Raw genomic sequence first — 55,119 nt, 5'->3', positions numbered from 1 at the left:
ACCCTGTACGCAGACCCGCAGAGAGTCAGCACCGCCTCCAAGACTTACGCCTTGATCGCCGCGAGATCGCTTCGCACCGAGGAGTCGGTGCGCTTCATCGCAAAGGTCGCGGAAGAGATCTGAGCGCCGAGCCGGCACGGCTTGAGTCCCGCTACACCAGCGCCCATGCCCTCCACGTCCGCGACTCCAAGCACATGGACGGGCCCCAACTCTGCGTCAACGCCGCCCCCTGGGCGGCGTTCGTCGTTTACGCCTCGGGTCACTGATCCCGACGCTTGAGCGTCGGGATTCGGGGGTCGGGTCCCGAGCTCCCTATGTATGGAATGGGTGGTGGGTGATAACCCACCCACCCTCCCAACTGCCGTCCCCACACGCACGGATGACAATTCGTGACCGAGTCGCCACGGCGCGCTGTCGCCGTGTAGCGTCCCCCACAACAAGGCAACCCCCGCCGGTGCTAGCGACACCGAACGGGGGTTTGACCACCAAGATCTCGTAGGGGTCTCAATGGCTACTGCCAACCTTATCGGCGATCCGCGCCCGCCCGCCATGGCGTCACCCGGTTACGGCAAACGTTCCGCACCGGACCAAGCACCCCGTCGACGCGACGACTTCGCACATCTGCCCGAACGCGAAGCGTGCATCGCCTCGTACATCGACCGGTTGCCGGACGGCGCCGCCATCGACACGAAGACCCTCGCGGCTACTCTGCCCGCCTACGGCCAGCAGGCCGTACGGTCCGGTCTCAACGCCCTCTCGCACGCGGGACACCTGCGGCGGGTGCGGGAGCAGGTCGGCGAGGGGCGTACGCAGTGGGTGTTCCGTACGTACTTCTCGCGCACCGCGCGCGGTGACGCCTGGTGGGCGTGCTTCCTGGCGGGCGACGTACCGGACGACGTACCGGATCACGTCGTCGATTCGCCCGTAGCGGCGGCACCGCGCCCGGCGGCCGAGGTTCACCCGGACGAGGGACCGCCGCCGCGCCCGGCGCGGACCGCGCGAGCGGCTCGCTCGGACGCTTACGAGGCCCTCGCCGCCCTCAGCCACGCCGACGCCCGCCTGTCGCTCTCGGCTGCCGAATGTGCCGCCTTGGAGGAACTCGCCGCCGAGTGGCTGGCGCGCGGGGTGACGCCGTCGGACTTCGCGCGGATCCTCACAGCCGGTCTGCCGGACGTCGTCCACTCACCGGGCGCGCTGACCCGCAAACGGCTGATCGACAAGCTCCCGCCCGAACCGGTCCGCACCCCACAGGCCGCAGCCCCGACCCCGCCCCGCCGCCTCATGGAATGCACCGGCTGCCGCACCCCGGGCCGCCCGGAGGCCCTGCCGGGCGGCCTCTGCCGCCCCTGCCGTGGTGACCTGACCGATGACCTGCTCGGCCCTGACGAGGCCGAGATCCACGCCCGGGTCGAGCGGCTGCGCGCGACCCTCCGCACGCGCGAAAGGAGAACGACATGATCACCGTGCAGGACGCGCCGCCCGATGTCGGGGCACCATTGGCCGAGCCATCCCGGACGGCTGTCTCGCGCCCGAGGACCACTTCGTGGGCCAAGGGAAATGGGCCAGTCCCGAAGGTGTACTGATGACCGTCGAGGTCACATCGCACGACCCGGACACCGAACGCCGGGACCGCAGGGAGAAGCGGGACGGATACGCCGCAGCGGACATCCCGATCTACCTCCTCGTCGACCGTGACGCCTGCGAAGTCGTCGTCTACAGCCAGCCGGAAGCGGGCAAGTACCGGAACCGGCGGACCTATCCGTACGGCGAAGCCGCGAAGGTTCCCGAACCTGTCGGGATCAACCTGGATTCCGACAGGTTCAAGAACTACGCCCGCTGACCGGGCGGCCTCGGTGCCCGAGCACGGATCAGCCGCGCACCCCGGGCTCGGCCCCCTCGTCCACTTAACCCCGCAACAACTCCGCCGCGATGAACGAGAGTTCCAACGCCTGGCTCCGGTTCAAGCGCGGGTCGCAGGCCGTCTCGTAGCGGTCCGGCAGGTTGCCCTCCAGGACCTCCGACGTGGTGCCGCCCAGGCACTCCGTGACGTCCTCGCCGGTGAGCTCCAGGTGCACGCCGCCCGGGTGCGTGCCCGCCGTGCGGTGGACTTCGATGAAACCGCGCAGTTCGTCGACGATGTCGTCGAAACGTCGCGTTTTCAGGCCGCCGGCACCGGCGATCGTGTTGCCGTGCATCGGGTCGCAGATCCACAGCACCGGGTAGCCCGCGTCCCGGACCGCGCGCACCAGCGGCGGCAGGGCCTCGCGGATGCGGCCCGCGCCCATGCGGGTGATGAGCGTGAGGCGGCCGGGGTCACGGGTCGGGTCGAGGCGGCGGCAGAGGGCGAGGAGTTCCTCGGGCTCCATGGTCGGGCCGACCTTCACACCGACCGGGTTGTCGATGCCTGCGGCGAATTCGACGTGCGCGCCGTCCAGTTGGCGGGTGCGCTCGCCGATCCACACCATGTGGGCCGAGGCGTCGTGCCAGGCCGATCCGCTGTGGTCCCAGCGCGTCAGGGCCTGCTCGTAGGGAAGGATCAGGGCTTCGTGCGAGGTGAAGAAGTCGAAGCCGTGCTGCTCCGGCGCGGCGGACTGCGCGCCGGGGCGCGAGGCGAGGTAGCGCAGGACGTGGTCCATGTCGTCGAGCAGGGCGGCGTGGCGCGGGTCGGCGGCGGACGCCGCGAGGTGCTCGCGGTTCCAGGCGTGCACCTCGTCCAGCGTCGCGAAGCCGTCCGCGGTGAACATGCGCAGCAGGTTCAGGCTGGAAGCGGACCGGTAGTAGGCGTACAGCAGGCGGTCGGGGTCGGGGCGGCGGGCCTCGGGCGTGGGTGCGCTGCCGTTGACCATCTCGCCGCGGTAGCTGGGCAGGAGCAGGGGGCCGTTCGGGCCGTCGACGGGCTCGACCGGGTTGGAGCGCGGTTTGGCCATCTGGCCGGCGATGCGGCCCACCTTGACCACGGGCAGGCCGCTGCCGAAGGCGAGGACGGTGGACATCTGGAGGATGACCTTGACCTTGTTGTACACGGCGTCGGCGTGGAAGGAGCCGGTGGACTCCGCGCAGTCACCGGCCTGGAGGAGAAAGCCGTCGCCCAGGGCGGCCGCGCCGAGGGCGGCGCGTAACCGGGCGCTCTCCGCCGCGCTGACCAGCGGCGGGAGGAGGGCGAGCTGATCGATGACGGTGTCGAGGGCGGCGGTGTCGGGCCATTCGGGTTGCTGGGCGGCGGGGTGTTCCTGCCAGGAGCCGGGGTTCCAGCCGTCCTGGGGGGTGGGGGTGGACGGGGTGCCGAAAGGGTTCGATACGAAAGTGAACGCGGTCATGTTCCGGTATCCGTTTCCTGTGGGGCAGTTGCCATGTCCGTGGACCCGACCTGCCGTCAGCGTTTCCGGCCGGTGCCGCGCGACACGATCGTCATACGGACGGTGACGACGAGCTCCCCGTCCGCGTCGATCAGATCGCCGCGCACCCCGAGGATGTCGCTGCCGCCCAGTGATTTGGCCGACTCGACGGTGGTGACGACGGAGATCCGGTCGCCCGCCCGCACCGGGCGGGTGTAGCTGAAGTGCTGGTCGCTGTGGACCACACGGCTGTAGTCGAGGCCCAGCTCGGGGTCCTTGACGACTTGGTCGGAGGCCCGGTGGGCAATGGTGAAGGCGAAGGTGGGCGGGGCGATCACGTCGTCGTGGCCGAGGGCACGGGCGGCAGCGGGATCGGTGTAGGCGGGGTGGGTGTCGCCCACGGCCTCGGCGAACTCGCGGATCTTCTCGCGGCTCACCTCGTACGGGGCCGTGGGCGGGTAGGCGCGGCCGGCGAAGGCCGGGTCCAGGGGCATGTCAGGCCCTCCGGTGGTCGAGGTGGGTCTGTGGGGTGACCCCGGACAGCGGGGCGACCTTGACCAGTGGTGTGGCCGCGGCCAGCGGGGTCGCGGCGGCCAGCCACTCGGCCTGCCAGGCGGCGGCCAGCCGGGGCGCGCCGGGCCTGATGTCGGACCCCACCCAGGAGGTGACCGGGCGGATGCCGTGCAGCGCGTTGGTGAACCACGCCTCGCGGCCGGCCAGGTCGGCCGGCACCGCGCGGCGCAGGCGCACCGGGATGCCCCGCTCGGCGGCCAGACTCAGCACCCAGCCGCTGGTGACGCCGGGCAGGACGCGCAGCGTGGGGTCGACGGCGCAGAGCGCGTCGCCGTCCCACCACAGGAGGTTGGCGGTGGCGCCCTCCAGGACCAGGCCGGAGGGGGTGGTCAGCAGTGCCTCGTTCGCCCCGGCCACGATCGCGGCGGCCCGCAGCTCGCCGAGGTGGTCCAGGTCGGGGCCCTTGCGGCGGGGCAGCGTCCGCTGATCGCTCCGCCCGGAGATCCACACCTGCACGGTGGTCGTGCGGGCGGGGGCGGGGCGGAGGCGGAACTGGAGCCGTGCCCCGGCTCCGTCCGCCACCAGCTCCGCCCTGGGGAACCACTCCCCCGTGGAGGGCAGCCTGCTCAGCGCCGCGTCCCAGAACGCGTCCACCTCCCCGGCGGACGGGCCGCCGGCCTCGGCGCAGGCGGCCGCGAACCGCCGCCGGTGGTCCTCGACGGAACGGGCCGCACCGTCCTGGACGAGCCAGGAGTCGGCGGCCAGCAGCCGGGTGGCGACGGGGGTCCTCTCCTCCGTCAGCCCCGAGGGCCCGGCCACGAATACGGTCGGCGTCGCTGTCGTGGTCATCGCAGGCCGGGCGTCTCGAGTGCGCGCTCGGGGAAGGTCGCCCCGAGCAGCCGCAGGATCGGGGTGGCCTTGACGGCGGTCTCCTCGTACTCCTCCTCGGGGTCGGAGAGCGCGGTGATCGCGCCGCCGACGCCGTAGCGGACCCGGTCGGGGGTGATGACGGTGGTGCGGATGGCGATGCTGAGGTCGGCGGCGCCGTTGAGGGAGAAGTAGCCGATCGCGCCGGAGTAGACGCCGCGCGGCCCCGCCTCCAGCTCGTCGATGATCTGCATGGTGCGGATCTTGGGGGCGCCGGTCATCGAGCCGCCGGGGAAGGCGTTGCGTACGCAGTCCACCGCCGAGCTGTCGGCCTTGAGCCGGGCGCGGACGGTGCTGACGAGCTGGTGCACGGTCGCGTAGCTCTCGATGTCGAACATCTTGTGCACCGAGACCGAGCCGACCTCCGCGCACCGGCCGAGGTCGTTGCGGACCAGGTCGACGATCATGAGGTTCTCGGCGCGGTCCTTCTCGCTGGCCCGCAGGTCCTCGGTCAGGGCCCGGTCCTCGGCGGGTGTGACGCCGCGCGGGCGGGTGCCCTTGATGGGCTTGGACTCGGCGACCTTGTGCCGGTCGATGCGCAGGAACCGCTCGGGCGAGGTGCTCAGCACGGACAGCGCGCCGAAGTTCAGCAGCGCGGCGAAGGGCGCCGGGGACGTGCGGCGCAGGAATCGGTAGCTGTCCCAGGGGTCGATCGAGCCCTCGGCGTCGATCATGTTGGTGAGGCAGACCTCGTAGGTCTCGCCGGCGTTGATCGCCTCGTGGCAGGCGCCGATCAGATCGAGGTAGGCGCGCCGGTCGTGCCGCAGGCTCACCTCCAGCGACGCGCCCGGCTCGGCCGCCGTGGCGTCGGCGCTCAGCCCCTTGAGGCGGCCCAGCCGCTCGGCGGTGGCGTCCAGCCAGGTACGGGCCTGGGTGTCGTCGTCGGCGGGGGCGAGGGCGAGGAGGTGGGTGGTGGAGGTGGCGTGGTCGAAGACCACCGCGCGGTCGGCGAAGATCAGGGCGCCGTCGGGGTTGGGCGAGGAGTGCGCGGCACTGCCGCCGCACTCGGCCTTCAGCTCGTAGCCCAGGTAACCGACCCAGCCGAGGGCGAACTCGAAGGGCAGCTCGGGGACGTCGACGTGCCGTGCGCGCAGATCGGCGTCCAGCCAGTCCAGGAACGGGGTGTTCAGGACCTCGGTGGTGCCGTCGGACTTCTGCCGGGTCACGGTGCAGTTCCCGACGTCGGCGAGCACCACCTCGGCCAGCGGGCCGGTGGCATCGCCCATGACGGAGAACCGGCCGAGCCGGTCGTCGGGGCGGCTGCTGTCGAGCCAGTAGGCGTGCGGGGCGGCCCGGAAGAGGTGGTCGTAGGCCACCTCGGGGTCCCACTGGGTGGGCAGGGCGACGGTGTGCACCCGCAGACGCGGCGCGGGTGCGGCCTCCGGGGCCGGGGCGACGGTCGCGGTGGTGTGCCCCAGGGGTGCGGCCGGCTGGACGCCGCGGCGCCCCGGGCGGCCGTGGCGCTCGGACAACTGCGCGAAGTTGGCGAGCAGTTGATGGCCGTGCTCGGTGCATATGGACTCGGGGTGGAACTGCACCCCCCACTGCGGGCGGGTGCGGTGCCGCAGCCCCATCAGGATGCCGTCCGGCGTCCAGGCCGTCGCCTCCAGCTCGTCGGGCAGGGCGCTGACGGCCAGCGAGTGGTAGCGCACCACCTCGAACGGCGAGGGCAGCCCGGCGAACAGGTCCGTACCGTCGTGGAGCACCGGCGAGGACCTGCCGTGCCGGGGCTCGGGCGCCCGCTCCACCGTGCCGCCGTGCACATGGGCCAGGCCCTGGTGCCCCAAGCAGACGCCGAGCAGCGGGACTTCGGAGTCACGGATGATGTCGCGGCAGATCCCGAAGTCCCCCTCCCGCTCGGGGGTGCCCGGCCCCGGGGAGATGATGACGCTGTCGAACTCCGCCAGGTGCTCAGGCCGCCAGAGCGGATCGTCGTTGGTGACCACGACGGGCTCGTAACCCGTGGCCTGCGCCACGTAGTGGGCAAGGTTGTAGGTGAACGAATCGTAATTGTCCACGATGAGCGTACGCATGCAAGGACTCTCCCTGGATGAATCAGCGGGCCGAATCAAGGCCAAAACATCAATGGCGGAGCCGACCTTCGGCCGACTATTCCCGGCGCAGAAAATAATTCACACGAAATTAACGACGGCGACCGTGGCGACGAATGGGACGGGCGCACGGAAGACGACCATCCGGTGAAGTGACGGACCACGACCAAATGACTCTCGGGAAGATCACATCCAGGAGAAAAGAGAAGCCGTACATTCCGCTTCGACGATCCTGGTGATCTTCGCGGCCCGGCGTGTCTCCCCCACCCGCCGGCCCCGCACTTCTCGCTGCTCGCTACTCGTGAACATGGCCCTCATACCCCCGTACCACGGCACTGTCCAAGCGGAGTTGACCCCTCGACCGCCCACCTCCCATGACGGGGCCCGGCGGTGACGGGAAATCAACCTAGCAACATCCGCAGGATGTTTGCCCTAATGTGACGCACGTCATTTGATCCATTCCGCAACGTCCGGAACGATGGCACGTTTCCAGTCGGAGCGGCCAAATCCGTACGTATTACGGACAGGTAACGGTGGGTTACATCGAGCGCCCACGGACAGTTGTTGCGCACTCGCGAGGCCGCGTCTACGGTTGCTTTCGGGTACGGGGGCAACCATGGCCGGGGGACACGGCGTCATGGATCGAGACGGGGGAAGACGGCTCGATCCCGCAAGACGCAGGCGCACCTTCGATAATTCACTCGCGTAAGTCGCCAGCCTCCGTGCAACCTTCTGTGCGGCCCGGAAACGGGCGCCCGCCGCTGCGGGCTGGACACTCTGGAGCATCGATGTATCACGGGGCAGCAACGCAGTTACTCGGCGCCACGACCGGTGCCGATTGGGTCGACGACACCTTACTGAGCGGCTCCGCGGACGACGTCTGCCTCGTCCTCGACCGCGAGATCGACCGCGGCACCCTCCGCCGCGCCGTGCGTGACTGCGAAGTGTCCCTCAGCCAGGCCGGATTGAGGGCCGGCGGCACCGCCGCCGTGCGGCTGCCGCCCTCGCTGGCGTACGTGGTCCACCTCCTCGCCGTATGGCGGCTCGGCGCCCAGGCGGTGCTGCTGGACCACCGGCTCACCGTCCCCGAGACCGATCGCGCGCTGGACACCGCGGCGCCCCAACTCCTCATCTCCACCACGAAGTCCGGCGGCGCGCTGCGCGGCTTCCACCAGGTGGACGTGGACCTCACGCCCTACCCGGGCCGCCCCGCCGCGACCGGGCACATGCTTCTCCAGCTCAGCTCCGGGACGACCGGCCCGTCGAAGGCCATCGGCCGCACGGCCGCGAGCCTGACCGCCGAGCTCGACAGCTACGCACGGATCGACGGCATGCCGGGCCCCGGCGGACGACTGATCGCGCTCACCTCGCTCACCCACACCTACGGCCTCATCGGCGGCCTGCTGCACAGCCTCCACAACAACGTCCGCTTCACCCTCCCGGCCCGCACCACTCCCGCCGGGGTCATGGACACCGTCCTCGCGCACTCCGGGCCGACCATGCTCATGGGCGTGCCCGCGCAGTTCACCCTGCTGGGGTCGGTGGCCGAGCCGCCGCGCATGCCCCAGCTCGTCCAGGCACTGTCGGGCGGCGGCCGGACCCGCCCGGAGCTCGCCGCCACCTTCGCCGACCGGTTCGACGCCCCGCTCGGCGACTGCTACGGCATGACCGAGACGGGCGTCATCGCCACCGACATGAGCGGCGCGATGCGCCCGGCGACCGGCTGGGCCGCCCCGGGGGTGCGCGTCCGGGTCGACGAGGGCGAACTCCTCGTCGCCACACCGGAATCCCCCTACCTCAGCGACCACATCGGCGACCAGCCGTCGGGCCGCTGGGCCGACGGTTGGCTGCGCACCCGCGACGCCGGAGAGATGGACGACGTCACCGGCCTGATCACCGTGCGCGGCCGGCTCGACTCCCAGGTCTCCGTCCGGGGGCTGAAGGTCGACCTGAGCGAGGTCGAGGACGCCCTCACCGCCCTGCCGGGCGTGCGGGAGGCGGTCGTCCTGTACCGGGACGGGATCAACGCCTACGTGGAGCTGGAGGCGGAAGCCGCGACCACGCTCGACGGGATCGAGGAAGCGCTCGGCGGGCAGCTCGCCGACTTCAAGCTGCCGCGCCGCTGGTACGTCATGCCGAAGCTGCCCCGGACGGCGACGGGCAAGCCACTGCACGACCAGGACGCCCTGCGGGCAGCCGCGGAGCGGGACGGGTACACGCGATGAATCACACGGGGGGCAAGGCGTGTTCGGGGGGATGCAAGACCTTAGGTGTCACGGGGGCACGGCGTCGGGTCGGGGCCCGTCAGCACGACCGGCGCGCCTGTCACGGCGGGTCCGGCGGCGGCGACGGCCAGCAGGTACCCGCCGGGTACCCGGCGGGCGGCCGTACTCATCCCCGGATCGCCCGGCACGGGCGCCAGCAAGGTCCGGTCGAGGCGTCGCGGGCCGGCGTCCGACCACGACAAACCCGCCGGGTACGGCACGACGCGGCGCAGACCGCCGTCCGATAGCCCGAGGCCGCGCACCTTCCCGATGGCCTCCTTGTGGGTCCACAGCCACAGGAAGGCGGCGGGCTGCTCCTCGGCCGCCCGCTCCGCGAGCCACCGGGCCTCGGCCGCCGAGAACCAGCGGCGGCCCAGCGCCACGGCCGGCAGCGGCCGCAGGCGTTCCACGTCCACTCCCACCGGGCCCAGCCGGCTCAGCGCCACCGCCACCACACCGGGGCAATGGCTGACGCTCACGTGCAGCCCCTCGGCCGCACCGCCCAGCCGGGGACGGCCCCCGGGCTCCCGCCCGATCCGTATCTCCCCGGGCGGCACCCGCAGGGCGTCCGCCGCCGCCTCCCGCACCAGCGGGGCGCTGACCGGCCGCCGCTCCCGGCTGTGCGTCAGCCGGACGACGACCGCACGGCCCGGGCCGACCGGCTCCGGGGCACCCGACACGACCTCACTCATGCGTCACCCACACGTCAACACCCATAAGTCAGGAGTCAACCAAGTGAGCACCGAAACCCGCGAATTCGTCCTGGACGTGCTGCGCGAGCTGAACTACGAGGTCGACGGCGTCACCGACGCGACCCCGCTCGGCGACGAGGGCCTGGAGCTGGAGTCGCTCACCCTCGCCGAGGTCACGATGCGGCTGGAGGAGAAGTACGACGTCCAGTTCACCGACGAGGAGCTGGAGGGCTTGGCCAAGGTGACCCTCGGCGACTTCGTCTCCCAGATAGTGGACCGCGCGAGCGCGGGTCAGAGCCGATGACCACCGCACCCGCCCTGACCAAGGAACTGCTGGTCGAGATCCTCGCCGAGTACGGGGAGCGGGAGGCCGACGACATCGCCGAGCGCGTCGACTCGCTGGAGCTGGCGTGGCTCGTCCACTCGCTGGAGGAGCGGTACGGCCTGGAGCTGGACCTCGACGACCTCCAGCTCGCCCGGATGACGACGCTGGACGCGACGCTGGCCGTCCTCGGCGAGGTTCTCCCCTCGCCGGAGAACGGTCCGGGCGACGGAACCGGGACAGGGGGTGAGGGGAGTGACCGTAAGGAAGCACAGCCCGCGTAAACCCGTTGTCGTCACCGGGCTTTCCGTGACCACGGCCTTCGGGCACGGTCTCGAAGCGCTGCGGCAGGGCCTCGCCGCCGGGCAGCCGGCCTTCGGGCCGGTCACCCGCTTCGACGTGAGCAAGCGGCGCGTGGACCGGGCCGCCACCCTGCCCGGCGACCCGAACCTCATCGACGGCATCACCGACGCGGTCACCCAGGCGATCGGCCAGGCCGGTCTGGGGGCCGATACGACCGCCCGCACGCCCCTGCTCTTCGCCCGGCACGCCGACCAGGCGCCGCCCAGGCTGGAGCTGCCCGAGCACCACGCCCAGGCGCAGCACACCAGCGGCACCGAGATCGCCGAGCAGTGCGGGCTGCGCGACGCGACCCGTACGTACACCAACGCCTGTGTCGCGGCGAGCACCGCGATCGCGGACGCCGCCGCCCTGATCTCGGCGGGACGCGAGGAGCGGGTCGTGGTGGCGGCGGGCTATTTCGTCGACGCCGACGCCTACGCGCTCTTCGACGCCGGCCGGGCCCTGGCGGCGGACGGGCACCTGCGCTCGTTCAGCCAGGACCGCAAGGGGCTGCTGCTCGGCGACGGCCTGGGCGCGGTGGTCCTGGAGTCCGCCGAGGCGGCGGCCGCCCGGGGAGCCACCCCGATCGCGGGGCTCCTGGGCTGGGGACGGGCCGGGGACGCGTTCCACGTGTGCCAGCCGCACCCCGAGGGGCTCGGCATGGCCGCCGCCATCGGGGCGGCGCTCGGCCGCGCGGAGCTGCCCCCCGACGGCATCGACTACATCAACGCGCACGGCACCGGCACCCCCCTCAACGACTCCGCCGAGACGGCCGCGATCCTGCGGGCGTTCGGCGAGACGGCCCGGAAGGTGCCGGTCAGCTCCACCAAGTCGCTGCACGGCCACACCCTGGAGGCCTCCGGGGTCGTCGAGTTCGCGGTGTCCGTGCTGACGCTCCAGGAAGGAACCGTCCCCGTGAACGCGGGCTACCTCGGGCCGGACCCGGCCTGTGAGCTGAACCTGGTGCTGGACGCCCCCCAGCGGGTGGCGCCCCGTACCGTCCTCTCCCTCAACGCCGCCTTCGGCGGGGCCAACACGGCCTTGGTGCTCGGGGCGGTGGCGGCATGACGGAACTGTCGACAGCAGGGCTCTCGGTCCTGTCCCGGGCCGAGTGGCCGGAGGCCGGGGACGACCCGGTCAAGGGGCCGCCGAAGCTGGCCGGGTTCGTGGTGTCGTCGTTCGCCCCGCTGGCCGCCGAGGCCGCCGAGCGCTGCCTCCGGCGCGCCTACGGCGAGCCGCCCGCGCAGCCCGGACGGGAGCGGCGCACGGCCGTACTCGTCGTGAGCAAGGCCGGTGACACCGCCACCGACCGGGCCGTCGCCAAGGCCGTGGACGCCGGGCGGTCCGTCCAGCCGCTGCTGTTCTTCCAGTCGGTGCCCAACGCCGTGATCGGTTACGTGGCCAAGCGCTGGGGCCTGGTGGGCCCCGTGGTGTGCCTCAGCCCGGCGGGCGACCCCGAACAGGAGGCGCTGGCGACGGCCGACCTGCTCCTGCTGGACGACGCGGCCGACGACGCGCTGATCGTGCTGCTGGAACTGGCGTCGGAGGACGGCGCGCACGACACGGCCACGGCCCTGCTGGTCGGACCGGACACAGGCAACGAGGTGGAAGCGTGAGTGACGACGGCAAGGAGGCCCCGGACAGGACCCCGGGCCTCAAGAGCGTCCCGGACCTCTCCGAGAACGAACTGACGGCGGCACTGCGGCAGTTCTGGTGGCTGCACGACGCCCGCTGGTACCAGGGCGTGAAGAAGCGCTTCGGACAGGAGGTCGCCAACGAGATCAACGCCGAGGCGCTGCGTTTCGTCGGCCGTCGCGTCGGCACCTGGTACGCGAAGACGCACGGCGTACCGGACGGCTCCTCGCCCGCCGAGCTGGCGGCGGCGGTGGCGGGCCTGACCGGCACGATGATGAACGAGCAGATGATGCGCAGCCACGTCCAGGAGATCGGCGAGGAGAGCCTGGAGACGGTCGTCACCGAGTTCTTCGCGCTGCGGATGCTCAAGGCCGCCCGCTCCCTGGACGGCTATGAATGCCCCTGCCTGGACATGCGGGGCGGCTGGTTCGAGGGCCTCGGGGTGAAGGTCGAGGAGACCACCGTGGAATGCATGCGCACCGGGGGCAGCGCGTGCCGGTTCCACACGGAGGTCCGCAGAGAGGCGCACACCGAGACGTCGACGGACGTCTCGACGCAGGTAGCAGCACAGGTTTCAGCGGAGCTTCCCGCAGAACAGGCGAGTTGACGCGTTCCGGCCCACCGGGCCGGGACGCGAGGTACAGGTCAAGAAAGGTTGCAAGAGTTCCATGTCCGGTTCGGATGCCGCCGCCCAGTTAGTCCCCCCGGAGACCACCACCGCCCCACCACCGGACACCGGACAGGACGCCGCCTACGCGCGCGGCGGGCTGACGCTGCTCATGGCGTGCGGCGCGACGTTCGTCGCGTTCCTCGATGTCTCGGTCACCTACGTCGCGTTCCCCAGCCTGCACAAGAGCTTCCCCGACGCCTCCCTGTCGGCGCTCTCCTGGGTGGTCAGCAGCTACACCGTCGTCTTCGCCGCCGTCCTCGCGCCCGCCGGGCGGCTGGCCGACGTCATGGGGCGGCGGGCACTGTTCCTGTGGTCCGTCGCCGGATTCACCCTGGCCTCCGGTCTGTGCGCGATCGCGCCCACCGTGGAGTTCCTGGTCGGCATGCGGGTGCTCCAGGGCATCTCGGCCGCCGGGATGATCCCGTCCGCGCTGAGCCTGGTGCTGTCCTCGCGCCCGCCGGAGCGCCGGTCGAGCGCCATCGGCCTGTGGGGCGCCAGCAGCTCGGCCGCGGCGGCCGTCGGCCCGCCGCTGGGCGGCCTGCTGGTCGACAGCTTCGGCTGGCCGTCGGTGTTCCTGATCAACTTGCCGCTGGGTGTGGTGCTGGTCGTGGCGTCGTACCGGATTCTGCCGCCCCGGACGGGACCGGCCGGCCGGATGCCCGACCTGATCGGCACCCTCGCGGTGGCGCTCGGCGTGGGCGGCGTGGTCGCCGCCCTGACGGAGGGCAGCAGCTGGGGCTGGACCTCGCCCGCGTTCCTCGGGGCGCTGCTGGGCGGTGCGGTGCTGTTGGCCCTGGCGCTCCAGCGCTCCCGCCGCCACCCGGCGCCGGCCGTGGAGATCTCGCTGTGGCGCAGCCGTAAGTTCCGGGTCGCCAACATCGCGTTCGTGCTGTTCGGCGGCTCGATGTACTGCTGGCTGCTGGCCGCGCCGCTGTTCGCCACCGAGATCTGGGGCTATTCGGAGGTGGAGGCCGGGCTGGCGCTGGCGCCCGGCGCGGTGATGTCCGTGATCGCCTCGGTGCTGGCGGGCCGCTACGCCCGCGCCCACCAGCGGGTGGCGGTCGTCGTGGGCGGCATCCTGTTCGCCGTCCAGTGCGGGATCTGGATGATCGGCCTGGAATCGAAGCCGGACTTCCTGGTGATCTGGCTGCCCGCCACCCTGATCGGCGGTGTCGGCATCGGCGCGGTGATGACCGGCCTGTCCAGCGCCTCGGCCACCGCCCTGCCGCCCCGCCTGTTCGCGGCGGGCGCGGGCCTGGCGACGACGGCGCGGCAAGTGGGCGCGGCCCTGGGCACGGCGGCCTTCGCGGCGCTCATGGCCGTGCTGGGCGGCGAGAGCGGCAAGACCCTCGACGGCTTCCGGCAGGTGTTCGTGATGTGCACGGTCCTCGCGGCCCTGGCGGCCGTGGCGGCGCTGTGGCTGACGGACCCGAAGCGGGAAGCGGAGCACTGATTCGCAACGGAGGAGTGGACGAGATGAAGAGCGACGACCCGAAGCTGCCGGACGGTGTCACGGACGGTGTGACGGCAGGCATCCCGAACGGCATCCCGGACGGGGTTCCGGATCACGACGAGAACGACCCGGCGGAGCACGCGGTCATCGTCCGCCTGGCGGGCAACTGGCACCGCCGGGCGGCGGTGAAGCGCGAGGAACCCGAGCTGGACGAGCTGTTCGACGTCGACAGGCTCGACTACCCCGAGCGCATACTGCCCTTCCGCGAGCACCCCACGTATCTGGCCCTGGACCCCGAGGAGCGCTCCCGGCTGCTCAGCTGGGCGTGGGTCGCCTACAACCGCACGACGGTGCTGCTGGAGGGCCAGGTCGTCAACCCGGCCTTCCAACTGGCCCTGGACGGCTGGTTCCCCAGCCTGGGCGGCGAGAAGCTGCAGCGCTCGGTGGCCCAGGCGATGGTCGACGAGCAGTACCACACCCTCATGCACATGAACGCGAGCGCGGTCACCCGTCGTCGGCGCCGGGAGGCGTTCCCGGACGCCGCGCTGCCCCTGCCCCGCGTCGCCCGCGAACACGCGCGGTTGCGCGACTCCTGGCCGGAGCAGTGGCAGCGCTCGCTGACCACCCTGGGCTTCGCGACGGTCGCGGAGATCTCCATCAACGCGTATCTGAACCTGATCGCGGACGACACGGAGATACAGCCGGTCAACAGCGCCACCGTCCGCATACACAACCGCGACGAGTACTGCCACGCGTCGATATCCACCGTCCTCGCCGAGCAGGTCTACGGCGATCTGGACGAGAAGGGCCGTCGGTTCTTCCTGGACTCCCTGGTCGCGGGGCTGGACGGCTTCGTGGCCAACGACTTCGCCACCTGGCACCGGATCATGGACCAGACCGGCCTGCCGGGCGGCCACGAGATGCTCCACGACATCGAGAACGCCACGGGCAAGCGGCCGCTGATCCACGACTACAGCGGGCTGCGGGGCCTGGCGGAGCGGCTGGGCGTGGAGGACGACCTGGAGTTCGACTGGTCGCGGACGATCACGGATTCGGAGCCGGCACCACTGACGTAGTGGGAGCGGAACGAAAGCGAAAGGAACCCCATGGAACAGCGGGAACCCCGCACGGTGCTGATCACCGGCGGCAACCGGGGCATCGGCGCGGCGACAGCCCGGGCCTTCGTGGCCCTGGGCGACCGGGTCGCGGTCACCCACCGCGGCAGTGAGACCCCCGAGGGCACGTTCGGCGTCGAGTGCGACGTCACCGACACGGCGTCCGTGGACAAGGCGTTCACCACGGTGGAGCGGGAGTTGGGCCCGGTCGGAGTGCTGGTGTCGAACGCGGGGATGACCGCGGACGGCCTTCTGATCCGCATGAAGGAGGAACAGTTCCTGCGCGTCCTCGACACCAACCTCGCGGGCGCCTGGCGCTGTTCGAAGCGCGCCGTCCCCCAGATGCTGCGGCAGCGGGGCGGCCGCATCATCCTGATCTCCTCGGTCGCGGGCCTCCTCGGCAGCGCGGGCCAGACCAACTACGCCTCCAGCAAGGCGGGCCTGGTGGGCCTGGCCCGCTCCCTCACCCGCGAGTACGGCGCCCGCAACATCGCCGCGAACGTGGTGGCCCCCGGCCTCATCGAGACGGACATGACCGCCGGCCTCTCCGAGGCCCACCTCGCCGAACAGCGCGCACAGATCCCGCTCGGCCGCACGGCCACCGCCGACGAGGTCAGCGGCGCGGTGACCTGGCTGGCGAGCGACGCGGCCGCGTATGTGGCGGGCGCGGTGATCCCGGTGGACGGAGGGCTGGGGATGGGCCACTGAGCACCGCGCCCTTGCGCTACTCCCCGGTGAGCACCCTGACCGGCGACCCGCCGAGATAGGCGTTGACGGCCTCGACGGAATCGCCGTACACGAGCGTGAAGTTGTCGCCGGTCACATAGCCGATGTGCGGGGTCAGCACGGTGTTGGGGGCATCGAGCAGCCGGTGCCCGGCGGGGAGCGGCTCCTCCTCGTACACATCGAGCCCCGCACCGGCTATCCAGCCCTCGCCGAGGGCCTTGATCAACGCGGCCTCGTCGACGATCTGCGCGCGAGAGGTGTTGACCAGGAACGCGGTGCGCCGCATCCGCCGCAGATCGTCCTCGGCGACGAGCCCGGTTGTCGACTCCGACAGCCGCAGATGCACGCTGACGACGTCGGAAGAGGAGAACAGCTCCTCCTTACCGACGGCCCGCACCCCAACGGCTTTCGCCCGCTCGTCGGTCATATGAGGACTCCAGGCAACAACGTCCATCCCGAACGCGGCCCCCACAGCGGCAACCCGCGTCCCGAGCTTCCCCAACCCGACCACCCCGAGCGTCCCCCCGGCGAGCGCGGTCCCGACCCCACTCTGCCAACTCCCGCTCCGCAACCCGGCATCCTGCGCCCCGGCCCGACGGCTCAGCTCCAGAATCAACGCCCAGGTCAGCTCGGCCGCCGGGAACGGCGTCATACGCGTCCCACTCACCACAACACCGTGCCGCGCGGCGGCGTCAAGATCGATCGCGGCATTGTGCATCCCGGCGGTCACCAGCAGCTTCAACCGCGGAAGCCGGGCAAGCACCTCCGCGGTGAAAGCCGTCCGCTCGCGCATGGCCACCACGGCGTCGTAGTCCGCGAGCCGCTCGACCACGGCGGCCGGCTCGTCGAGATGATCGGAGAAGAACCGCACGTCAGCCCCGTCGGGCAGCCCCTCCCAGCAGGGAAGAGCGGCGGCGGCGCTGTTGTAGTCGTCGATGACGGCGATACGCATAACGAAGATCCCCTGTTCGAACGATCCGACGTCGGCGCCGCGTATGGGCCCGGAGATCATTCTGACGCCGCCGAATAACAATAACTTTGTTAAACTCCTCACATGGCTGATACCCCCGTCCCCGGCGAAGGCCCCATCCGGCCGGTGTCCGTCTCCCTCCACGAGGGCACCATCGCAGCCCTCAAGGAGCGCACCGGCAGGCGTGGCATGTCCGCGTACGTCGAAGCCCTCATCCAGCGCCAACTGGAGCGCGACCGACTGCGCGAGCTGATCGAGGCCGCCGAAGCGGAGCACGGCCCGGTCGACCCGGCCGCGGTCGAGGCGAAGCGGGCCATCCTGCGCGGTGAAGCACGCAACTCGGCAGACGCCGCGTGAGCGGCACGCTCGTCCTCGACTGCGAAGGGCTGTCCAAGCTCGTACAGCGCTCCCCCGAACTCTCCGAGTGGCTGTCCGCAGCCGAGGCAGAGGACATTCGCGTAGTCATCAGCTCCGTCACGCTCGTGGAAGCGCGCGACCCGAGGGTGAACCAGGCGCAATTCGACTACGCCGTCTCACGCGTGACCATCATCCCGCCCACAGAAGCCATCGCCCGGCACGCGAGCAAACTCCTCGCCGCGGCGGGCCTGCACGGCCACAAGTACGCACTCGACTCAATCGTGGCGGCCACCGCGCTGGCTTCGCCGACCCCGGTCACCGTGCTGACCTCCGACCCGGAGGACCTCCTGATGCTGTGCGGCCCGGGCGTCCACGTCATCGAGGTCTGATCGTGATCAGCACCACCAAGCTGGTCAATCAAGGCGCCAAGGCCGCAGCGCACATGCTTGAGGGCCCAGCCCAACGCAAGCTCCTCGCCTTCGCTGAAGTTCTCGCCGGAAAATGCCACCGGCTGGAGTGCGCTTCTCCTGCGGAACGGGCGCTCCAGAGGCATGCGCCAGCTCGTCTGCCATGGACTACAGGGCTGGACGACTCCGTCTGAGGCTCTTCAACGTCCAGACCGCCGCCGCGACGATGGTGGCCCAACCATTCGGCTAAACGCATTCGTTGACGCGCTCATAGGCACAGCTGGGACAGCTCCGGGCGGTCTGCTCCCGTAGCCAAACCCTGCGATCGAGTGGATCAGCGAGGACACCGCGCGGGCAAGCATGCCGCCATGAACAGCCACTCTCGTCACACAGTCCAACTTCCGCCCAGAGTCTCCGAACAGGCGCCCCGCCAATCGGTCCAGGAAGTGGCAACTGTGGAACACGACAGACTAAGGCACGTGCGTTGACCGCCGGTGCAGTTCTACCGCCCAACGTCATGCCGGGTGCCTGGCCCGACGTGAGCAAGGCCGGTGTCAACGGCCCGCACTACCTAGATCGTTGACACGGCTGCCGAGGGCCCAGTCGGCAGCGCCCGCCAAGGAGAACGGGCGACGCTCCAGGGTCTAGCTGCGAGTGCACGTCGAGAAAGCCACCTCATCCACCAGCACGAAGGAACTTCGGAGACGCTCTTGAACACCACGGTCCAGCACGAGGCTCCAACAACGACGCCTGCCGTCACGGAACAGCGCAACCTCGGCAGGCTGGCGGACACCGTCCTCGGCGCCCTCACCGTGGCTGGCCTCCCGACCGAGGCCATCGGCCAAGCCCGCGAAATGCTCATCCGGGGCATGGTCCAAGGCACCTGGGCCGAGGCCGTCCGCGACATGGGGAACGACAGCCTCATCTCCGTCGTCGACTCCCTCGAGGCCATCGTCGACCGCGTGTACCGGCACCAGTCGCTCAAGCCCCTCATCAACGCAGCCCGCATGGTCGACGAGGTCCTGGCCGCCGAGCCGGGCCACTTCCCGTGGTGCAAGCCCGGCGAATGCGTCACCCAGTATTACGACGACGGCGATACGTACATCGAGCACACCGGACCCAGCATCACGATGGCGGTCCCCAAGGACATGGAGGTCGGACACAACGAACTACTGCGCGCTGTTCTCGGCGCTGATGAAGGCTGCTCCGGTGATCCGCTTGTCTCCATCAACTCGGGTGGCAACGGTGTCCTCCTCGACCCGGGTGAGCTCGACGACGTGATCGAAGACTTCGCCGACTTCCTCTACGGCCTCCGCTCCATGAGGGCGCGTATGACCACTGAGCGGGCGGACGTGCCGGTATGACGACCACCTCTCACAGCCCCGAGGTCACCCGCGCACTCAGACAGTTGAAGGACGCCAGGAGTGAAGCCGTCGCCCGCGGCGCCTCTTCGACCGCTTATGTGCGCATGCTCGACGAGATCGCCGAACTCGTCATCAACACCGGCAACCCCGCCGAGGTCGGCGCATTGGTGCTGGACGTCCTAGCCAAGGCCAGGGCGAACAAGAGCGCGGAACCGTGCTCCGTCTACCCGTGGTGCGCTGAGCGCGGTGACCACGACGACCACATCGGCGCCGTGCACACCATCACCGCTGCCAACGGTGACGAACTCATCTGCGCGCACCTGCTGCACCTCGCAGGCACCAAGCCGCTCATCGGCCTGGAGGGCGCCGACCTGAACGCGGACGAGGCCCGAGTGAAGGCGAGGGAACTCCGGACGCTCGCCGACGGGATCGTCGTGATGGCCGACGCGTTGGACGCCATCACGACGGCTCACTCGTGACCACCTTCACCCAGGAGCACCTGCGCCGAGCATCGGGCTCCTTGGGCACGTCTGCCTTACCGGCCCGAGCGTTGATGCGCAGAAGCCCGCAGGGCGGCAGGAAGGCGAAAGTCAAGAGAAGGGTAAACGGAAGCCCGCAAAGCAAGCCCGGCGGCGCGCGGGGAAGCTCGGGCCGGGGTTCGCGCAATGCCAGGGGCGGCCTGAGCGGCGGCCCCAAAGATCGCGGACAAGCAAAAGCCCCAGGTCACGGCGAGTGAGTCCTGGGGCTTCCACAGAGCCGCCTTCGGGATTCGAACCCGAGACCTACGCATTACGAGCTCAAGAGCGTTCGTGATGTGGGGTGCCGGTCGGTACCGGCAAGTGACAGAACATGCAGGTCAGAGTGCTTCCCTGCTTGTCCAAGTGTCAGCCGGTGCCGACCGCTCCGGAGCAGTCCGGCCACACAATGGCCACACCAAACGGATGCGCCGAGCGTCTCGGGATGCCGAGCGGGACCAACCTCAGCAGAGGGAAGGGTCGCACGTATACGTACGTGCGCCCCTTCCCTCCTGTCACTCCTGACTGCCGCCAGGGTCCTCCCCGGGCGCCCGCGGGCCTGTGGAGCCACCTCGGGGAATGAGGCCGTTCAAGGCCGTTTCGAGGGCGGTTGCGCCGACCTTAGTGATGTGTCGATCGTCGACCGCGAGGTCGAGGTCGTCGGCGGTTGCACGCAGGACGACGGGGGTTCCGTCATCGAGTCGAGTGCGGGTGACTGTGATCACGGGGCCCCCTCTGCCTGCTGGAGACCCGTGGAACGCGTCGTCAGTTCCACGTGGAGTCCAGCGGCACGGGAACCGACCGGGCGGTCTCCTCCGTCGACGGGACAGGAGGGGTTGACGGGTCGACGGCGGTCGTCGCGCTGGCAAGGGTCGGCGTGGGCGGGATGTAGCCCCATGTGGAGTCGGCCTGATTTGCGCGCGTGGGGGTCTGATCAGTGGATATGGCGGTGGTCGAGAGCCCGGTGACGATGCCCGCGGCGATCAGGAGGGCAGCTACATTTCGCCGGACATTCCGAACCTTGGCCACAATCTGCCCCTCTCTGAGACATGCGCGTATCGCATGTGTGTACGAAAGCTGTTCACTACCCGTTACCCTGCTTGCTCCGAGAGTCAAGATCAAGCGACCGCCCGGTTCGTAAATACGCAGTTCTAAGACACGAAGGATCAAGGGACGCAAGGAGCCACGTATGGCTGGGGAGTACAGCCCATCGTCCGAGCCCGCACCGGTGCTGCCGGTGGAGGCTCGGGAGGTGTACCAGCGGATCATCAAGTGCGAGCGTGTGCCCGAGGGCACCGCCGGCCTTGGTTTACTGCTGGACCTCGGGCTGATCACTCCCGATCCGGGAGAGCCGGGCGCCTACGTGATCACGGACCTGCGGCGGGCCGAGACCCTCCTGCGTTCCCGCGCCGAAGGGCAGATCGAGCAGGCCCTCGCCCACATGTCAGGCATACCGGCTCTGTTCGACGAGCTATCCGCCGAGCTGCGCCGTCACGGCAAAGCGCGAGGCGGGGCGGCATCCGAGTTCCTTGATCACGTGGACCTCGTCAATGAGCGGATCGCGCAAGCCATCGTCAGGGCCGAGAGCGAGCTGCTGACATCACAGCCGGGGCCCCGCAGTCGGACGTTGCTGTCGAAAAGCGTTGATCGTGACATGGCGGCGCTTGAGCGCGGGGTAGCCATGCGCACCCTGTACCACGCGAGCGCGCGGGCGAATCCCGCTACGCGAGAGTGGGCACAGATGATGACCGCGCGCGGTGCGCGGGTCCGCACACTCGCCTCCCCTTTTCTCCGCTTTGTCCTGGTGGACAGATCCAGCGCAGTCATCCAGGACTACGCCGACGGACGCGACGCACAGCAGGGGGCATGGCTCGTAAGGGATCACGCTTTGTGCGGGTTCATCGGTGAAGTATTCGATCAGTATTGGACGCGCGCGGACGAGTGGCTTGATGCGCCCACGGGCGACACGGTGACGACCGAAGTTCAGCGAACCATCCTGCGCGACCTGTGCGCCGGCCGGGATCAGGCGCAGATCGCGACACGCCTGGGGGTCAGCGTCCGCACCATCACTGCGCATCTGGCCGATCTGCGCAACCGACTGGAACTGCGGACGCTCCATCAGGTCATCTACTGGTGGGCGACCTCAGAGGAACGGAAGCTCAGTTAGTCCTGGGCGCAGCATCTCTGCGCCCGCCGCACGAGGACGCCCTACTGACCCTTCTCTGCCCCCCTCTCTCCCGCAGCCCATTTGGTGAGCAGGTCCTGCACTCGCGGCATGTCTCCAGCAGTCAGGCCCGGCACATGGGCCATGACGACTGTGGCTTCGGCGGTGCTGGCGCCGATGGGGTCGCCGGCCATTAGGCCGATGTACTGCTGCGCTGCCGCCACCTGCGCATCACGCGCGGGTAGGCCGACTGCGGCTGCTACGGCGCGCACGAGTTGGGGTGAGATTTTGACCTGCTCTCCGTGGCCGATTTTCCAGAGCGTGGAGTGCGACGCCCGGTAGCCGGTGCGCGGGTCGACGGCTCGGTCCGCCAACTGCCTATAGGACTGAGCGTCCGCGGCGTCGCGGACCATGTCGGCAAGCGGAGTGCCTGACTCCGAATCCCACATCTCATCTCCGTTCTCGGTCAGAAACACATACAGAGTCTCATTCAATCAGCAGTCATTCCCCTCGCCTACCCCGCACTTGCCCCGCAAATGCCCGTTGACGTGCACACCTACGGGATCTAGCGTGATCGCTGTTCCGAAACAGAAACGTGCATCTCGGACACACCGCCTGCGGTCTGGGGTGCACCTGTTTCAGTACACATACAGCGAAGGGGGAGGGAATGAACCGCGACGACAGCGACAACGACTTCCACGCAGGTGGTGAGCAGCACACCGAGTGGCCGCTGCCAATCGACGAACAAGTGACCCTGGTCGCAAGGCGGTTGGCTCCCCGCATCCATCGATCTCGCGTCGATCTCGCCGAACGGCGTGCGGCATGAGGAGTCACGTGGATGTCGATTTCGTTGGTCCGCCGCCTCAGCGGCGCCACACCAAGCACGTCCGAATAGCCGGCGTATTGCGAGCGCACCCAACCATGTGGGGCGTGGTGCAGAGGTCGACGTCCCTGCCCCGCGCCACGTCGGCCGCGCAGGCGATCCGCAGCGCCCGGTTACCCGCGTACGAGCCGGCCGGGTCGTACGAGGCCGTGGCTCGCACGGTCACCGAGGGCGGAGTCGTCGAGTTCCGCGTCTACGCCCGGTACGTCGGGGCTTAGTCATGACCCTGCCAACGGCGCACCCGGCGCTCGTGACCCCGACCGGGGTGGTCGTCGCCCCGCCGGGCCTCGACCGCAAGCAGTGGCTCGCCGCCCGCCGCGCAGGGGTTGGTGGTTCAGGCACTGCCGGCATTCTCGGGATGAGCAGGTGCACGTCGCCTCTGGCGCTGTACCTCGGCGTCCGTTGAGCCTCGACGCCACGGATTGGGTATGGACCCAGTCCGCCGCCCGGGGCACCGCTCTGACGGTACTGCTCGCCATCGCTGACAAGGCCGGGGCCGACTGCACCGCCTACGCCGGTACCGCGATGCTCATGCAGCGCACCCGAGCCGCCCGCTCAACCGTGCGGGCCGCGGTCGACGCGCTGCTCGACTCGGGCGAGCTCGTAGTCGTCGAGAAGGTCACCGGACCCGCAGGCGAAACGGTGTACTGCCTGCCGCTCGCCGTCGGTCATACCCGTACGGAGGGGGCCGGATATCGGCCCGGACTGGTTTCCGGCCCGGGTCGGAAACCGGCCCCAGGGGGCTGGATATCGGCCCGGAGGGGGGCCGGAATCCGGCCCCAGGGGGATCGGAATCCGGCCCCCAGAACAGGAAGAACGAGAGAGAACAGGAAGCACAGCAGCAGCCGCGCGCGACTCGCTCGGCGCTCATACCCGAGCTGCACGCGCTCGGCGACGCGCTCGCCGCCGCCGGTGTCGCAGTCCGCTGGAGTCTCGGCCTCAGTGAGCAGCGCGACGTCTACCGCCTGGTGCAGCAGCACGGCGTCGAGGCTCTCGTCGAGCTCGCCGCCCGCCGTACCACCCTGGGCACCGACGCCAAACCCGCCCGCTACTGGCTCCGCGTGTGGGGCGACCTCGACCGCGCCCCGTCCGCCCGCCCCAGCACGAACGTCGTGCCGCTGCGCTCCCCGAGCCCCGCCACCTATACCGACAACCTCGCCGCTGGCCTCGCGCTGCTGCGCTCCCAGAAGGAAGGCACCCCGTGATCGACGAACACATCGCCGCCCTACTCGCCTACGCCGGCCGCCTCGACTCCCGCGTACGCCGGGCCCTCGCCGACACGCAGCAGTCCGCCCGCACTATCGCGGATTGGACGACCGCCCTCGCCGAAGTGCCCGCCACCCTGCCCGACACCGGTTGGGACGCCTCGCACGCCGTGCGGCGCTATTACGAGCAGCGCGCCGGCGACCGTAGCGCGCAGTTCCGCGCCGTCGAGCCGCACGACGTCATCGCAGCATGGGCACCCCACCGGGCCGAGCTCATGAACCGCCACACCGACCCCCTGCCGACCGCCGACCCGGACAACCCGGCGGCATGGCGCGAGGAACTGCTCGGCGCGCGCGCCGCCGTCGCCCACGGGCGCACACCGCCCGCGCAGTACCGCGCCGAGATCAACCGCCCCGGGCAGAAACGTCTCTCCGCCCTCACGTCCTGCGTGGGGCACGGTGCGCGGCAGTACATGCCCCCGCATATCGCGCGTGAACTCGCCGACTACCGGCCGGCCCGTGCACATCGCGAGGCCCTCGTCGCCGAGGGAGTCCCGGACCCGCTCAGCGTTCAGTGCCCCTACTGCCGCGCTGACGTCAAACAGGCGTGCCGCGGCGGTTATCGCCCCCGCGGGAAAGGCCGACGTGCACTGAGCGGCGTCCACCCGTCGCGCCTCGAAGCCCTGATCGCCCAGCCCGGCCGCACACCGGAGGAGCAGGAAGAGGCGCAGATACGCCTCGCCCGCCTCATGTGCCAGCCACCCGCCCCGCGCGAGACCCGCGCCCGCCATACCACCGGAGGCCACCGGTGATCCCGCCCGCCGCTCGCGCTGTCATCGCCGCCCACCTCACGGACGAGCTGGGTGTGCTCCCCCACCGTGCCACCCACACGACCGCAGCACTCGCTGACCGCCTCGCCGCCGAGGGCTGGCACATCACCACCACGCCCCCCGCGCGACCGGTCGCGCCTCGCGCGCGGGAGACCCGGCGCGCTCGGCGCTTCCTCGATCACCTGCTTGCCCGCCGTACCCGGAAGAACGGAGAGACCCCGTGACCGTCCCGCCCCGTCGCCACGTAACCCAGACCCGCGCCGAGCGTGCCCTGCCCCTGCCCGCGCCGCTCAACGCCGTAGCCGAGTTGCTCGACACCGTGCGGGGCGAGCTGCTCGCCGATCGCCGCCCCGAGAGCGACGCCGAGCTGCGCATCGACGGCACCGCGCTCGTCGTGTCCTACCTCCTGCCCGGGAACAAGGTCGACGAGCCGCGTGCCCGGGTGGTGGGGTTCCAGTGAGCCGCCGCGCCCGCGCCGTCGACCGTGAGCTCGCCCGTGCCCGCCGCCGCGAGATCCTCGCCGTTCTGCTGTCCCGCGCCGAGCGGCTGCTGCCCGCCGAGGCAGAGCTGCTGCGCGCCATGGTCGACACCGAGATAGCCGACGGCGATCAGGCACGGCGCAGCCTCGGCGGGCAGTCCGCCGCCGTGCGCCGCTTGCAGAACCGGGTCGAGGCGGCCGAGCAAGCCATCGTCGAGGCCGAGGCCGACGCCCGCCGTGCCGAGCAGGCACTCGCCGACCGCGAACCGCTCGCCCTCATGCCCGTCCAGTCCTGCCGCATCTGCGGTGCCGGATACACCCTCGGGCGCCCCTGCCCCACGTGCGCGTACCGCGCCCGCGCCGCCGGCCTCACTCCCGAGCAGGAGCACCACCGATGACCTACTCCGCCGCCGTGCACGAGACCGTCGCCGCCCTGCGCACCATCCGTGAACACTGGGCCGAGCTGCTGCTCGCGATCGAGACCCCGCCCACCGACGCATGGCCCCCGCGGCAGCTCGCCCACACCATGCGCGTCGACGACGAGCTGCTTGTCGAGGACCGGTCCCCGCTCGTCCTGCGTGAGCACCCCGCCCCGCTCAACGTGACCGCGCTCGACGCCGGCCTCGACATCGAGCGGCAGATGTTCGACCTCGCGGACACCCTCGCCGGCGCCGTCCAGCATGCCGCCCCCGGTGACCCACGCCGGTGGGACTACCGCAGCCCCACCTCGCCCGGCAGCAGGACGCACGGCCTGCACTGGGCGTGCGTGTGGATCGAGGGCCGTCTGCTCGACGAGGACACCGAGCCCGAGCAGCTCGCCGACGGGGCCCTCGCCCCGGCCCCGTTCGACGTCCTGCCCCCGCACCTCCTGCACGAGGCCCGGCGCGGCGTCCGGGCATGCGAGGGGCGGCTGCTGCGCACGCTGGGCCTCGACGCGCGCACCACCCCGGTGTCCGACCGGCCGTGCCCGTGGTGCGAGGGCGAACTGACCCTGCACACCGGACCCGCTCAGACGCCCACGGTGACCTGCTCGACCGGACCGTCGTGCACGGCCCCTGCCACCTTCGACGAGCACGGCCGGCGGATGTGGAGGTGGGCGGACCTCCCCGGTCTCGTTGCCGCACTCGACGCAGCCGAGAAGCGCAGGGCATTGAACTGTCCAGCGGCTTAGTGAAGTTGGAGCCGCTCTCCCCTCGCAGCCCAACCCTGTAATCGTTACAGTAATCATTACTGCATCGATTGCAGGGCCGGCCCTCACCCGGCATTCGCCAGCGACGGGAAGAGACCCCATGCGCTACGCCACAACCACCACGGAAAGCACCGAGCTTCACCGCCAGGACCGCGGGAAAACGAGCACCCATTGCGGCATGGAGGCGCCGTACGACACCGACGCGGACGCGGCAACCTTCGGCCTCATGGTCGGCACCCTCACGGCCTGCCCCGACTGCGAGCCCGCAGACCCCCGCCCGGCCGATCGCGACCACGGCCACCCGGCGCAGAAGGCCGACGGCGCGGACATGCGGCCGGCCATCCCCAGCGATACCCCCGCGGGTCCCATTTCGGCGAGCCTTGGCACCACGGCCGAACCGATCACGGAACTGTCCGCCCCCTGGGCGGCGGTCGTTTGCCGCCGACGCCGGCGCCTTAACTACCGTGAAGCCTGACGCGCCGGCTGAACGCCCGGCGTACTGATCATCAGCGGGTCGGCCGGAGTCCACTCTGGCCGGCCCGCCTTACCGGGATGGAAGATGCCGCAATGGGTGACGCCGAGCCGCTGCTGCTGACCTATGAAGACGCCGTCCGCATCCGTCGTGAGGTCAAGCTGCTTGAGGCGCAGCTCGGGCGCATCATCACGGACGCCCGCGCCAACCGGTCCGCGGCGGAGATGGCTCGCGATCTGCAGCTGACCGAGGGTCGCGTTTACCAGATCTTGCGCGAGCATCGATCGGACGCAGCGGAGAAGTGAGCGCCCCGGCGGCCTCACACCGCCGGGGCCCGGCCGCCGGGGAAGAGACCCCCGAGCGCCCGCCGCACACCCTACGCACATCGCCTGCAATCCCCTCTTGCGCCGTTACCGATTCGTGATCTAGAGTTGGAGGCGCTTCCGGCGTGCCCGGATTCATCCATCAACTTCGCAGCCCCGCCATGGCACCGCATGGTGGGGCTTCTTTATGTCCGCCGGGAGGTGACGCATGCCGACCAGCCCCCTGGCCCTCTTCCCCGACGATGGCGCCGCCGTCCCGGCGACCCTTGGACCGCTGCCAGGCATCCATCCGTTTTCCATTCTTCGAACCGACCTCGGCCCGTGGCGCGAGCGCCGCCGGGCGTGGAACGACCTCGGCATGTCCAGCCAAGCCGGCCGCGAGCACGTCACGACGTACGCGCGTGAGGGCTCTGAGTTCGGCAAAACGCATATGGCCTCGATCAACGGTGGGCTGTCCACCTTCGATCCGGTCCTGTCCGAAGTTTCGTACGAGTGGTACTGCCCCGACGGTGGCGCAATCCTCGATCCCTTCGCCGGCGGTAGTGTTCGCGGCCTCGTCGCGGGCAACGGCGGATACCGGTACACCGGCATTGACCTTTCGCCGGTGCAGGTGGATGCCAACGAGGAGCAGGCCGCCGTGTGGCGGGAGCGTGACCTGCTTGCAGCCCAGCCGCGGTGGATACTCGGTGATGCGGCCGATGTCCTGCCCGAGCTTCCGTCGGCGAGCTACGACTATGTGTTCACCTGTCCGCCGTACCACAACCTGGAGCGCTACTCCGATCACCCCGCGGACCTGTCCGCGATGCGGTGGAAGGAGTTCGCTGCCGTCTATCGCGAGATCACCGCCGAGTCGGTGCGCTGCCTGGCTGAGGACCGCTTTGCTACCTGGGTCGTCGGTGAGGTCCGCAACTCCACCGGTGCCCTGCGCAACCTGATCTCCTTGACCATTGCGGCCCATGAGGACGCCGGCGCCCGCCACTACAACGACGCCGTACTGATGAACACCCTGGGCACCGTGCCTCTGCGGCTCGGCCAGCAGTGGCGCGCAAGCCGGAAGATGGGGCGCCATCATCAGTACGTGCTGACCTTCGTCAAGGGTGATCCGAAGCGCGCTACCGCGCACCTTGCTGAACGCCAGTCCTCATGAACGGGTCCGACCTACTCACACGAGCACTGGCCACCCCGAACTTCGTGCCGGCTGTGACGCCGGTGGAGGAGCACGACGGAGTACTCGTCAAGCGGGACGATGCATGGTGCCGCGGTGGTGCCTCCGGCGCGAAGGCAAGGGCCCTTTTCACTGTGGCGGCTGACAGCGCCGGCATCATCAGCGCAGGCGCTCGCATCAGTCCCCAGCTCGAACGCGCCGCCCTAGTTGCCCGCCACCTTGGCATCCCGGCCCGCCTCCACACGGGGCACGGCAGCGACACCGCCGAGACCGCCTTGGCAGCAGCCGCTGGCGCTGTACTGATTCGGTACCGCCCGGCCCGCATGTCCGTGATACGCGCCCGGTACCGCGCGAACGCCGCGGAGCTTGAGCAACTGGGCTGGGCATGCGTGCCGTTCGCCATGGAACACCCCACCTACCTAGCCCAGGTGGCCGAGCAAGCGGTACACCTGCCGTCGCGTGGCATCGAGCGCATTGTCGTTCCGGTCGGATCCGGGATCACCCTCGCCGCGGTCCTGCGCGGACTCACGACCGCCGGCCTTACGCTGCCCGTCCTCGGCGTTCGTGTCGGCGGCGACGCCGCACCCCATCTCGACCGCTACGCCCCGGATTGGCAGGCCCGTGCCACGTTGGTGACCAGCCCGTCACCGTACGCAAGTACGGTGCCGAACAAGCTTGGCGCACTGTCCCTCGACCCGCATTACGAGGCAAAGGCGCTGCCCTACCTCCGGCCCGGTGACCTGCTGTGGACGGTGGGCGTACGCGCTTCGGCACTGACAGAACCTCCGTGCCCTTCACTGCCAGCGCCGGGCCCGAGGCAGGTGCGTAGTCAAAGGCGATCGTGACGGGGGCACAGCGCGCTCGCCCCGGCGCTTCCCCTCGCGGAGGTCTGCATGACCGCCAGGAGGTGACGCCGTGGCCGAGCCGATCCGCGAAGGGGACCGCGAACAGGTTCGACGGCTGCACGCCGGCGGGAAGAGCCGCAACGCAATCGCCCGGACGATCGGGCGCAGCGCATCGACCGTAAGCAAGATCGCCGCCCAGGAGGGGCTGGCGTTCAGCGGGGGCGCCCGTGTCGCCGCGGCGACCGAGTCGCGACGGGCTGATGCAGCCGCGCGGCGTGTGCTGCTCGCCGACGAGTCCCTCGACGGTGCCCTGCGGCAGGTCGAGCGGGTCGGCGGTGCCGAGTCGGCACGCGATGCCCGCGATCACGCCACTGCCGCCCGCGCCCTGACTGAGGTGCACGCCCGAGTCGCCGAGCTCGCTCGTCAGGGCGGCGCCGGCAGCACGGGCGGTTCGATGCTCGACCGCCTCGCCGATGCCCTGCTCGGGTCGGCTGGAGGTGACGGCGAGGGGGTGTGATGACCGCGCCCCTGCCTCTCTCTGAGAAACAGCTCGGGTCGATCCGGCAGGCGACTGCCCGTATCAACCTGTGGCACGGCTCCGTCCGCAGCGGGAAGACGATCGCTTCCCTGCTGGCATTCCTTCTGGCTGTGCGCCGCGCACCGGCTTCGGGCCTGATCGTCATCTGCGGGCGCAGCTTGCAGACGATCGAGCGGAACATCGTCGAACCCCTCCAAGATTCCGCACTGTTCGGCGATGTCGCCGCCGAGGTCCGGCATACCCGCGGGGCAACCACGGCGACGATTCTCGGGCGCGTTGTCCACCTGATCGGCGCGAGTGACGCGCGGGCCGAGGGCCGTCTGCGAGGGCTGACGGCCGCGCTCGCGTACGTCGACGAGGTCACCCTGCTGCCCGAAGCGTTCTTCGTGCAGCTTCTCGCGCGCCTGAGCGTTCCCGGCGCGCGGCTGCTCGGGACGACGAACCCGGACTCGCCGAGGCACTGGGTCAAGGTCGGCTACCTCGACCGCGCCAACGAACTCGACCTCGCACACTGGCACTTCAAGCTCTCCGACAACCCCGCGCTGTCTGGGGCGTACGTCGCCGCGCTGTCCGCCGAGTACACCGGCCTGTGGCGCCGGCGGATGATCCTCGGTGAATGGGTCGTGGCCGAGGGCGCCATCTACGACATGTACGACCACGTGCAGCACGTCGTCGACGAGCTGCCCGTGATGCGCCGCTACTGGGTGGGCATCGACTACGGCACGACGAATCCTTTCGCCGCAGTGTTGCTCGGCCTCGGCGACGACGACCGTCTGTACGCGTGCGCGGAGTGGCGCTATGACTCGCGTGCCCGGCACCGGCAGATGACGGATGCCCAGTACAGCGCGGCTGTGCGCGGGTGGCTCGACGAGCTCAGGGTCGAGGCCGAGTGGACGTTCGTCGACCCGAGCGCGGCGAGCTACTCGGCGCAGCTCTGGGCCGATGGTCACCCCGGCGTTGCCCGTGCCGACAACTCCGTGCTGGACGGCATCAGGTCCGTGTCGAACGCGCTCGACGCCGGCCTGCTGTACGTCCACAGCTCGTGCGAGGGGCTGCTCGACGAGCTGCCCGGCTACGCATGGTCAGAAGAGGCCGCCGCCCGGGGCGAGGACCGACCGATCAAGGCGAACGATCACAGCGTCGACGCTCTGCGGTACGCCGTGCACTCCACCGCGAACGAGTGGCGTCACCTGCTCGCCGTTGCCGCCTAGCCCCTTCCGCCTCTGCCCCGGCCGGCTGCTGTCAGGCGCCCCGGGGCCTTGCCAGGCCGAGGGGGTGGTGCGCGTGCGTGCTGCGTGGGTCGACCGATTCCTCGCCCGGGTCACCGACACCCCGGCCGGCTGCTGGCAGTGGACCGGCTACCTCATGCCCAATGGATACGCCCGCATCACCATCGACGGCCAGCGGCAGTACGCGCACCGCGTTGCGTTCGAGGCTTTCGTCGCCCCGATCCCCGACGGGCTCGTGATCGACCACCTGTGCCGCAACCGGGGGTGTGTGAACCCCTCCCACTTGGAATGCGTCACGCAGCGGATCAACGTGCTCCGGGGCGAGTCGCACGCCGCGGCCCGCGCGCGGCAGACCGAGTGTCTGCGGGGCCATCGGTTCGACGCCGCGAACACGTATATAGCGGGCAACGGCACCCGCAAGTGCCGACGCTGCCGGACGGTCGCGCGGGAGCGCACTCGCCGCAGAAAGGGGGTGAACTGTGCCTCTGCCTGACGGCAACGCCCCGTGGCCGCCGCCGCAGCTCGCCCCGCTCCATCGCGAGATGCGCATTGATGACGCCTGGTACTCCGGTGATCACGAGCGGCTCGCCGCCGTTTACCGGGACCAGCCGCACCGCGAGGACGGCCGGCGCCGTCTGTGGGGGCGCCACCGTGACCAGCGGCCCGGCCGACGCGACGGCCGCATGCACATCCCTCTCGCTGGCGACATCGCCACCACGAGCGCGGACCTGCTTTTCACCGAGCCTCCGGTGTTCACCGTCGAGGACACCGCCACGCAGGACCGGCTCGACGAGCTCGTCGAGGCCGGTTTGGCGAAAACGCTGCTGGAAGCGGCCGAGGTCGCCTCGGCCCTGGGTGGTGTCTACCTGCGGGTGACGTGGGATGCCTCTCTGGCGCCGCGCCCACTGCTCACCACCGTGCACGCCGACGCCGCCGTGCCCGACTTCCGATGGGGCGTTCTCACCGGCGTCACGTTCTGGCACGAGCTCGCCTCGGACACCGCGACCGTGTGGCGTCACCTCGAACGGCACGAACCGGGGCACGTCCTGCACGGCCTCTACCAGGGCACGCCGGACCGGCTCGGAACCCGCGTGCCGCTCACCGAGCACCCCGAGGTCACCGCCCTCGCCGATTCACTCGGCCCCCAGGGCGACACGATCGAAACCGGAATCCCGGCACTCACCGCCGCGTACATCCCCAACGTCGGGCCCAACCGGCGCCACCGCGGTTCCTCGCTCGGGCGCTCCGACTACGGCGCCCCTCTGTATGACCTCATGGACGCGCTCGACGAGGCGTGGACCTCATGGATGCGGGATATCAGGCTCGGCCGTGCGCGGCTGATCGTCCCGGATGGCTATCTGCGTGATCACGGCCCCGGCCGTGGGGCCAGCTTCGATGCCGACCGGGAGATCTGGCAGTCCCTGAACATCCCGCCGACGGAGAACGGGGCCGGCATCACACTCTCCCAGTTCGCGATCCGGGTCGAGGAGCACACGCGCACGACCGACGCCATCGTTCAGCAGGCGGTGCGCAGCGCCGGCTACAGCGTCCAGTCGTTCGGGCTGGGCGACTCGGCCGCCGTCACCGCAACCGAGATCAACGCCCGCGAGCGCCGGAGCATGACCACACGGAAGAAGAAGGCCCGGTATTGGCTGCCGGCGCTGCCCGACATGCTGCACGTCCTGCTCATGCTCGACCGGCGCCTGTTCACCCCCAATTTGGCCCCGGAGCGGCCCCGGGTCGAGTTCGGCACGGCCGTGAGCGAGGAACCGTCCTCCGTCGCGCAGACGCTCGTCCTGCTCTCTCAGGCTGAGGCGATCAGCACCGACACCAAAGTGCGGCGACTGCATCCCGAGTGGGACGAGACAGCCGTGCGCGAAGAGGTCGACCGCATCCTCGCCGAGACCGGTGCCGCAGTGCCCGATCCCATGCAGACGGGGCAGCTCGTCTAGCTGCTGACCGGCCACCCGCTGAACTTGTCGCCGTCCTCGTAAACGAGTGCCATGCCGCCGGCCTCGACCAGGGCGCACAGGTCGTGATCGGGCTTCTCAGGAAGCAGCACGACGAGGTGTTCCGGCTTGGGGTTGATGTGCCGGCCGTAGTCGATGAGTTGCCCTATCGCCATACGGATGGCGTTCCGGCTGATGTTGCCCTTGATCTCGTACAACACGTTGTCGGTCGCGTCGAACAGGTCCGTGAAGAAGGTGGAGTTCAGCCCCTCTACTCGGATCTTGACGCGCTCGACGCTGTGGCCCTGTCCCGTGAGGAAGGCGAGGAATCGGTCGCTCAGCTCTGCTTCGCGCCGCTTGACCTCGACAGCCTCGGTCGGCTTACGCGTGATCTTCTTTCCGCTGTTCGCCTCCGGCTTGATGGCCTCACTCGATGTCACCTTGGCCGGCTTGAGCTCAAGTGCAGCGAGCGCCGGATCGTTGATCGGCATCGCGGGCACCTTGGTGGTGATCGTTTCATCGGCGACCGGAACGAAGTCCTCGGGAGCCTGCTCGACCCCGGCCACGGGCCGCAGTCGGAAGACGTAGACCCACCGCATTTCCTTGACCGAGTCGAGCACCTGCCTCATGACAAAGGGCTCGTCCTGGTCGAGCGTGAACTCTCCGACGTACCGGTGCGTCCGGGCGCCGGACGTGCCGCCGTCGACGTACCCGACCGCGATGAACAGCCGCAGCGCGCGTCCCTCTTCTACGTGGCGGAGCAAGGAACCGTTGTTACCGCTGAGCGTCTGGTCGCCGAGCGTCCCCTGCCCGGTGTACTCAAAGATCGGCCCCGACTGGTCTTCCTCGGCAAGCCAACCGTCCTGATAGCCAAAGTCCTTGGCGCTCTCGTGGTCGGTGTACAAGAGGATGTTGTCGGTCGTGCGTGACGGGATGATCCCGCCCTGCAAGCCGCCGCCAAAGATCTCTTTCAGCTCCGCACGCGTCTTCACGTCGCCGGGCTTGATCTGCACAGGGGTCATGGGCCAACGGTACCGACGCCCACTGACAACCCGTGCCGTCCAAGGCTGGGGGATGACACGCCCGCATGTCCGCAAGTGCTCTGCTCACGCCGGCCTTGCCGGGGAGGGCGGCATCGCGACGCCAGGCCCGGCGTCCGTCAGTCCTGCTCGAACTTCGCACAAGGGGAGGTGTTCAGTGCCTATCTCCCCGGACATGGCCGAGCAGTTCGTGCGTGCCGTCTCGGTGCTCTACCAGGAGACCGAGTACGCGCTGATCGAGCGGACAGGCCGTGAGCTTGCCGCCGATATGCAGGCTCCGAACTGGGTCGAGCAGAAGCTCGCCGCCGTGCGTGATTTGGTCACCGGGGCGCGGCGCATCCTCGACCGCCTCGACGAGCGGGCGGTGCCCGGTATCCGTCAGTCGGTCGCCGACGCCTACGCGCTCGGGCAGCGTGCCGCGGTGGACGAGGTCGGCGCGCTCACGATCGGCAGCGACGCCTACGTGCGCGAGCACCTGCCCAACGCCGCCGCCCTCGACCGTCTGGCGCTCGCCGTCGTCGACGACACCCGCGCCGCCCATCTGGGCATCCTGCGGCAGGTCACGGACATGTTCCGCGCGGTGATCGCCACAGTTTCCGGCCGGGCACTGGCAGGGGTCGAGGACCGGCGCGCCACCGCGCAGGCCGCTTTCGACCGGCTCGCCAACCGCGGCATTACCGGGTTTGTCGACAAAGGCGGCCGATCGTGGCAGCTGTCGAGCTACGTCGAGATGGCCGTGCGGTCGGCCGTGGGACGTGCCGCAGTGCAGGGGCACACCGACAGCCTGCGCGCGGCCGGCCTCGACCTCGTCATGGTCTCCGACGCCCCGCAGGAATGCCGCCTGTGCCGCCCGTGGGAAGGCAAGGTTCTGTCCCTCGACAACGCGGTCGGGGCGGGGCCGGTCGAGGTCGAGCACGCCACGATCGACGGGCAGATGGTGACCGTGCAGGTTGCCGCGACGCTGGACGAGGCGCGGGCGGTGGGGTTTATGCATCCCAACTGCCGCCATTCCCTGAGTGCTTACCTGCCGGGTGTCACGGTGCTGCCGACCGATACCGAGGACCCTGTCGGCGACGCCCACCGTCAGCACCTGCGCCACCTCGAACGGCAGGTACGCAAGTGGAAGCGCCGGGAAGCCGCAGGACTGGACGAGGGGGCTCGCAAGGCAGCGCGCGCCAAGGTCCGTGCGTGGCAGGCCGCAATCCGTGACCACGTCGACGCAACCGGGCTCATCCGGCAACGTCACCGTGAGCAGCTCATGCAGGTCACCCCGCCCCCCGGGGAGCAACCGCCACCGAAGAAGAAGACGCCGCAACCCCCGGCCCCGGTCACGCCAGCCGGTCCGGCTCCCGCTCGTGCCGAGGTGTCCGCGCAGACGCGCGCCGTCCTCGACGAGGTCCGCGCCCAGTTGCCTGCCGGCCGGGAAGGCTGGACGGACGCTCGTAGCGAGGTCGTCCGGCCCGCCATGCGCCGTATCGACGCGCACGTGCTCGACAAGAAAGCCCGGCTTGCCGAGATGCGCGAGCAGCGGCAGCAGATCGTCGAGGCGACCGAGGCGGAGTTCAAGGCCAAACGCATTCGGCGTTCCCGGCGGCCGGAGATTCTCGCCGAGCGCACCCGTGAGATCGACTCCGACATCCTCATGCACGAGTACGGCCTCGCCGCAAGGGAGCGGCAGGCCGCTCTTCCTCCGGACGAGCTGGAACGGCAGCGCCCGCTCTTGGCTCAGATCGAGCCCGAGAACCGGCGGTTCACCTACCGCAGAGACGAGCGGGGTGCGTTGCTCCCGCCCGAGCAGTACGAGCGGCACCTCACCGCGGTGCTGCGGGCGGGGCGGGCGCTGCACGAGGACATGCAGCGCGCTCTCGACAACGACCCCGAGGTCGTCCGGCTGCGCGAGGAACAGACCAGGCTCGCCGCAGAGCTGAAGGGCAAGGACAACCCCTCGCCCGCCGAGGTCGACCGGGCATGGCAGGTCTACCGTGACCGGGTGCGGCGCGAGGCCGACGTCGCCCATGCCCTGCTGGCAGAAGTGCGACCGATGAACGGCACGGTCGACGCCGTTCTCGACGACCCGGCGAACCACACGGTCCCCGGGAACGAGCTCACTGCGCCGCCGGCGCAGTGGCGGCAGATGCTCGACGAGGCACTGCGCCACTTCCCGGAAGCGTGGCACGAGCGGGTCAGCGCAGCGGGCAGGCCGCTGCACGTCGTCGGCTCCGCGCGCGCCTTCTACCGCGCCGGCAACGCCCGCGACGTAGACCTGTATGCGCTCGACGAGGTGGGTCCCGGCAACTATCGGGGCGCCTTCACCTCGCACGCGGCCGAGGTGGCGACCCACGAAATGGGCCACCGCATGGAGCAATACGTTCCCGGGCTGCGCGAGCTGGAGTACACCTACGTGCGCAGGCGCTCCACTGGTTTCGGCGGCCTCGAAGAGCCTCGCCGCCTGTTGGACCTGTACCCCAACAGCGCTTACGCGGCCCACGAGGTGGCTTACCCGGACGACTGGCGGGACGCCTACACCGGCAAGACCTACGAGCAGTGGGCACCGGACGACCCCGCGAGCATGAGTTCCGAAGCGTTCCAAGTCGGGCTGCAAGACCTCTTCGGCCGGTCCACTCGGGCGTTCGGCGACGTCGGGCTGACAGAATTCACCTTGGCAGTGCTGGCCCTGCTCTAGGGGGTGACCATGTGGCGCATCACGTCCCGGCTGGACGCGTCCCGCTGGTTGGAGCACACCGGCAGCGGATGGACCGCGGACCCGGAAACGCGCTTGATCGTCCTCGACCAGGCAGGCCACCCGCAGCCCATGACCCCCACCGGCCCGCACTACACCCCCACCGGCGCCGATGACCCGTTCTGCCTGTACCTGATCGGCATGGGCGCCATCCCGGCCCCCGAGGTCTCCGGTACTCCCCCCTCTGGTCCCGGCCCGGTGCCGGAGCCTCCCGGCTCCCCCGGCCTCGTCTACTAATCCCCTTCTCCTCATCAGAGCCCGCCCGGCGGGCCTTTTTTCATGCCCGAACGCACCAGAGGAGCGCATCGTCATGCCCGAATCCCAAGGCGACTCCACACCCACCCCGACGCACGCCCCGCCGCCCGCGCCAGCAGGCGACGGCAATCCCGGCGGCACTCCACCGGCCCCGGACCCGGCGGCCGAGCAGTTGCTCGCCGACGCCGAGCAGCGTGCCACCGATGCTTCTCAGCAGCGGGACCAGTTGCAGGCCGCCCTCGACGCGGTGAACAAGGCGCTCAACCCCGACGGTGCGGACGGCGAGCAGGACCCGGCCAAGCTTGCCGCCGCAGTTGCTGATCGCGACAAGCAGCTCGATCAGGTGGCCGCCGAACTGCGCACTGCGCAGGTGGAGCTCGCCGCGTACAAGGCCGCCGGCGAGCAGGGCGCGCGGGCCGACCGGCTGCTGAACAGCCGCTCGTTCCTCGCCGCCGTCGCCGCCCTCGATCCCGGCGACGCCGCGTTCGCTGAGTCTCTGAAGTCCGCCATCACGGCCGCGGTCGATGCCGACCCGGACCTGTACCGGGCGGGCCCGGACGCGCCCCCGCGCGCGGGCGCGGAGTTCAACGGCGCCCCGGCCGGCGACCGCCGCCCAGCCAATCTGCACGACGCTATCGCCGCCCGCCTCGGCGGCTGACCCCTGACAGGAGATCCCGCCTATGGCTATCACTCTCGCCGACGCACGCCTGAACACGCAGGACGACGTCGACGTTCAGGTGATCGACGAATTCCGCAAGTCCTCGTGGCTGCTCGACAACATGGTCTTCGACGACGTCGTCTCGCCCGCGGGCGGGGGCGCGACCCTCAGCTACGGATACACACGGCTGATCACTGAACGGCCCGCACAGTTCCGGCCGTTGAACACCGAGTACCCCAAGGCGCAGGCGAAACGTTCCCGCTTCAGCGTCGATCTTTCCCCGCTCGGCGGGGCTTTCGAGATCGACCGCGTGCTGTCCAACCTGGGCCCGGCCGCAACCAACGAAGTCACGTTCCAGATGAACCAGACGATCAAGTCCGCGAACGCGTTCTTCTCCGATCAGGTCATCAACGGCAAGCGCGTAACCACCCCCGGCGCCGAGGCCGGATTCGACGGCCTCGACAAGGCCCTCGCCGGCTCCACGACGGAGATGGGCGCGGGCACCTCGCTGGACTGGACGGGCGCCGCCATCGCGGACAACCGGGCCAAGGCCAATGACGCGCTCGACACGCTCGACGAGTTCCTGTCGCTGCTCGACGGCACCCCCTCGGCGCTGCTCGGCAACAAGCGCACCATTGCCCGTGTGCGGTCGCTCGCGCGGCGGGCCGGTTACTACGACCGCACGACCAACGGGTTCGGGCAGCAGGTCGAGACCTACAACGGCATCGCGCTGGTGGACCTCGGGGAGAAGGCGGGCAGCACCACCCCGGTGATCCCGGTCGAGTCCCGTGACGTCGACGGCGCGGGAGCGGGCGGGCCGATCACGGGCCTGTCAGACCTGTACGCCGTGCGGCTGGGCCTCGACGCATTCCACGGTGTCTCGACCGTGGGCGGTGCGCTGGTCCGGCAGTGGCTGCCGGATTTCACCACCGCCGGCGCGGTCAAGACGGGCGAGGTCGAGCTCGGGCCCGTGGCCGTCGCGCTCAAGGCCACGAAAGCCGGGGCCGTCCTGCGGAACATCAAGGTGCAGTGACTGATGGCTCGGTACGAGATCACCGCGCCCGGTGGCGGATACGACGAGGAGATCGCCGGCGTCCGCTTCACTGCGGGTCGGGCCACCGCCGAGGACCCCGCCCCGGGCGCCCTGCTGTACTTCCGCCGCCACGGCTACACCGTGGCCCCTCTCGACGACCTCTCGCCGACCAGCCTGCAGAACGCCCCAGGGGATAAAACCGCAGGTCAGAGGCGTTCCCGCGCGAGGAAGGAGTGAGGCTCCGTGCGCCGTGTCTACGCAAGTGCTGAGCAGCTCGCCGCATGGACCGGTGCCCCCGCCCCGCCCGGTGCCGAGAGGCTGCTCGCCCGCGCGTCGGAGGACATCGACTCAGCTCTGCTCACCTCGCTCTATCCGGTCGACGAGCAGGGCGACCCCACCGACCCGCGCATCGCCGCCGCTCTCGCGGATGCCACCTGCGCTCAAACCGAGTTCTGGCTCGCCACGGGCGACGACGGCACCGGGGCCTCGGGCCGGTGGGACTCCGTCTCGATCGGGCCTGTGTCCTTGTCGGGGCGCAGCAGCGCGCCGCCGGCCGCGACCGGCGTCGAGCTCGCCCCACGCGCCGACCGCGCGCTGCGACGCGTCGGTCTTACCCCGGGGCGGGTGATCGAGTGGTGAGCCTGCCCGCTTTCCTCCTGCGCCACCACGTGACGATCACCCCCTATCGCGGCGACTCCGCCTACGGGCCTGCCTACGGCGACGCAGTCGTCGGAGTGCGCGCCCTGGTCGCCGAGTCAGTCCGGCAGGTGCGGGACAAGGACGGGCGCGAGGTCACCAGCACGGCGCAGATCATCGCCGCCCCGGAGCTGGACTGCCCGCCCGGCTCCCGCGTGGTGCTGCCCAGTGGGCGCACGACCACCACGATCAGCACCGCGCGCCACACCGCCCCGGGCCTGCCGGTCCCGGCCTGTACGGAGGTGATGTGCGAATGAGTCCTCAGCGCTCACGGCTGCGCCTGAACGGCGACCAGGCCATGCGCGGCACACGTGCGGGCGCGGTCCGCGGGCTGCGGCTCGCGGCCGAGCACATCCTCGCCGAGTCCCGGAAGATCGTCCCTCTCGAAGAGGGTAGGCTCGAACGTTCGGGGACCGCAACGGTCGACGAGGGCACGCTGACGGCCGCCGTCGCCTACGACACCCCATACGCGGCCCGACAGCACGAGCAGCTCAACCAGCGGCATTCCCCCGGCCGGTCGGCGAAGTACCTCGAACGCCCGATGGGCAGCGAGGCTCAGACAGTCGCCGAACTGATCGCTGCGCAGCTTCGGCGGTCCCTGCGTGGCTGACCTGCTCGACGGCATGGCTCGCCACCTGCACGGCCTCGGCCTGCTCACCTATGACCCGACCGGGACGAGCGGCGACACCTTCGTCGAGACGATGCCGCCCGTGCCGGATGAGGCGGTGTGCCTGTCGCTCTACGACGCCGGCCCGCCCGACGCCCGCAACGCCTACGACGTGCGCGCGCTGCAAGTGCGGGTGCGCGGCACCGCCGACCCGCGCCCCTCGCGCCGCCGCTGTGAGGCGATCTACGGCGCGCTGCACGGGCTCGCCGGAATGGCCCTTCCCGATGGCACGTGGCTCATCCTCGCCGCCGCCCGCAGCACACCCGCCCCCATGGGCACCGACAGCAGCGGACGGCACGAGCACGTCGTGAACCTCGCGCTCGACGTCGCCCATCCCACTACCCACCGCACCGAGTAAGGAGGTACCGCCTTGGGTCGCCCGATCGATGCAAGGGGCTGGATTTTCGAGGTCCGCGACGAGGTCGCCGCCACCGAGACATGGCTGCGCATTGGCAACCTGAACAGTTGGAGCCGGAACGAGTCCGAGAACGAGGAGACGGCGGACACCACCACCAACGACAGCGTCGGCTACTACGAGCAGGACATCATGCAGCGGGGGGCGACGATCGAGGTCGAGGGCCTGTACTCGCAGGTGACCGCCGGCACGCCGGACCCCGGGCAGGCGTACATCGACAACGAATGGGCGCACCGGCTCGGCGCCGACTCCCGCAACCGCGTTCGGTGGCGCCACACCACACAGAAGGTCTGGGTCCTGTGGGATGCCACCGTGACGCCCGGTGAGCAGTCCGGCGGGCACGCCGAGAAGACGAGCTGGGGCGCAAAGTTCACCCGGTGCGGTAAGCCCAGCACTGCTCCCGTGACCGGAGGCACCACTACATGAACCGCCCCACCCCTTCCGCCCCGGGCGAGCAGCACGAGGTCGCCGACTTCGATGCATTTTTCGCCGAGCAGGCCGCGAGGAATACCGGCGCGGTGCTGCGCCTGTACGGGCGTGAGTACGTGTTGCCCGCTTCGCTCCCCCTACTGGTGACCCTGCAAATGGAGCGGCTTAAGGACTCGACCGACCCGGATGACATCCGTCGCCTGCTTGCCTCGCTCTTCGGACCCGATGCGCTCGATACGTGGGCTGATCACGGGATGGAAGACCGGCAACTCGGCATCGTCCTGGTCTGGGCTACCGCCAACTGCCGGGCCCCCGGGTCAATCTCCATGGGCGAGGCGGCTCGCCTGTATGACGAGCGCGAGAACGCGTCGGAGGGAAAAGCACCGAACCGGGCGGAGCGCCGGGCGACGGTGAAGAACCGGGGGCGGAAGCGGCCGACGCAGCCGACCTCTGGGGCGCGGTAATCCGCCACTGGTCGGCCGTCGAGGCAGACCTCGGCCGCGAGTACCACCTCGACGACGTAGCCCTCGCCCGGCTCTCTACGCGCCGCTTCCTCGTGCTTCTCGGGGGGCTGTCTCCCGAATCGCGATTCGCACGCCTGTGGCAGCGCACCCCCCGCACCGTGACCGACCCAGCAGAGATCGCCGCCCTTACGGGAGCGCCTATGGATCACTGAATAACTGAATAGCGCAGCCGAGGGGGTGAGGTTTTGGCCCTCACCATCGGCGAACTCACCGGTTTTATCGACCTCGACGACTCCGGTGCTCAGCAGGGTGTCGCTGGTACCGAAGCCGCTCTCGCCAGTCTTCAGCGCGGGGCCGACGGGCGCCTGAGGGACCTGCGCGGCCGGTTCGTAGCCGAGGCCGCGCAGATCGGTGCCGCCCTCGGGGACGGCATCGGCGATGGGGTTGCAGCGGGTGCCAGCAGGGCCGAGGGCAGCCTAGATGGGGTCGCCGGCGCGCTCGACGAGGTCGGCGACAGCGCCAACCGGGCCGAGGGCGGAGTCGGCGGGGTCGGCGCCACTCTGCGGGACGAGGTCGCCGACGGCGCGGAGCGCGCCGGGGGCAAGTTCACTGGTCTCGCCAAAGCCCTCGTAGGGCTCGGCGCCGGAGCCCCGGCGGTCGCTGCGGTCGGCGTGGCCGTCGGCGGTCTGGCCGCGGCTGGCGCGGCGGCTGGCGCCGGCGTGAAAGCTTTCTCAGCCGCAGCGAAACCTCAGCTCGAATCGGTCACGAGCGCGTACGACCTGTACACCGCTGCACAGGATGCCGCGTCCGAGGGCGGCGAGAAGGCGGCCGAGGCGCAGCAGGCGTATGCGGCCGCGCTCGCCGATATGCCGCCCGCGACCAGGGCGACGGCCAAAAGCTTCATCGGCCTGAAAGAGGACGTCAAGGACTGGTCCGACAGTCTGTCCTCGACCACAATGCCGGTTTTCACCAAGGGCATTGAGCTGTTGCGCGACCTGCTTCCGGCCTTGACTCCATTCGTCAAGGGCGCGGCGACCGCGTTCAGTGGGTTCCTCGACGAGGTGCGCGCGGGTGTCGAGTCCGCTCCGTTCAAGCGGTTCGCGGCAGACATGGGTGAGGCTTCCGGGCCTGCCCTGTCCGGATTCCTTTCTGCGGTGAAGAACATTGTCGTCGGGATCGCGGGCATTCTCGCCGCCTTCATGCCCATGTCGGCGGGCATGTCGGGTGGCCTCGCCGACCTGACAGCGAAGTTCGCAGCCTTTGGGCAGGGCCTGAAGGGCTCGGCGGGTTTCGAGCGCTTCCTCGACTTCGCGCGCACTGGCGCGACCACGCTCGGCAACCTCGGCGCGGCGGTCCTGAAGTTGATCGTTGCCCTTGCTCCGCTGCTGGGCACGACCGCACTCCTGATCAACGCGTTCGCCGAGCTCGTCTCGGCCATCCCGATTCCCGTGTTGACGATCCTGGCAACGGTGTTGACGACCGTAGGCGTCGGCCTGAAGGCATACGCGTTGGGGCAGGCGATCGTGTCCACCGCCACCCGTGCGTGGGCAACCGCCCAAGCCGCGTTCAACGCCGTCATGGCAGCAAATCCGATCGTTCTGGTGGTCGGTTTGCTCGCGCTCCTGGCCGTCGGTCTCGTCCTCGCCTACCAGAAGTCAGAGACCTTCCGGCAGATCGTCCAAGGGGCGTGGGCCGGCATCCAGGCCGCAGCCTCGACCGCGTGGCAGTGGATCAAGGGCGCCTACGACGGGATCGTCTCCGGCGCAGGCGCGGTAATCGGGTGGCTCGGCGCCAACTGGCCAATGCTTCTGGCGATCTTGACGGGCCCGATCGGAATCGCGGTCGGGCTGATCGTCAAGTACTGGGACGAGATCCAGGCCGCCTTTGTGGCCGCGTGGCAGGGGGTGCGCGAGACCGGCGACGCGGCGATGACGTGGGTTTCTGGGCTACCAGGCCGTACGGTCGCCGCTCTGTCGACCCTCGGCTCGCGCCTGTGGAACTCCGCCGTGAGCGGCTTCCGCCGCTTCCGCGACGGGCAGGTCGAGACCGCGCTCGCTGCGGTCGACTGGATGCGCAGCCTGCCGGGCCGGCTCTCCGGCGCCGTCGGTGATCTCGGCTCGCTCCTGGTCGACAAGGGGCGCGATGTCGTGCGCGGGCTGTGGCGCGGCATCCAGGGGATGGGCTCTTGGCTGCGCTCGACCCTGTCGAGCTGGGCACGTGATCTCATCCCGGGCCCCATCGCCAGAGCCTTGGGCATCGCGAGCCCATCCCGCGTCATGGCCCGGGATGTCGGCCGGTGGATTCCCGCCGGCCTGGTGCGCGGGATCGAGTCCGGACAGGGCGCCGTCGATCGCACCATGCGCGACCTCGTCACCCCGCCCACCCCACCGGCCATGCCCCAGCTCGGTGCGGCCGGCGCCTACGGCGGGGCGGCACCCTTCGGCGTAGGCGCGGCGGCCGGTCCGGCCGTGCATATCGAGCACTGGCACGGCGGCGAGCAGTCGCCCGAGCAGACCGCCGTCGCTCTCGCATGGCACATGAAGCAGAGGGGGTGACCCTTGGCAGCAGGAGACAAGGTCACCGCCCCCGGGCACGTGCAGTTCGGCGACGAGCTGCTGCTCGGGCCCGGCACCCCCTATCGGTGGCGTGCCCTCACCGGTTGGGAGGATCTCCCGGCGCTGGACTCCGGCAGCGTCACCCGCAGCGACGCCCACGGTTCGTTTCCCGGGCAGTTGCTCGCGCAGGCGCGCACGATCGGTCTCGACGACGTGATTGTGCGCGCTCCCCAGGGCACGATCGGCGCTGCGGTCCGGGCGCTGAACGCAGCGACGGCGCTCGGCGGACCTGAGCTGCCGCTCGTGGTGTGGCTCGACGAGCGCGGACCACTGCTCGTGCGCGCGCGAGTGCTGCGCCGCTCGGTGCCCGTCGGCAAGGGCTACGCGCTCGGTACCGTGCTCGGCGCAGCGATTCAGTGGGAGGCATCCGACCCACGGCGGTACGGGCTCGCCGAGCTTCAGGTCGGGGCCCGGCTGCCTCAGCCCGAGCCCGGCCTCGACTGGCACCTCGCTCCCGAGGGTCTGTCGTGGCCGCTGGATTTCGGCGCTCCGGGCAGCACGGGCGGGGTGACCATGACCAACGAAGGCGATGCCCCCACCGCCCCCACGATTGAGTTCCGTGGACCGGTCGAACGACCCAGTCTCACCAACGTCAGCACGGGCGACGCCATCGAGTACGACATCACTCTCACTCCCGACGACGTGCTGCTCGTCGATACCGGCGCCGGAACCGTGACGCTCAACGGCCACGCCTCGCGGCTCTATACCGCCACCAACCGCAGCATCCCCGAGCAGGCGTTCACCCTCGCCCCTGGCGTCACTTCGCTGGCGTACCGCGCCGCTCCGGGCTCATCCGATCCCCGGGCGTCCGTGACTCTGCGGTACCGCTCGGCGTACTGGTAGGAGGACAGGCCTCATGACCGTCCGTTCCGCGTGGCTACTCCCCATCGGGCAGACCCGCGAAGATACCCGCCTCGCCCCGCTCGGCGTGATGGCACCCTCTGGAGAGCTGTCGAGCCGCGACGGCGTGATCGCCGGCGCTCAGCCGTTCGCCGCATCGGGAATCTCTGCGATGCAGGTACAGATCGGCATCGGTCGCGCCATCGTGCAGGGCACCGCCACCCAAGGCGCCTACCCCGCAGCGATCACCGCCCCCGAGACGCTCACTATCAGCGACGGCGACGCCCAGCACCCCCGGATCGACTCCGTGGCCCTACGCATCTCCGACCCCGGATACGACGCCTCCCCAAGCGCCCTCGCCCGCGTGGAAATCGTCCAAGGCACCCCCGCCCCGACACCAGCCGCACCGCCGATCCCCGGCGCCGCCCTACGCCTATGGGACATCACCGTCCCCGCCGGCACCTCGGCCGGCACCGGCGGTATCGCGTGGACAAGTGCTCTGGCCGATAGGCGCAGGTACACGGCCTCGTACGGCGGGATCATCCCCCGTGGGTACGGGCTGGGGTTCACCGGCAGCTATGACGGCCAGTACCGCGACTCAGGTACCGGCCTCGAACGGTGGAGCGCTACGGCTGCCACGTGGCAGCCGCTCGATCCCGTCATCGGCTGGACGCCGGTCACCCTCGCCCCCGGATACAGCAACGACGGCAACGCACAGGGGCCTGTGAGGTGGCGCCGCCTCATGATCGGGGGCGTGCCGCACATGCAGTGGCGAGGCGGCGTCGGCTGGACGGCCGCAGCGCCGCCCAATGACTCCTACCCCTTCACCGGAACACTGCCCGCGGAATGCCGGCCCGTGCGGCACACCTCGCTCGTCGCCGCAGCCGGCGGCACCCCGATCAGCGTGGATTTCCAGCGCGGTGGACTAGTGCGGCTCGTCCCGCTGACCGGTGTGCGCACCTGGCTCTCCTTCACCGGGCTCACGTACCCGCTCGACAGCTGACCCCCGGGAAGGGGACCGCGTGAATGATCCTGGCTACAGAGTCCTGCTGTGCGACCTGCGAACCGACCAACTGCTCGACGTCCTGCCCGTTCAGGGCGTGGCCCTCGACGACTGGATCGGCCGATCGGGAGCCATGTCCGGCACCATTCCGATACCGAATGCGGCCCTCGCCGCCCGCGTCCGCAGCGCAGTACAACCCGGACGTACCGCCGTGTGGGTCGAGCGGGGGCGCGAGATCTGGTGGGGCGGGATCGTGTGGACGGCGCGCGTCGCGAGCAGCGACCGCGGATACCTGTCGGTCGCCATTCAAGCCGGGGGCTGGGATACCTACCTCGACCATCGGATCGCTTACGACACCCACAAGACCCCGACGGGTGGTGCCGATCAGTTCGACATCGTGCGGGGCCTGCTGGACTACTGCCAGCGCACCCCCGGCGGGGACATCGGCATCGAGTACGGCACCGAGACCTCGGGGGTCGTGCGCGACCGAACATACCTGCGCTATGACCTCCCCCGCATCCGAGACCTGATCACTCAACTCGCCGCGACCGACAGGGGGTTTGAGTGGCGCATCATGAGCTATCGCGACCCCGAGTCTGGTCGGCGCGTCAAACGGCTCCAGCTCGGCGCCCCGGTCATCCACTCCGGCGTGTCCGACATCGTCCTCGACCACCCGGGGCCGGTCCTCGCCTACGGATGGCCGATCGACGCCACCGTGCAGGCCACCGCGTGGCAGAGCAGGGGCGCGAGCACGAACTCGAATCAGACCGCGGACTCACATCCGCTCATGTCCGAGCTGCTCGTCGACGACGCGGCGATTGCCGCGGGATCGCCGAGGCTCGACGGATCCTCCGACTACTCGACAGTCGTCGAACAGGCCACCCTCGACGCGCACGCCCGCGCCGATTACACCCGCGCCCGCGCACCCGTCACCATCCCCGAGATCACCGTGCGCGTCACCGAGGGGATCACTCCCGCCCTGCTGGGCTCTGCTATCCGGCTGCGCATCCGCGATCTGTGGTGGCCGACGGGGCTTGACCAGCGGTACCGCATCGTCGGTCTGTCCCTATCCCCACCGGAACGCGGGCGCGCCGAGACTGCCCGCCTGTATCTGGAGGCTGTCTGAATGGCTGCGATTCCCCTCGATCTACTCGACCGTATCCGCGAGCTGGAGCGGCAGGTGCGCGAGCTCGCCGGCCGCTCACAGATCCGCCCCGCGCTGACTCAGATCACCCGCGGACAGGTCAGCATCGGCGAGGGCGGAAGCCTCCGCGTCTCTGCCCCCGGCGGTGCCACGACCTTCTACGCCGGCGACATGGGACGGCCTCGCCCCGACGGCACGGCTCAAATGGGCCTGACCCTCAGTCGCGACGACGGGTCGGTCGCCATGGCCGTATGGGCGCCGAGGCCTGACGTACAGCCCCGGCAGTCCATCGAGATGTGGGACCGCGAAGAGAACAGCCTTCTTGCCGAGGACGCGCTCGGCGGGCTCGCCCGTCCCTACATTCCGTACCCCATGCCCACCCCCGAGGACACGCTCGCGTGGGCATCCACGGTCTCTACGTCATGGACCACTCTCTACCGCGGGCATGGCCACGTGCAGCACCCCGGCCTGTACGCCTACGTCGTCGCTGCCACCGGCACCACGCAGATACGGCTCCTGGTCAACGGTGGCCAAGTCGGCCCCGAGTCGAAAGCCGGCGCGGCACTGGAGTTCCGGGCGCCCATCGGCCTGCGGTTCGGCGAGGTCGCCCGGTTCGAGGTGCAGGCCCGCACCACCACGGAGAACAGGCCAGCCGGCTGCTCTCCCCGCATGCTCTACGGCATGCGCGCCCCCACCACCTAGGACGGCCGCACCCTTCCTGCTGCCGGCTCCGAGCTCGCCGACCCCTGCTCGGCCGAGTGTCACCCAACGGATCACCTCCGCCCCGACGCAGAGCGCGGGGCGTTTCTTATGTCTGGAGACACACACCATGGCAACTCCCCTGACCCCCGACCGTCTGCTCGACGCGCTCCGCGACGAGGGCGTGACCGTGATCGAGTACGGCGACTGGCGCAACCACGACCGGGCCGGCCACGGCGGATGGGGCCCGATCAACGGCGTGATCATCCACCACACCGTGTCGAGCGGTACCGAGAGCTCGGTCGAGCTCTGCCACGACGGATACTCCGAGCTCCCCGGTCCCCTGTGCCACGGCGTGATTGCGAAGGACGGGACCGTTTACCTGATCTCGGCCGGCCGAGCCAACCACGCCGGCCGCGGTGACGGCGACGTGCTCTCCGCCGTTGTCGACGAGCGGCCGACCCCGTCCCCGTCCGAGGGCGACACCGACGGCAACGCGCACTTCTACGGCTTCGAGTGCATCAACCTCGGCGACGGCGACGACCCGTGGCCTGAGGCGCAGCTCGACGCGATCGAGCGTGCGTCTGCCGCGATCTGCCGTGCTTACGGCTGGTCGGCCGCGAGCGTCATCGGCCACAAGGAGTGGACTTCCGACAAGATCGACCCGCGTGGCTTCAGCATGCGGACGATGCGCGAGCGGATCGACCGCCGCCTCGGCCGCGCCCCCACCCGCCCGGTGCCGACCCCGGTGTACGAGCCGTTCCCAGGCGGCGACTTCTTCCGGTCCCGCCCGCGGTCCCCGATCGTGACCGCGATGGGGCGCCGGCTCGTCGCCGAGGGGTGCTCGGCTTACGCCGACGGCCCCGGACCGCAGTGGACCGCCGCCGACCTCCGTTCCTATGCCCGCTGGCAGCGAAAGCGGGGCTACAGCGGCTCGGACGCGGACGGCTGGCCGGGCCGCACGACGTGGGACGCACTCCGCGTCCCCAAGGTCTAACCCCACCGAAAGGACTTCCCATATGACCGACGCCGCCCGCCGGACCGTCCGCACCCTCGTGCAGACGGCCGTCGCCCTCGCGCTCCTGCTCCCCGCGATCGTCGATGCCTCGGGCATCCCCTCTACCCTGCCGTGGGTTGCCGGCGCCCTCGCTGTCGCCGGTGGCCTCGCCCGAGTGATGGCCCTGCCCGGCGTCCAGGCCCTCATGCCCTCGTGGCTGCGCACCGAGCCGAGCCGCGACGACGAGCTGCGCGCCCTCGACCGCACCGACGGGGGTGGCGTGTGACCGATCCGCCCCCGCACGATCCGGCCGCGGTCATTCTCGAATTGGAGAAGCTTCGCGGCGCCGTCGAGGTCGGGTTCGCCCGAGTCGATGGCGCGCTCGCGCTGCTAGTCCAGCGCAGTGACCAGACCGATGCCCGCCTCGCCGACCACGAGGCGCGCCTCGACGGAATCGAGCGCGCCCGGTGGCCCCTGCCCAGCCTCGCCGCCTTACTCGCCGTCGCTGGCCTGCTGCTCTCGCTGTGGCAGGCAGCTTCCCACTGAACTCGGGCGTGTCCGAAGGTTCTGTCCGCGCCACTCCGGCTCGGCTACTGACGCTTCGGCGTGGGCGTTCCCCAGGCGGACAGACCCTGGTTCGACATCTCAGTGGCCCTCCGGTGATGCCGGACCGTGCCCGTATCGCTCAGTTGGAGGCGGGGGGAATCTGCTCGTTCTTCTTGAGGTCCTCGATGTAGAAGATGCCCTTCTCGGTGACGACGTGGAGGCCGATGTCATTGATGATGTCCTTGAGGACTGCTGCGCGGGAGCTCTTGCTTTCTCCTTCTTGCGCCTGGGCTGGTGTGGACAGGGCAACACCCCCCAGGGTCAAGAGGGTGCTAGCTGCAAGGGTGGTGGCGGCACGGCGGGCGCGGGTCATCGGGATCCTCCTCAGAGAGCCCCTGCCGGACAGCGGCAGGCGCGAAGAACACGGCTATCGGCGAGTTTCTCGTTATTTACAGCGTATGAATGCCCACCCGCCGGGCGCATGGGAGCGTCCGGCGGCGCGCGGAGGCGAGAGACGCCCCTGCCCTGGTGACCGGGTATCGGTCAGTGTGTCGCCAACCCACCGGACACGCCCTAAGCGCCCCCGTCCCGGCCTTGTGCCGGGACGGGGGCGCTTTTTGGCGTTCTGGGCGCAGGCAGAGACCCCCGTCGGCCACAGTCGACGGGGGTCCGCGGGGGTCACCGGGCGGGTACGCCTACAAGGTCAGCACCGGCGCGGGATGTATTCCCCCCTCCCCTCGGCCGCCCGATCCCGTGCGGGAGGACGACCGAGGGCGCATGCGATGGCGCACAGTGGCCGTTAGGGAGGGGCGAGCGTGCCGGCCGGACGGAAGCTGCACCACTGCGTCGCGCGGGACGACTACCACCTCGATCGGTTCGCTGTGGCACCAGCAGCGGAACCTCACGCCGGGAAAATCGATCGGGGGCGGCATCAGCGCTCGGTGGGGGTCGGGCGTCGACCACCACATGACGAGCAGCGCCAGCCCGGAAACCGAGACCGCCAAGACCAGGGCACCGATGACCACGGGCCACGCGTCACCAACGAGCATGGGAAGACCTCCGACGGGAGAAGGTGTTGCGGACGGCAGTACGCAGGCGCCGCAGGATCCGAGCGGCGTATCTGTCGGACGGGAAGACCGCGAGTCCGACGGTGGCCGCGAGGTCGTAGACCAGTTCCCGGGCGAGTTCTGGCCTCAGATCGACGAGCACGGCCGTGTCGAAGTGGAGCCAGTACGAACGGGTGGCGGGCCGGCGGCCGTAGCGGGTCACGGTCACGCGCGTGGGCTTGATCATCCGTGCACCGCCCCCGCGTTGTGCAGCTCGAACCAAACCTGCGTGGCGATACGGCCGTTGTTCCACGTCCTCGTCACACCCGCCGCGTGGGTCAGCCGGCAGAGGAGCCGCAACACGGGCTCCGCGTCCATCTCGCGCCGCATCGTGCGGCGTGACGAACGACTGTCCCTGCACGCGTCACCCACCGAGATGATCACGCGCGACGGGTGTACGGACATGTCCACGGTTAAGACTGGTCCGGACATGAGGGGCAGGACATGTGCCACCGCGTCGGACACACAGACGCGGGCGGCGTCGATCAGGCGAGGCCGGCGGGTCACGGCCAGCACTGCCCGCACAGAATCGCGAGCGAGTTTCGCCGTCGAGGGAGTGGCCGGACCGGTGATCCGGTAGTGCTCGGCCTGTACGTAGTCGTTGGTGCGGGGACTGTAGAGCGTGGCTGTACTCATGGGTCGTCTCCCATCGGTCGTAGCCGCGCACCTCACGCCGTCCGTGGCTCGGCCACCCCCCGGGATGCCCAACAGGCATGCAGGCGGCTGCACTTCGGGTCTTCCCGGCATGCTGCGCGGTGCTGCCAGGACCATAGGGCTGCGGGATGCACACGTGCAACTGCTAGGGGGTAACTGCTGCAACCAGTAGACCGTGAGAAGGTCGCACGGGAGACTGTGCGTAAAGACCAGGGGAGGACGGTATATGCCACCTAGGGCGGCCCCGACAGCTCGACAGCGGCGACTCGGCGCAGAGCTGCGCAAAATGAGGGAACACTGCGGGCTCACCGTCGCGGACGCGGGCAAGGAGTTCGGTGCGGATCGCACCCGCATCAGCAACATTGAAGCGGGTCGCGTAGGCGTCAGCGCGGATCGAGTAAGAGCGCTTGCCAATATCTATGCGTGCCCGGACTCGGCCTACGTAGGTGCGCTGGCACAAATGACCGAAGAGCGCGGAAAGGGGTGGTGGGAGGAGTATCGCGGCTCCCTGTCAACCGGAGCCCTAGATTTGGCTGAACTGGAACACCACGCCGCACGCCTGACCGTATTGCAAGTTGTCTACATTCCCGGCCTGCTCCAGACTGAGGAGTACGCACGAGCTCTATTCGGTCAGACCGTCCCGGAGCTATCAGCCCTGGACGTCCAGCGCCGCGTCTCGTATCGAATGCAACGCAAGCGAGTCATAGAGAGAAGCCCAGCAACGCCCTGCACCTTCGTGATCCATGAGGCAGCCCTGCGAATGCTGTTTCCGGGGATTGAGGGTCAACGTCGCCAACTGGACAGACTCATCGAGATGAGCGATCACGACGGCATCTCACTCCGAGTAATTCCGTTTGCCGCTGGCGCATTTCCTGGCGCCAATAGTTCTCTAACGTACGCCTCCGGGCCTGTACCCCAGCTAGATACGGTCTCGCTAGACACAGCGCATGGCGCTGTACTTCTGGACGCAGAATCACACCTTGAGAATTACCGGTGCATTCTCCTTCGGACACTAAAAACGTCCCTCACTCCGCAAGAGTCGCGGGATTTCATCCGCAAGACCGTTAAACAACTGTGAAGGCATAGCATGTCTAAGATTACGTGGCAAAAGTCGTCCTTCTCTGGCGATAGAGACGACTGCATCGAACTGAGTCGGCAGGAAGACGCGATCCTGATGCGCGAGAGCGACGACCCGGGCGTAATCGTCACCACAAGCCCGGACAAACTCCGCGCCTTCATCCTGGGCGTCAAGAACAACGAGTTCGATCACTTGATTTAGCTATCTTCGACGCCACAAGCCCCCTAACCGTGCAGGTGGGGGGCTTTTGGCATATGCCGTTGCACGTGTTTAACGTTGCACTCTTGCAACCCCACCCTTGAGGGCGCTACCTTCGCCGTGCGTCACCGATTCGGGTCGGCCTCAGGGCAGGACCACACCCGAACGTCGGCGCAACTCCCCCCTGCTGCTACGGAGAGGGGGGAGGCTCCCCCGAGGAAGTCCTCTCCCGCCCATGCTCCGGGCGGGGGAGGGCGCTACCGTCACGGACGTTGGGAACGCGATGGAAACGGCGTGGTTGGGATCAATGAGGGGGCTTCACGCGGGTCTCGCTCGCATCACCGACGAGTCCGGGCGCATCCTCCTCTTACTGACGGGAACTGACGTCAAGTGGGCGCTACCCGGCGGGAATTGCATTCTCGGGGAGCCGCCGATAGACGCCGCCGCCTACCACGTCCGCCGGGCAATGCGCATCGACGTAGCCCCGAGGCGCGTGGTCGGATATGCACCAGGAGCAGCAGACCACGACCCGACGGTGCACGGCCCGCTAGGTGACGCGTTCCTAATGGAGTTCGCCCCGCTGAGCCCGTCGCAGATCAGGCGCATCACCTTTCCCGAGACACCGCCCCGGGAAAGGCCCGAATTCCTGACCTACGAGTTCTGGGATCCGTTCACTCTTCCCGCAGGCATGCAGCCCCGCGACCGACGACTACTCGGCCGCGAGGCGCGGGTCGAGCCCGCCGTGCCCATCCCTCACCCGTCACGTAGGGCGTATTTCGGCCTCACGGGCTAGGTCTTGGCCACACGATCGGGGAGCAGCCACGCCGTCGATTCGCCTGTGCGGGTGGCAGGCGGACGGTCCGACATCGAACCGCGGAGGACCCATGCACGCAGTCATCGCGAGTCCCCAGGAACAGAAGTACGTCGTGGTCCGCCCCGGCGCGCGGGCCGGTATGCAGATCCCCAGCACCCACTACCGCGAGCTCGCCGACGCGGTCGGTGCCGCCCTTTCGGTTCCTCCGTGGCTCGTCGAGGCCGCACAACGGGCATGGGGGCTCAACCTCGCCAGTGAGCGCAGCGACCGAGCGGTGCTCGTCCGCCCCGTGACGGCCCTTGCCTACAGCCGCGCCACGTGGGAAATCAACTTGGGCTGCAACTTCAACTGTGAGCACTGCTACCTCGAACTGCGCCCCTTCGACGGCCTGTCGCTGACCCAGAAGCTCGACATGCTTGCCATGCTCCGCGACGCGGGGGTGCTCTGGCTCCAGATCACCGGGGGCGAGCCCCTCATCGATCCGCACTTCTCAGACGCTTATCGCCACGCCTACGGCATGGGCATGCTGATCGAGATCCTCACCAACGGCTCGCGCCTGCACCAACACGTCGAATTATTGGCCGAGATGCCGCCGCACAAGGTCACCATCTCTCTCTACGGCGCCACGGCTGACACCTTCGAGAGCCTCACCCGCACCCGAGGTGCGTTCAAGAACACCATCCGTGGGCTCGACGCCGCTCGCGAGGCCGGCCTGCCCATCGAGATCACCATCATCATCACCAAGCACAGCGCCCACGAGGTCGACCAAATGCGGGCCCTCGCCGAGCAGTACACCTCCACCTACGACGAGTTCTCGAACATCTCGCCGACCTACACCGGCGGACCCGACCCCCTCGCCGCGCAGGCCCCCGGGTACCTCGACAAATCCGCCGTCTTCACCGGGTGCCCGGCCGGTCACACCTTCTTCCACGTCGACCCCCACGGCCGCGCCACCATGTGCAAGATCGGGCGCGAACACCCGATCAACCTCATGACCGAGGGACTCGACGGCCTCACGCGTCTGCCCGAAATCGCGGACGCCCAGATGCTTCGCACCGGTGGCTGTAGCGGGTGCGCACTCTCGGCCACATGCCGAGTCTGCCGACCACTCGCGAAGGCATACCAGGCCGCGAAGGCACCACTGAACACCTACTGTCAGCACGGCAACTAAGGAGACAGCGATGACCGCTGTAGCAGTGGAGATCACTACCCGACCGCCGGCACCCGTCCAGCCGGAACCGGAGCCCGCCGGCGTCGTCATCGTCGCCAACGTCGAGGACCTCGCCGACGGCTCCGCGCCCGGCTGCGGCAACGACAACCCGTACCAGTAAGCACGCTCGCACACCCTGAGCGGGCCCTACGGCGTTCACACGCCGTAGGGCCCGTTCGGGTACCAGGATGTGAGGACCGATGGCCACAACACGCACCGCGTTCGAGGACCTGCCCACCTCCGTACACACCGCGATCGAGGAACACACCGGCCCCCTGCTCAAGATTGAGACCACTGCGGCGGGCTTCAACAGCGAAATCTCAGCCCGCGTGCACTCCACGACCGGCACCTGCTTCATCAAGGGACTCAGGACCGACCACCCCCGCGCGTGGACACAGCGCCGCGAGGCCGAGGTGAACCCCTACCTACGGGGCATCGCCCCCGCCCTGTTGTGGCACCTGGAAGCCGAGGGGTGGCACCTCCTCGCGTTCGAGGCCCTCGACGGCCACCACGCCGACTACTCCCCCGGATCACCAGACCTGCCCAAGGTCGCCACCGCCCTCCGGCACCTCGGGGAGATCCCCTGCCCGCAGATCGAGCTGCGGCATGCCGAGCAGCGCCTGCGCGCCTACGTTACCGACGAGGGTCAAGAGCAGCACTTCGCTGGCTCCGCCCTGCTCCACACCGACCTGAACAACGCGAACGTCCTCGTCGACGACGAGCGGGCCCTGCTCGTCGACTGGGCATGGGCCACCCGTGGGGCCCCATGGCTCGACGCCGGGTACTGGGTCATCTGGCTCATCGTCGGCGGACACACTCCGAAGACCGCAGAGGAATGGGCGGCCCGAGTCCCGACGTGGAACACGGCTCCCCGCGCGGGCATCGATGTC

68 protein-coding genes (2 of these 68 running past the window's edge) are annotated in these 55,119 nt (G+C 69.7%); 57 read left to right on the top strand and 11 right to left on the bottom strand.

Annotated elements, in window-relative coordinates; genetic code table 11:
• The 4 genes from AB8O64_RS19975 to AB8O64_RS19960 all read left to right on the top strand — a co-directional run.
• Positions 1–123, top strand: the 3' portion of a protein-coding gene (locus AB8O64_RS19975; protein WP_370420415.1) for a Scr1 family TA system antitoxin-like transcriptional regulator. The gene continues 687 nt to the left of window position 1, outside the view; the window shows 123 of its 810 coding nt (coding positions 688–810); its start codon lies off the left edge, out of view; it ends in the stop codon at positions 121–123.
• Positions 66–266 carry a DUF397 domain-containing protein gene (locus tag AB8O64_RS19970; RefSeq protein ID WP_370423907.1) on the top strand — a complete coding sequence of 67 codons (201 nt, stop codon included), beginning with the start codon at positions 66–68 and terminating at the stop codon, positions 264–266. The genes AB8O64_RS19975 and AB8O64_RS19970 overlap by 58 nt, the downstream gene beginning before the upstream one ends.
• Positions 267–507: 241 nt before the next feature.
• Positions 508–1,458 (top strand): hypothetical protein, encoded by a 951-nt coding sequence (locus tag AB8O64_RS19965; RefSeq protein ID WP_370420413.1) that lies wholly within the window; start codon positions 508–510, stop codon positions 1,456–1,458.
• Positions 1,367–1,840, top strand: a complete 474-nt coding sequence (locus tag AB8O64_RS19960; RefSeq protein ID WP_370420412.1) for a Uma2 family endonuclease — start codon at positions 1,367–1,369, stop codon at positions 1,838–1,840. The genes AB8O64_RS19965 and AB8O64_RS19960 overlap by 92 nt, the downstream gene beginning before the upstream one ends.
• A gap of 64 nt (positions 1,841–1,904) precedes the next feature.
• On the opposite strand, the gene AB8O64_RS19955 is transcribed toward AB8O64_RS19960, so the two are convergent.
• From AB8O64_RS19955 to pabB, 4 genes are read right to left on the bottom strand one after another with little or no spacing between them, the layout of a single operon-like run.
• The gene (locus tag AB8O64_RS19955) at positions 1,905–3,317 is read right to left on the bottom strand and encodes a class II 3-deoxy-7-phosphoheptulonate synthase (RefSeq protein WP_370420411.1); all 1,413 of its coding nucleotides are present in this window, start codon (positions 3,315–3,317) and stop codon (positions 1,905–1,907) included.
• 56 nt (positions 3,318–3,373) lie between these two features.
• Complete coding sequence (locus tag AB8O64_RS19950; protein WP_370420409.1) at positions 3,374–3,829, bottom strand: MaoC family dehydratase N-terminal domain-containing protein; 456 nt, start codon at positions 3,827–3,829, stop codon at positions 3,374–3,376.
• Position 3,830: 1 nt separating this feature from the next.
• Positions 3,831–4,697: an aminotransferase class IV gene (locus AB8O64_RS19945; RefSeq protein ID WP_370420408.1), complete on the bottom strand. Its 867-nt coding sequence runs from the start codon at positions 4,695–4,697 to the stop codon at positions 3,831–3,833.
• The gene (gene pabB, locus AB8O64_RS19940; protein ID WP_370420407.1) at positions 4,694–6,808 is read right to left on the bottom strand and encodes an aminodeoxychorismate synthase component I; all 2,115 of its coding nucleotides are present in this window, start codon (positions 6,806–6,808) and stop codon (positions 4,694–4,696) included. Before pabB ends, AB8O64_RS19945 begins: the two co-directional genes overlap by 4 nt.
• An 806-nt stretch (positions 6,809–7,614) precedes the next feature.
• Between pabB and AB8O64_RS19935 the strand changes: the two genes are divergently transcribed.
• Complete coding sequence (locus AB8O64_RS19935; protein WP_370420406.1) at positions 7,615–9,051, top strand: class I adenylate-forming enzyme family protein; 1,437 nt, start codon at positions 7,615–7,617, stop codon at positions 9,049–9,051.
• 41 nt (positions 9,052–9,092) lie between these two features.
• Here AB8O64_RS19935 and AB8O64_RS19930 read toward each other — a convergent pair whose 3' ends face one another.
• Positions 9,093–9,782: a 4'-phosphopantetheinyl transferase superfamily protein gene (locus AB8O64_RS19930; RefSeq protein ID WP_370420404.1), complete on the bottom strand. Its 690-nt coding sequence runs from the start codon at positions 9,780–9,782 to the stop codon at positions 9,093–9,095.
• A 43-nt stretch (positions 9,783–9,825) separates the two neighbouring features.
• Here AB8O64_RS19930 and AB8O64_RS19925 point away from each other — a divergent pair, with 43 nt between their 5' ends.
• The 8 genes from AB8O64_RS19925 (at position 9,826) to fabG (ending at position 16,027) form a co-directional block, all read left to right on the top strand.
• A complete protein-coding gene (locus AB8O64_RS19925) occupies positions 9,826–10,086 on the top strand; it encodes an acyl carrier protein (RefSeq protein WP_370420402.1) in 261 nt (86 codons plus the stop codon).
• The gene (locus AB8O64_RS19920; RefSeq protein WP_370420400.1) at positions 10,083–10,388 is read left to right on the top strand and encodes an acyl carrier protein; all 306 of its coding nucleotides are present in this window, start codon (positions 10,083–10,085) and stop codon (positions 10,386–10,388) included. Before AB8O64_RS19925 ends, AB8O64_RS19920 begins: the two co-directional genes overlap by 4 nt.
• Before the next feature lie 25 nt (positions 10,389–10,413).
• Positions 10,414–11,514: a beta-ketoacyl synthase gene (locus AB8O64_RS19915; RefSeq protein WP_370420398.1), complete on the top strand. Its 1,101-nt coding sequence runs from the start codon at positions 10,414–10,416 to the stop codon at positions 11,512–11,514.
• On the top strand, positions 11,511–12,062 hold the full coding sequence (locus tag AB8O64_RS19910) for a hypothetical protein (protein ID WP_370420396.1): 552 nt from the start codon (positions 11,511–11,513) through the stop codon (positions 12,060–12,062). The genes AB8O64_RS19915 and AB8O64_RS19910 overlap by 4 nt, the downstream gene beginning before the upstream one ends.
• Positions 12,059–12,688, top strand: a complete 630-nt coding sequence (locus AB8O64_RS19905) for a hypothetical protein (protein ID WP_370420394.1) — start codon at positions 12,059–12,061, stop codon at positions 12,686–12,688. The genes AB8O64_RS19910 and AB8O64_RS19905 overlap by 4 nt, the downstream gene beginning before the upstream one ends.
• A 61-nt stretch (positions 12,689–12,749) precedes the next feature.
• Positions 12,750–14,204 carry a DHA2 family efflux MFS transporter permease subunit gene (locus AB8O64_RS19900; RefSeq protein ID WP_370420392.1) on the top strand — a complete coding sequence of 485 codons (1,455 nt, stop codon included), beginning with the start codon at positions 12,750–12,752 and terminating at the stop codon, positions 14,202–14,204.
• A gap of 23 nt (positions 14,205–14,227) precedes the next feature.
• Positions 14,228–15,280, top strand: a complete 1,053-nt coding sequence (locus AB8O64_RS19895; protein WP_370420390.1) for a diiron oxygenase — start codon at positions 14,228–14,230, stop codon at positions 15,278–15,280.
• 30 nt (positions 15,281–15,310) lie between these two features.
• The gene (fabG, locus tag AB8O64_RS19890; RefSeq protein ID WP_370420388.1) at positions 15,311–16,027 is read left to right on the top strand and encodes a 3-oxoacyl-ACP reductase FabG; all 717 of its coding nucleotides are present in this window, start codon (positions 15,311–15,313) and stop codon (positions 16,025–16,027) included.
• A 16-nt stretch (positions 16,028–16,043) separates the two neighbouring features.
• Here fabG and AB8O64_RS19885 read toward each other — a convergent pair whose 3' ends face one another.
• Positions 16,044–16,997, bottom strand: a complete 954-nt coding sequence (locus AB8O64_RS19885; protein ID WP_370420387.1) for a D-2-hydroxyacid dehydrogenase family protein — start codon at positions 16,995–16,997, stop codon at positions 16,044–16,046.
• Positions 16,998–17,099: 102 nt separating this feature from the next.
• Here AB8O64_RS19885 and AB8O64_RS19880 point away from each other — a divergent pair, with 102 nt between their 5' ends.
• From AB8O64_RS19880 to AB8O64_RS19860, 5 genes are all read left to right on the top strand, one after another.
• Positions 17,100–17,372: a hypothetical protein gene (locus AB8O64_RS19880; protein WP_370420385.1), complete on the top strand. Its 273-nt coding sequence runs from the start codon at positions 17,100–17,102 to the stop codon at positions 17,370–17,372.
• Entirely contained in the window at positions 17,369–17,761 is a 393-nt protein-coding gene (locus tag AB8O64_RS19875) for a type II toxin-antitoxin system VapC family toxin (protein WP_370420383.1), read from the top strand. The genes AB8O64_RS19880 and AB8O64_RS19875 overlap by 4 nt, the downstream gene beginning before the upstream one ends.
• Positions 17,762–18,489: 728 nt before the next feature.
• Positions 18,490–19,143 carry a hypothetical protein gene (locus AB8O64_RS19870; RefSeq protein WP_370420382.1) on the top strand — a complete coding sequence of 218 codons (654 nt, stop codon included), beginning with the start codon at positions 18,490–18,492 and terminating at the stop codon, positions 19,141–19,143.
• Positions 19,140–19,622, top strand: a complete 483-nt coding sequence (locus AB8O64_RS19865) for a hypothetical protein (RefSeq protein WP_370420381.1) — start codon at positions 19,140–19,142, stop codon at positions 19,620–19,622. Before AB8O64_RS19870 ends, AB8O64_RS19865 begins: the two co-directional genes overlap by 4 nt.
• 1,225 nt (positions 19,623–20,847) lie before the next feature.
• Entirely contained in the window at positions 20,848–21,825 is a 978-nt protein-coding gene (locus AB8O64_RS19860) for a LuxR C-terminal-related transcriptional regulator (protein WP_370420379.1), read from the top strand.
• Positions 21,826–21,866: 41 nt separating this feature from the next.
• On the opposite strand, the gene AB8O64_RS19855 is transcribed toward AB8O64_RS19860, so the two are convergent.
• Positions 21,867–22,298, bottom strand: coding sequence for a hypothetical protein (locus tag AB8O64_RS19855; RefSeq protein ID WP_370420378.1), 432 nt, complete (start codon positions 22,296–22,298; stop codon positions 21,867–21,869).
• Positions 22,299–22,489: 191 nt separating this feature from the next.
• On the opposite strand from AB8O64_RS19855, the gene AB8O64_RS19850 reads away from it, so the two are divergent.
• From AB8O64_RS19850 to AB8O64_RS19780, 15 genes are all read left to right on the top strand, one after another.
• Positions 22,490–22,648 (top strand): hypothetical protein, encoded by a 159-nt coding sequence (locus AB8O64_RS19850; RefSeq protein WP_370420376.1) that lies wholly within the window; start codon positions 22,490–22,492, stop codon positions 22,646–22,648.
• 104 nt (positions 22,649–22,752) lie between these two features.
• Entirely contained in the window at positions 22,753–22,923 is a 171-nt protein-coding gene (locus AB8O64_RS19845) for a hypothetical protein (RefSeq protein ID WP_370420375.1), read from the top strand.
• Positions 22,924–23,673: 750 nt separating this feature from the next.
• A complete protein-coding gene (locus tag AB8O64_RS19840; protein ID WP_370420373.1) occupies positions 23,674–23,910 on the top strand; it encodes a hypothetical protein in 237 nt (78 codons plus the stop codon).
• Complete coding sequence (locus AB8O64_RS19835) at positions 23,907–24,722, top strand: hypothetical protein (protein WP_370420371.1); 816 nt, start codon at positions 23,907–23,909, stop codon at positions 24,720–24,722. Before AB8O64_RS19840 ends, AB8O64_RS19835 begins: the two co-directional genes overlap by 4 nt.
• A gap of 238 nt (positions 24,723–24,960) precedes the next feature.
• Positions 24,961–25,200: a hypothetical protein gene (locus tag AB8O64_RS19830; RefSeq protein ID WP_370420370.1), complete on the top strand. Its 240-nt coding sequence runs from the start codon at positions 24,961–24,963 to the stop codon at positions 25,198–25,200.
• Positions 25,197–25,616, top strand: a complete 420-nt coding sequence (locus AB8O64_RS19825; protein WP_370420369.1) for a hypothetical protein — start codon at positions 25,197–25,199, stop codon at positions 25,614–25,616. Before AB8O64_RS19830 ends, AB8O64_RS19825 begins: the two co-directional genes overlap by 4 nt.
• The gene (locus AB8O64_RS19820) at positions 25,613–26,389 is read left to right on the top strand and encodes a hypothetical protein (RefSeq protein WP_370420368.1); all 777 of its coding nucleotides are present in this window, start codon (positions 25,613–25,615) and stop codon (positions 26,387–26,389) included. The genes AB8O64_RS19825 and AB8O64_RS19820 overlap by 4 nt, the downstream gene beginning before the upstream one ends.
• Before the next feature lie 118 nt (positions 26,390–26,507).
• On the top strand, positions 26,508–26,882 hold the full coding sequence (locus AB8O64_RS19815; protein ID WP_370420366.1) for a hypothetical protein: 375 nt from the start codon (positions 26,508–26,510) through the stop codon (positions 26,880–26,882).
• A 92-nt stretch (positions 26,883–26,974) separates the two neighbouring features.
• Positions 26,975–27,184: a hypothetical protein gene (locus AB8O64_RS19810; protein ID WP_370420364.1), complete on the top strand. Its 210-nt coding sequence runs from the start codon at positions 26,975–26,977 to the stop codon at positions 27,182–27,184.
• A 226-nt stretch (positions 27,185–27,410) separates the two neighbouring features.
• Positions 27,411–28,349, top strand: a complete 939-nt coding sequence (locus AB8O64_RS19805) for a class I SAM-dependent methyltransferase (protein WP_370420362.1) — start codon at positions 27,411–27,413, stop codon at positions 28,347–28,349.
• Positions 28,346–29,212, top strand: a complete 867-nt coding sequence (locus AB8O64_RS19800) for a hypothetical protein (protein ID WP_370420361.1) — start codon at positions 28,346–28,348, stop codon at positions 29,210–29,212. Before AB8O64_RS19805 ends, AB8O64_RS19800 begins: the two co-directional genes overlap by 4 nt.
• A gap of 70 nt (positions 29,213–29,282) precedes the next feature.
• A complete protein-coding gene (locus AB8O64_RS19795; RefSeq protein ID WP_370420359.1) occupies positions 29,283–29,729 on the top strand; it encodes a helix-turn-helix domain-containing protein in 447 nt (148 codons plus the stop codon).
• Positions 29,729–30,961, top strand: a complete 1,233-nt coding sequence (locus tag AB8O64_RS19790; protein ID WP_370420358.1) for a PBSX family phage terminase large subunit — start codon at positions 29,729–29,731, stop codon at positions 30,959–30,961. Before AB8O64_RS19795 ends, AB8O64_RS19790 begins: the two co-directional genes overlap by 1 nt.
• A 73-nt stretch (positions 30,962–31,034) precedes the next feature.
• A complete protein-coding gene (locus AB8O64_RS19785; protein WP_370420357.1) occupies positions 31,035–31,472 on the top strand; it encodes an HNH endonuclease signature motif containing protein in 438 nt (145 codons plus the stop codon).
• Positions 31,459–32,931: a phage portal protein gene (locus AB8O64_RS19780; RefSeq protein WP_370420355.1), complete on the top strand. Its 1,473-nt coding sequence runs from the start codon at positions 31,459–31,461 to the stop codon at positions 32,929–32,931. The genes AB8O64_RS19785 and AB8O64_RS19780 overlap by 14 nt, the downstream gene beginning before the upstream one ends.
• Here the strand turns inward: AB8O64_RS19780 and AB8O64_RS19775 are convergent.
• Positions 32,928–33,950, bottom strand: coding sequence for a hypothetical protein (locus AB8O64_RS19775; RefSeq protein ID WP_370420353.1), 1,023 nt, complete (start codon positions 33,948–33,950; stop codon positions 32,928–32,930). The two genes, AB8O64_RS19780 and AB8O64_RS19775, sit on opposite strands and share 4 nt — an antisense overlap.
• Positions 33,951–34,125: 175 nt before the next feature.
• On the opposite strand from AB8O64_RS19775, the gene AB8O64_RS19770 reads away from it, so the two are divergent.
• The 19 genes from AB8O64_RS19770 (at position 34,126) to AB8O64_RS19680 (ending at position 49,169) form a co-directional block, all read left to right on the top strand.
• A complete protein-coding gene (locus AB8O64_RS19770) occupies positions 34,126–36,651 on the top strand; it encodes a phage minor capsid protein (protein WP_370420351.1) in 2,526 nt (841 codons plus the stop codon).
• 9 nt (positions 36,652–36,660) lie between these two features.
• Positions 36,661–36,945, top strand: a complete 285-nt coding sequence (locus tag AB8O64_RS19765; RefSeq protein ID WP_370420349.1) for a hypothetical protein — start codon at positions 36,661–36,663, stop codon at positions 36,943–36,945.
• A gap of 73 nt (positions 36,946–37,018) precedes the next feature.
• The gene (locus AB8O64_RS19760; protein ID WP_370420347.1) at positions 37,019–37,621 is read left to right on the top strand and encodes a hypothetical protein; all 603 of its coding nucleotides are present in this window, start codon (positions 37,019–37,021) and stop codon (positions 37,619–37,621) included.
• A gap of 22 nt (positions 37,622–37,643) precedes the next feature.
• The gene (locus AB8O64_RS19755) at positions 37,644–38,654 is read left to right on the top strand and encodes a major capsid protein (RefSeq protein ID WP_370420345.1); all 1,011 of its coding nucleotides are present in this window, start codon (positions 37,644–37,646) and stop codon (positions 38,652–38,654) included.
• 3 nt (positions 38,655–38,657) lie between these two features.
• Complete coding sequence (locus AB8O64_RS19750; RefSeq protein ID WP_370420343.1) at positions 38,658–38,891, top strand: hypothetical protein; 234 nt, start codon at positions 38,658–38,660, stop codon at positions 38,889–38,891.
• A gap of 6 nt (positions 38,892–38,897) precedes the next feature.
• A complete protein-coding gene (locus tag AB8O64_RS19745; RefSeq protein ID WP_370420341.1) occupies positions 38,898–39,293 on the top strand; it encodes a hypothetical protein in 396 nt (131 codons plus the stop codon).
• The gene (locus AB8O64_RS19740) at positions 39,290–39,607 is read left to right on the top strand and encodes a hypothetical protein (RefSeq protein WP_370420339.1); all 318 of its coding nucleotides are present in this window, start codon (positions 39,290–39,292) and stop codon (positions 39,605–39,607) included. Before AB8O64_RS19745 ends, AB8O64_RS19740 begins: the two co-directional genes overlap by 4 nt.
• Positions 39,604–39,960 (top strand): minor capsid protein, encoded by a 357-nt coding sequence (locus AB8O64_RS19735; RefSeq protein ID WP_370420337.1) that lies wholly within the window; start codon positions 39,604–39,606, stop codon positions 39,958–39,960. Before AB8O64_RS19740 ends, AB8O64_RS19735 begins: the two co-directional genes overlap by 4 nt.
• Positions 39,953–40,375 (top strand): minor capsid protein, encoded by a 423-nt coding sequence (locus AB8O64_RS19730; RefSeq protein WP_370420335.1) that lies wholly within the window; start codon positions 39,953–39,955, stop codon positions 40,373–40,375. Before AB8O64_RS19735 ends, AB8O64_RS19730 begins: the two co-directional genes overlap by 8 nt.
• Positions 40,376–40,387: 12 nt before the next feature.
• Positions 40,388–40,858: a phage tail tube protein gene (locus AB8O64_RS19725; protein WP_370420333.1), complete on the top strand. Its 471-nt coding sequence runs from the start codon at positions 40,388–40,390 to the stop codon at positions 40,856–40,858.
• Entirely contained in the window at positions 40,855–41,325 is a 471-nt protein-coding gene (locus AB8O64_RS19720) for a hypothetical protein (protein WP_370420331.1), read from the top strand. The genes AB8O64_RS19725 and AB8O64_RS19720 overlap by 4 nt, the downstream gene beginning before the upstream one ends.
• A 245-nt stretch (positions 41,326–41,570) precedes the next feature.
• Complete coding sequence (locus tag AB8O64_RS19715) at positions 41,571–43,880, top strand: hypothetical protein (protein WP_370420329.1); 2,310 nt, start codon at positions 41,571–41,573, stop codon at positions 43,878–43,880.
• A 3-nt stretch (positions 43,881–43,883) separates the two neighbouring features.
• A complete protein-coding gene (locus AB8O64_RS19710; protein WP_370420327.1) occupies positions 43,884–44,783 on the top strand; it encodes a hypothetical protein in 900 nt (299 codons plus the stop codon).
• Positions 44,784–44,796: 13 nt separating this feature from the next.
• A complete protein-coding gene (locus AB8O64_RS19705) occupies positions 44,797–45,783 on the top strand; it encodes a hypothetical protein (protein WP_370420325.1) in 987 nt (328 codons plus the stop codon).
• Between the two features lie 19 nt (positions 45,784–45,802).
• Positions 45,803–46,909 carry a hypothetical protein gene (locus tag AB8O64_RS19700; protein ID WP_370420323.1) on the top strand — a complete coding sequence of 369 codons (1,107 nt, stop codon included), beginning with the start codon at positions 45,803–45,805 and terminating at the stop codon, positions 46,907–46,909.
• Positions 46,910–47,629 carry a hypothetical protein gene (locus AB8O64_RS19695; RefSeq protein WP_370420321.1) on the top strand — a complete coding sequence of 240 codons (720 nt, stop codon included), beginning with the start codon at positions 46,910–46,912 and terminating at the stop codon, positions 47,627–47,629.
• A gap of 127 nt (positions 47,630–47,756) precedes the next feature.
• Positions 47,757–48,623, top strand: a complete 867-nt coding sequence (locus tag AB8O64_RS19690; RefSeq protein WP_370420320.1) for a peptidoglycan-binding protein — start codon at positions 47,757–47,759, stop codon at positions 48,621–48,623.
• A 22-nt stretch (positions 48,624–48,645) separates the two neighbouring features.
• Complete coding sequence (locus tag AB8O64_RS19685) at positions 48,646–48,909, top strand: hypothetical protein (protein ID WP_370420318.1); 264 nt, start codon at positions 48,646–48,648, stop codon at positions 48,907–48,909.
• The gene (locus tag AB8O64_RS19680; protein WP_370420316.1) at positions 48,906–49,169 is read left to right on the top strand and encodes a hypothetical protein; all 264 of its coding nucleotides are present in this window, start codon (positions 48,906–48,908) and stop codon (positions 49,167–49,169) included. Before AB8O64_RS19685 ends, AB8O64_RS19680 begins: the two co-directional genes overlap by 4 nt.
• A 139-nt stretch (positions 49,170–49,308) precedes the next feature.
• On the opposite strand, the gene AB8O64_RS19675 is transcribed toward AB8O64_RS19680, so the two are convergent.
• The 3 genes from AB8O64_RS19675 to AB8O64_RS19665 form a co-directional block, all read right to left on the bottom strand.
• Positions 49,309–49,542: a hypothetical protein gene (locus AB8O64_RS19675; RefSeq protein WP_370420314.1), complete on the bottom strand. Its 234-nt coding sequence runs from the start codon at positions 49,540–49,542 to the stop codon at positions 49,309–49,311.
• A 662-nt stretch (positions 49,543–50,204) separates the two neighbouring features.
• Positions 50,205–50,462: a hypothetical protein gene (locus tag AB8O64_RS19670; protein ID WP_370420312.1), complete on the bottom strand. Its 258-nt coding sequence runs from the start codon at positions 50,460–50,462 to the stop codon at positions 50,205–50,207.
• Positions 50,459–50,911, bottom strand: a complete 453-nt coding sequence (locus AB8O64_RS19665; RefSeq protein WP_370420310.1) for a hypothetical protein — start codon at positions 50,909–50,911, stop codon at positions 50,459–50,461. Before AB8O64_RS19665 ends, AB8O64_RS19670 begins: the two co-directional genes overlap by 4 nt.
• A gap of 244 nt (positions 50,912–51,155) precedes the next feature.
• Here AB8O64_RS19665 and AB8O64_RS19660 point away from each other — a divergent pair, with 244 nt between their 5' ends.
• The 5 genes from AB8O64_RS19660 to AB8O64_RS19640 form a co-directional block, all read left to right on the top strand.
• Complete coding sequence (locus AB8O64_RS19660) at positions 51,156–52,007, top strand: Scr1 family TA system antitoxin-like transcriptional regulator (RefSeq protein WP_370420308.1); 852 nt, start codon at positions 51,156–51,158, stop codon at positions 52,005–52,007.
• Positions 52,008–52,016: 9 nt separating this feature from the next.
• A complete protein-coding gene (locus AB8O64_RS19655) occupies positions 52,017–52,208 on the top strand; it encodes a DUF397 domain-containing protein (protein ID WP_370420306.1) in 192 nt (63 codons plus the stop codon).
• Between the two features lie 881 nt (positions 52,209–53,089).
• Positions 53,090–54,190 (top strand): radical SAM protein, encoded by a 1,101-nt coding sequence (locus AB8O64_RS19650; protein ID WP_370420304.1) that lies wholly within the window; start codon positions 53,090–53,092, stop codon positions 54,188–54,190.
• A 10-nt stretch (positions 54,191–54,200) separates the two neighbouring features.
• A complete protein-coding gene (locus tag AB8O64_RS19645; RefSeq protein WP_370420302.1) occupies positions 54,201–54,350 on the top strand; it encodes a hypothetical protein in 150 nt (49 codons plus the stop codon).
• A gap of 79 nt (positions 54,351–54,429) precedes the next feature.
• Positions 54,430–55,119: the 5' portion of an aminoglycoside phosphotransferase gene (locus AB8O64_RS19640; protein ID WP_370420300.1), read on the top strand. The gene runs 117 nt beyond the window's last position; only the first 690 of its 807 coding nucleotides appear in the window; it begins with the start codon at positions 54,430–54,432; its stop codon lies beyond the right edge, outside the window.

This window comes from Streptomyces sp. QH1-20 (assembly GCF_041283565.1).
GTDB classification, from domain to species: Bacteria; Actinomycetota; Actinomycetes; order Streptomycetales; family Streptomycetaceae; genus Streptomyces; species Streptomyces syringius.
Note: the sequence above shows the minus strand (reverse complement) of the source record. Positions and strands in the feature narration are given on the sequence as shown.

Coding starts and splice junctions, on each gene's coding strand:
- AB8O64_RS19965 (WP_370420413.1), top strand. CDS start 508: ATGGCTACTGCCAACCTTATCGGCGATCCGCGCCCGCCCGCCATGGCG.
- AB8O64_RS19960 (WP_370420412.1), top strand. CDS start 1,367: ATGACCTGCTCGGCCCTGACGAGGCCGAGATCCACGCCCGGGTCGAGC.
- AB8O64_RS19955 (WP_370420411.1), bottom strand. CDS start 3,317: ATGACCGCGTTCACTTTCGTATCGAACCCTTTCGGCACCCCGTCCACC.
- AB8O64_RS19950 (WP_370420409.1), bottom strand. CDS start 3,829: ATGCCCCTGGACCCGGCCTTCGCCGGCCGCGCCTACCCGCCCACGGCC.
- AB8O64_RS19945 (WP_370420408.1), bottom strand. CDS start 4,697: ATGACCACGACAGCGACGCCGACCGTATTCGTGGCCGGGCCCTCGGGG.
- pabB (WP_370420407.1), bottom strand. CDS start 6,808: ATGCGTACGCTCATCGTGGACAATTACGATTCGTTCACCTACAACCTT.
- AB8O64_RS19935 (WP_370420406.1), top strand. CDS start 7,615: ATGTATCACGGGGCAGCAACGCAGTTACTCGGCGCCACGACCGGTGCC.
- AB8O64_RS19930 (WP_370420404.1), bottom strand. CDS start 9,782: ATGAGTGAGGTCGTGTCGGGTGCCCCGGAGCCGGTCGGCCCGGGCCGT.
- AB8O64_RS19920 (WP_370420400.1), top strand. CDS start 10,083: ATGACCACCGCACCCGCCCTGACCAAGGAACTGCTGGTCGAGATCCTC.
- AB8O64_RS19910 (WP_370420396.1), top strand. CDS start 11,511: ATGACGGAACTGTCGACAGCAGGGCTCTCGGTCCTGTCCCGGGCCGAG.
- AB8O64_RS19900 (WP_370420392.1), top strand. CDS start 12,750: ATGTCCGGTTCGGATGCCGCCGCCCAGTTAGTCCCCCCGGAGACCACC.
- AB8O64_RS19895 (WP_370420390.1), top strand. CDS start 14,228: ATGAAGAGCGACGACCCGAAGCTGCCGGACGGTGTCACGGACGGTGTG.
- fabG (WP_370420388.1), top strand. CDS start 15,311: ATGGAACAGCGGGAACCCCGCACGGTGCTGATCACCGGCGGCAACCGG.
- AB8O64_RS19885 (WP_370420387.1), bottom strand. CDS start 16,997: ATGCGTATCGCCGTCATCGACGACTACAACAGCGCCGCCGCCGCTCTT.
- AB8O64_RS19880 (WP_370420385.1), top strand. CDS start 17,100: ATGGCTGATACCCCCGTCCCCGGCGAAGGCCCCATCCGGCCGGTGTCC.
- AB8O64_RS19865 (WP_370420381.1), top strand. CDS start 19,140: ATGACGACCACCTCTCACAGCCCCGAGGTCACCCGCGCACTCAGACAG.
- AB8O64_RS19860 (WP_370420379.1), top strand. CDS start 20,848: ATGGCTGGGGAGTACAGCCCATCGTCCGAGCCCGCACCGGTGCTGCCG.
- AB8O64_RS19850 (WP_370420376.1), top strand. CDS start 22,490: ATGAACCGCGACGACAGCGACAACGACTTCCACGCAGGTGGTGAGCAG.
- AB8O64_RS19820 (WP_370420368.1), top strand. CDS start 25,613: ATGACCTACTCCGCCGCCGTGCACGAGACCGTCGCCGCCCTGCGCACC.
- AB8O64_RS19815 (WP_370420366.1), top strand. CDS start 26,508: ATGCGCTACGCCACAACCACCACGGAAAGCACCGAGCTTCACCGCCAG.
- AB8O64_RS19810 (WP_370420364.1), top strand. CDS start 26,975: ATGGGTGACGCCGAGCCGCTGCTGCTGACCTATGAAGACGCCGTCCGC.
- AB8O64_RS19805 (WP_370420362.1), top strand. CDS start 27,411: ATGCCGACCAGCCCCCTGGCCCTCTTCCCCGACGATGGCGCCGCCGTC.
- AB8O64_RS19800 (WP_370420361.1), top strand. CDS start 28,346: ATGAACGGGTCCGACCTACTCACACGAGCACTGGCCACCCCGAACTTC.
- AB8O64_RS19790 (WP_370420358.1), top strand. CDS start 29,729: ATGACCGCGCCCCTGCCTCTCTCTGAGAAACAGCTCGGGTCGATCCGG.
- AB8O64_RS19775 (WP_370420353.1), bottom strand. CDS start 33,950: ATGACCCCTGTGCAGATCAAGCCCGGCGACGTGAAGACGCGTGCGGAG.
- AB8O64_RS19765 (WP_370420349.1), top strand. CDS start 36,661: ATGTGGCGCATCACGTCCCGGCTGGACGCGTCCCGCTGGTTGGAGCAC.
- AB8O64_RS19760 (WP_370420347.1), top strand. CDS start 37,019: ATGCCCGAATCCCAAGGCGACTCCACACCCACCCCGACGCACGCCCCG.
- AB8O64_RS19755 (WP_370420345.1), top strand. CDS start 37,644: ATGGCTATCACTCTCGCCGACGCACGCCTGAACACGCAGGACGACGTC.
- AB8O64_RS19750 (WP_370420343.1), top strand. CDS start 38,658: ATGGCTCGGTACGAGATCACCGCGCCCGGTGGCGGATACGACGAGGAG.
- AB8O64_RS19735 (WP_370420337.1), top strand. CDS start 39,604: ATGAGTCCTCAGCGCTCACGGCTGCGCCTGAACGGCGACCAGGCCATG.
- AB8O64_RS19720 (WP_370420331.1), top strand. CDS start 40,855: ATGAACCGCCCCACCCCTTCCGCCCCGGGCGAGCAGCACGAGGTCGCC.
- AB8O64_RS19705 (WP_370420325.1), top strand. CDS start 44,797: ATGACCGTCCGTTCCGCGTGGCTACTCCCCATCGGGCAGACCCGCGAA.
- AB8O64_RS19695 (WP_370420321.1), top strand. CDS start 46,910: ATGGCTGCGATTCCCCTCGATCTACTCGACCGTATCCGCGAGCTGGAG.
- AB8O64_RS19690 (WP_370420320.1), top strand. CDS start 47,757: ATGGCAACTCCCCTGACCCCCGACCGTCTGCTCGACGCGCTCCGCGAC.
- AB8O64_RS19685 (WP_370420318.1), top strand. CDS start 48,646: ATGACCGACGCCGCCCGCCGGACCGTCCGCACCCTCGTGCAGACGGCC.
- AB8O64_RS19675 (WP_370420314.1), bottom strand. CDS start 49,542: ATGACCCGCGCCCGCCGTGCCGCCACCACCCTTGCAGCTAGCACCCTC.
- AB8O64_RS19670 (WP_370420312.1), bottom strand. CDS start 50,462: ATGATCAAGCCCACGCGCGTGACCGTGACCCGCTACGGCCGCCGGCCC.
- AB8O64_RS19665 (WP_370420310.1), bottom strand. CDS start 50,911: ATGAGTACAGCCACGCTCTACAGTCCCCGCACCAACGACTACGTACAG.
- AB8O64_RS19660 (WP_370420308.1), top strand. CDS start 51,156: ATGCCACCTAGGGCGGCCCCGACAGCTCGACAGCGGCGACTCGGCGCA.
- AB8O64_RS19655 (WP_370420306.1), top strand. CDS start 52,017: ATGTCTAAGATTACGTGGCAAAAGTCGTCCTTCTCTGGCGATAGAGAC.
- AB8O64_RS19650 (WP_370420304.1), top strand. CDS start 53,090: ATGCACGCAGTCATCGCGAGTCCCCAGGAACAGAAGTACGTCGTGGTC.
- AB8O64_RS19645 (WP_370420302.1), top strand. CDS start 54,201: ATGACCGCTGTAGCAGTGGAGATCACTACCCGACCGCCGGCACCCGTC.